Below are 56083 nucleotides of genomic sequence, written 5' to 3' on the forward strand. Positions count from 1 at the left end.
AGCAACTGCATAAAATTATTTACCTAGCCAAACCAACAATTACCGATACCTCGTTTTTAAACGATTTAGTTATCGATAATAAACACGGCGTTATTTACATTGCCGATACAGCACAAGGCACTCAGGCTGCAATTATTATAGTAAACCTAAAAACCGGTGAAGCGCGAAGAGTATTACAAGATAGCCAATATACCACCGCCGAAAATATTGATATGGTTATTAATGACCGAACAATACGTCTGGGCGGACAACCTGCGCGTTTAGGTGTTAACCCAATTACGCTTGATCCTAACGAAGACTGGCTTTACTTTGGGTCAATGTCGGGGACTTCGGTTTATCGTATTGCCACCAGCGCAATTAACAACGAGCAGCTTTCAGCAAAAGCGCTAGAAGCTAAAGTAATGCGCTACGGCACTAAACCCATTTCCGACGGCATTACGGTGGATGGGGGCGGTAACGTCTATGTGACCGATATAACCAATGGTGCTATTGGTGTCGTAAAGCCAAGCGGCGACTATGAAGTGTTATTTAAAGATGATCGCCTAAGCTGGCCAGATGGCTTTAGTTATGGTGCAGATCATAAAATATATTTTACAGTAAACGATTTGCACAACTCGCCGGTGTTAAGCAATGATAAAACTCAAAACCCTAATAAGTTTAAAGTGATGTCGTTTACGCCCCTTGTAAAAGGTAAAGTAGGTCGTTAATAACCAACGTAATTACCTTAGCCCTGTCATGTAATGCAGGGCTTTATAACATCACACCAAAAAAGTGCATATTTTATAATTACTCCCCCAATTTGGTGCCTCAACCAAACTAGGTATTAAAGAAATAATAGTAAATATCTGATTTATATTCATAAAATATTCAATAAACAATTGGCATACTTCTTCCTTATATTTAATTGTCATTAGTTACACCAAGGAAAAAAATTATGTCTAATTTATACAACACTCTTTATTTTTTATGGCGCTTAGATATCACAGTGTGGCAAGTTAATGAGCCAACAAATACGCATACCACCAGTGAAAAAGAGCGTATCTACTCGCGTTAAAAACTATTTTTGAACAGACTTTGCAAGCTAAGTCATAGCGTTGTATTGTAAAAGACTATTTAATTGGTTAGTGGAACGTGTATGCATGCTTTAGAAGTTAATTTTGACGGCTTAGTCGGCCCTACTCACAACTACGCAGGTTTGTCGTATGGCAATGTTGCCTCGTTAAATAACGCGGCGAGCTTTTCAAATCCGCAAGAAGCAGTATTGCAGGGCTTGGCTAAAATGAAAGCCATGCACGATAAAGGCTTAACCCAAGGGGTATTTGCGCCTCATGCTCGCCCAGATTTAAATGTATTGCGGCGTTTAGGGTTTACTGGCAACGATGCACAAGTCATTAATAAAGCCTTTAAAGCCGATCCTATTTTATTGCGCGCTTGTTACTCTGCCTCAGCCATGTGGACCGCTAATGCAGCCACCGTATCGCCTTCACCTGATACTAACGACGGCAAAGTACACTTCACTGCGGCTAATCTAAATAATAAATTTCATCGCTCTTTAGAGCCAAACACCACTACACGTTTGCTCAAAGCGATGTTTAATAACGAACAATACTTTGCACACCATTCACATTTGCCTGAGCAAGGTTTTTTTGGTGATGAAGGCGCAGCAAACCATACTCGCCTGTGCGACAGCCATGGTGAAACCGGGCTAGAATTATTTGTATTTGGTGCAAGTGCCTTTAACAGTCAGCTTGTTAAACCCGTTAAGTTCCCTGCAAGGCAAACCTTGGAAGCGTCTGAAGCCATTTGTCGATTGCACAATATAAAAGATACCAGCCAAATACTATTACAACAAAACCCTGATGTGATTGACCAAGGGGTGTTCCATAATGATGTAATTGCGGTGGGTAACGCTAATGTTTTATTATGCCATCAGCAGGCATTTTTAAATCAAACGCAAGCATTAGACGATATCCGCGAAGCCTATGTAGGTAACAAACAGCTTTATATTATTGAAGTGCCAACCAGCAAAGTGAGTATTCAAGATGCCGTTAGTAGCTATTTATTTAATAGCCAACTGGTTAGCCTTAGTGACGATAAAATGTTGCTCGTTGCCCCACAAGAATGCCAGCGTAATACTGCTGTAAAAGCGTATATTGAAGAAATGATTATTGACGATAACCCCATAAATCAAGTGCAGTTTTTTGATTTACGCCAAAGCATGCAAAATGGCGGCGGACCTGCTTGTTTGCGTTTACGCGTGGCGCTTAATAGCCAAGAATTAGCAGCGGTAAATCCTGAGGTTGTTTTAAATGAGCAAAAGTACACCCAATTATGTGATTGGGCTACGCGCCATTACCGCGATAAACTCGGTGCCAACGACTTTGCAGACCCTGCTTTACTTACCGAAAGCTACCAAGCCCTTGATGAGTTAACACAATTACTGAGCTTGGGGTCAGTTTATCCCTTCCAATTAGAAGCCTAAGCTTTATTTTTATAGGGGGGAAGATACACAGTATTTAAATCTTCTTCCTGTAATTAATAACTTTAATTCAATTTAGGTTAAGTTTTTCTATCTATACTTAGTGATACTTTAAAGTATTTGGAAACCTAACATGAACTTAAAATCAACATTACTTAGTAGCGCCGTCTTATTAGCATTAACGGGTTGTGGTTCATCAAACGATGACTCTCCTATCACGCCTACCGATCCGCAAAAATCAACGTTTAGTTTAGGGGTTTCAGATGCACCAGTCACTGGTCTAAAAGCGGTTAATGTGGTTTTTGACTCTATTACCTTGCGTTCGAAGATTTTAGCTTCGAAACCCGTGAAGCCAGCGATTCAACCAAAGCTGAAATGGTTAACTTATTGGATTACACTGGCGATGATATTTTTTCCTTACTAGAGGGCGAAGACGTACCTGCAGGTGAATACGCGTGGATACGTGCTGATGTAATTAATGGTGATATAAACAACCTAACCGAAACTTCGCATGTTGTTTATGAAGATGACAGCATTGCACCGTTAATCGTAAAACGAAAAGGCAATGACGGGATCGGTGAAATTCAACTTGATGGTTTTACTCTGAATCAAACGGACAACACTTTTGTACTTGAATTTGATCTTAAAAAATCGTTAGTTGCGCCACAAAGCGGTAACGAAATAGTATTAAAACCACGTGGAGTTCGTCTTGAAAACCTTGCTGAGTCACAAGATATTGAAGGTACAGTAAGCGAATCACTTTATGCAAATTGTGAAACCGATAACATTGAGGTTGCCGCTGAAGATGGTTCATTTGGCCATGCTGTTTACTTGTATAACAGTGATGTAGGGCAACCACTTGATAATTACGAAGTCACTGAGGGTGAAACCCCTGTAGACGCACCATTGGCTACTGCAAATGTTGTACTAAACAATGAAACTAGCCAATATGAATTTGAATTAGCATTTATTACGCCTGGCGATTATCAGCTAGGTTATACCTGTAACGCACATATTGATGATGCTGAACTTCAGGATGAAGCATTTACTCTTTATCAGGTTCAGCCAGTAACGGTTGTAACCGGTGAAGATACTGAAGTGACATTTGACATTGCCCAATAAGCAATCAACTATTATAAATTTTAGCCCGCACTTGCGGGCTTTTTGTTTGGAGGAACTATGACACATAAAGTAATTTTAATTACCGGTGCCTCTAGTGGTATTGGCGAGGCGACCGCTAAAACATTAGTTAAAAATGGTCACAAAGTAATATTAACTGCGCGCAGTGAAGATAAACTCAATAAACTAGTTAACGAATTAGGCCATGAAAATGCATTTAGCGTTTCAGCCGATGCCACTCAGTTTAGCGAGCTTGAGAGTGTAGTAAGTAAAGGCATTGAAAAATTTGGCCGATTAGACGTTGCATTCGCTAACGCGGGCATGGGCGTGTCATCACCTGGTACAGAGAATGGCGATCCTAAAGAGTGGTCAGCCATGGTTGACCTTAATATTAAAGCACTACTGTGGACCGCCAAACTCACTTTGCCTCATTTACGTGAAAACCAAGGGCATTTTATTTTAACCAGCTCTGCAGCAGGACGAAGACCCATTGATGGCTCTATTTATGGTGCCACTAAATGGTTTGCTCATGGCTTTGGTCAAAACCTTGCAGAAGAAATGAAACCTTGGCATGGCCGATGTACAACCATAGCCCCAGGCATGGTGAATACACCATTTTTTGATGAAGCAAAACCCGATAAGCTCGACCCTCAAGACGTGGCCGATGCAGTTTTGTTTGCCATTGAAGCTAATCAGCGTAATAGCGTACGCGAAATCTATTTAATGCCCACCAACTAATAATAAAATATAAAGGCCAATGTTTATTGGCCTTTACTATAAAAGTGCTTACCTGTGCTTTATTCAAATCACTATCTATTCAATCAATAAAAAATCACACATTGAAACCTCCCTTACCATGCTAAATCACAACTTTATGTCTATTATATAAAAAAGTAATTCAATAACTGGAACCCATTTAATGGCTCCCAATAAAACTAATAATATGCCAGCTCATCAATATGTTACTAATGATCCGTTGCATCAACTATTTGATGCAGTCGATTCTATATCGGTGCAAGGTTATGATGAGCAACGGCGTGTAATTTATTGGAATAAAGGCAGCGAATTACTTTATGGGTATACACACCAAGAAGCCATTGGCAAAAAACTCGAAGATTTAATTATACCCGCGCCAATGCGAGAGCCCGTTATTAAAGCGCATAGTAATTGGATTAAGTATGATATTGAAATTCCCGCATCAGAACTCATACTCAGCCATAAAAATGGCAATGATGTAGCCGTATTTTCAAGCCATGTTATGTTTACCAATCAGTACAATACCAAGCAAATGTACTGTATTGATATTGATCTGTCTGAGGTTCACAAAGCACAAGCAGAAGCCGTATTTAATGCCACCATGCTCAAAACTTTATTTGAGGCAATTCCTGATTTATTTTTTGTACTAGAGCAAAATGGCACTATTACTGACTACCATGCAAATAATGAAAACGATTTATATATTTCACCTAACCAGTTTATTGGTAAAAAAATGGTGGATGTATTACCTGAAAAAGTAGCGCAAAAGTTTCAGGTTCATATAGAAAAAACGATAGCACAAGACAGTATGGTCAGTTTTGAATACGAATTAAGCATGCCTGAAGGCGTAATTTATTACGAAGCGAGGTTACGCTTACTGCCCAAAAAAAACCAAATCATGGTGATTATTCGTGATATTAGCGAACCACACCGCTCCGCTGAACTAATTCGCCATCAGGCCCACTTTGATAGTTTAACCGATTTACCTAATCGTTTTTTATCTCTAGACCGCTTATCACAAATATTACTGGAAGTACAAAAGAGCCACGAAAAAGCCGCGGTGTTCTTTTTAGATCTTGATGACTTTAAAAAAGTGAATGACTCTTTAGGCCATGAAGTGGGCGATAAACTGTTAATTGCGGCAGCAGCAAGATTACAGCAAACACTTAAAAAAAGTGACACAATAGGCCGATTGGGCGGCGATGAGTTTATTGTTTTAATATCCAATTTAAATGATGAAAACGATGCTTTAGCGATTGCTGAGCGGTTACTTCAAGCATTTAGGAAACCCTTTAAACTTGTAGGTAGAGACTTAATACTGACATTAAGTATTGGGATTGCTATTTCCCCTAAGGATGGCACCTGCGCCTCGGTGTTGTTACGAAATGCCGACACCGCTATGTACCAAGCAAAAACCATGGGGCGAAACACGTCCTCTTTTTTCACCCCACAAATGAACGTCGCCATGCGCCGCCGCTTTGAAATAGAAGAGCAAATGCATGGTGCACTGGAGCGTAATGAATTTGAGCTTTATTACCAACCACAAATAGATGTAAAAACAAACACCATCGTTGGCGCTGAAGCCTTGCTTCGTTGGCATAATATAGTGTTAGGGGAAATCACCCCAGATGAGTTTATCCCAATTGCAGAGCAAACCGGCTTAATTACGCCTATTGGTGTATTTGTTCTTCAACAAGCCTTACGCTTTTTGAATGAATGGCAATCAATTAACAAGCAAAACTATACCATGGCGATTAATTTATCACCGCGCCAATTCAGAGATCCTGAACTGGTAAATATAATTAAACACACTCTGCATAAAAATAGTATTAATAATGAATGTTTAGAGCTAGAAATTACCGAAGGGGTACTGATGAATAGCCAAGCGTCAATTCATGATGCCTTATTGCAAATTGATGAGCTGGGCATAAAACTGTCAATGGACGACTTTGGCACAGGGTATTCATCATTAAGTTACTTACGAGAATACCCCTTTGATGTGCTAAAAATTGACCGTAGCTTTATTGCTGGCATAACAGATAACAAGGCAGACTGTAATTTAGTGAAAGCGGCCATAGCTATGTCGCACAGCCTAGAAATAAAAGTAGTGGCTGAGGGGGTAGAAACTAAAGAGCAGCTAGATTTACTCAACGAGCTAAACTGCGATATTGCTCAAGGATTTTATTTAAGTAAGCCCTTGCCGGCCGCCAAGCTGCTCAATTTTTCATTGAGTTACTTAAAAGCACTTTAGTTAAAAAGTGCTTTTACAGCTGCGAGTTAGCTCATGATTTTAAAGAGTAAATCGCGCACAGTAGCGGGCTCAAACGGTTTGTCACATATTGCGTCCACACCCGCTTGAGCAATATTAGCTAAATGGGTATCGTTAGCTTCTGAGCTCACCATCAAGATTGGGATATGCGAGTACGCATTCGATTGCCTTACCGTTTCAGTTAATTCTTTACCATCCATTTCTGGCATATTGTAGTCAGTAACAATTAAATCAAATGATTGATTATTAAGTATTTCAATCGCTTGTTTACCGTCTTCAGCCTCTACAGGCTCAGGAATACCCATCCCCGCTAGCACTCGTATTATGTGTTTTCGTGCAAAACGGCTGTCATCAACTACAAGCACTCTAAGAAGGGTCACATCAAAGTGCTCTAGTTCCACTTCTTGCTCGCTAATAATATCCAAAGTAGCTTTAAGCGCTCGGGTTATTTCGTCGGCACTAAACGGTTTAGGTAAAATCGCTAATACCCCCGATTGCCTAAGTTGCTCTAAATGGCGCTTATTACGCTCGCTCGATACCAACATAAATGCCTGTTGCTCGGTATTACTATTACTGCGTATTGCCTGTAATAAAGAATCAGCTGTGCCATCACTTAAGTACATGCTGCTAATGACTAAATCAGGGTGATAATTTGATAAAGCAGCCAGCGCGTTTTCTTGAGTGCTGGCCGTTTCAATTTGTGTCACCCCGCACTGAGCCAGTGATTTTTTTATTAGCTTTTGTTGCACTTCAGAAGGCTCAACTAATAAAATAGATAAGTTGGCTATTGCCGTTAAATCACTCATTTCAATCCTGTTAATATTAATTCTATAATTTTTATAATGCTCATTATAAAGTAATAACTTACAAGAAAAAGCTAAAACAGCAACAAAACAGCTTGTTTACCTAAACTCAACAAACTCAGCTTAAAAACGATAGTTTATGCCCGCATAATATCGTCTACCCGAATAGCTTGAGTTTAATAACCGAGACTCTGTATCGTTACCCAATCGGGTTACTTGCTCAGATTTAGTTAAATTAATCACCGCCGCTGTCAGGCTCAAGTCCTCTAATAAAGTAATTGATGCATTTACATCAACTTGCTCATATGGGTCTTGGTAAACGTTTAAACCACTATTTAAACCCAACACAGTTTCACCACGTTTATTATAAGAAGCACGAACATTGAAGGCATCTCCTTCATAATATATCGAAGTGTTGTATTGATATTTAGCACTGCCAATTAAAGGCGATTTACCAAACTCTTTACCATCTACTTCTACATCGGCCTTATTGGTTTTGTTATAGGTGTAGTTTGCATAAAAACCAAAACCACTATCAAAGGCATGCTGTATAAATACTTCAGCCCCTTTAGATACAGCATCAGTGCCATTGCCTACAGTGCTATATGGCGACACAGTAATATTTCCTGCCTCAACTATGCCCTCTTTACCTGCAAAATCTTGTTGTACGTCAATAACTAAGGGAACAACAAAGTTATCAACAGTTTTATGAAATAGTGCTAAACCAACGGCAGAGCCTTCGCTGTAATAATATTCAATAGATAAATCCGCTTGCACCGACTCAAACGGTTTTAAGTTTTTATTACCGCCACTGCCACTAAAACCCGGAATTTCATTAAATTCAGCTCTGTCGTCGGCCCACTCATCTGAAACAAACGTAATGCGTTGTTGCGCACCTAAATCGGCATAATCAGGGCGAGACATTACTTTTGCAATCGCGCCGCGCACAACAATATCTTCGCTGGCATCCCATGCAATATTAAAGCTAGGTAAAATTTGGGTATCGGTATTCTCTTGAGTAATAAGTTGATAGTCTTCAACAAATCTATCATCTCCGGTTACCGCCTCCCCGCTTTCATCATCAGTATGATCCAGCAAATATGTGTATAGATCGGTTGATGATGTCATGGTTTTCGTGCGTACAACACGTACCCCTAAATTACCGCGCACGCTATCAAATTCAAAATCACCTTGTAAATAAAATGCCGCTATTTGCTCTTCAATATCATAAATAAAGTTATCTTCTTTGCGTGTATACGGCACATAATGACTGGTCACAATATCGCGGTATTTATCCCAATCAATACCGGGCATTTGGTTTATATTAAAACCACTAGCAATGTTACCTTCGTTAATAAACACGTCTTGTGCTAGTGGCATACCGTTGTTCCACTGATAACTGTCAAAACGTGTGATCCCACCCTTACTGGCTTCTGCTGCGGCAATATCAAAATTAGGATCCAAAAAGAAGGTATTACCGGTTTCGCGGTGAAGCGTAGCTTCTCGATACTTAACCCCAGTTTTAATTGTTCTTAAAATGCCCCAATCGGTATAAATATCAAAATCAGCTTGGTAGTAATCTTCTTCAAGTTCACTACGCACAAAACTTGAATTTGACGAACCCGGATCGCGCCCACCACCCACACCATTGAGTAAGTTAGCTAACGTATTTGGATCTATATTTAAACTAATATCGTTCTCATTAATTTTCCAACCCGCTGTTTGCGCGGCATTTTCTATGTGGTTTTCATTTTCACCCGCGTTAGAACTTTTATAGGCTGCTTCCCAACTCTCTTTCGGGCCACCTTCAGAACGTGTATTACCCGCCACAAAACGGGCTTTGAAGTAATCACCTTCGTAGGTTAAGTTGAGATCAAAAGTGTCAGAGGTTGACTCTTCACGCACATAGCTGCCTCGCATCCACGGCAATTGCATATCATTTTCTATGCCACTTGCAGCTGCATCAAATTGCAATCCATTAACTATCGTGCCCGACTCATCCAAACTTACATCGGTTAAAAAGTCAGGATTTAAAGACCACTCAGGTATATCAATCACCGACTCAGTTCTATTTTTATCAAGTGAAAATCCAAAATAGTTAAAACCAATTTCTACTCGGCTAGTTAGGCGCCACTGCGTGCTAAATTGTATCCCTTCTCGCTCACGTAATTCGTTTACAATTGAACCTCGAACCACTTGAGGAAACCAGACATTGTCATAGTTATTGCCCTGAGAATCGCTTACTGAGCCCCACTGATTATTGTTTTCAACCGGCGCGCCATTAACATCAACCGGGTTTTCACCAATAAAGCGCCACACATTTGCATCGGTGCCACCCGAAAGAGTTCGGTTAGTGCGTGTTTGTGAGGTGTAACCAAACAACACACCAAAAGTATCAGCATCGTTCTTCCAAGAATAAAGTGCGGTTACTTGCGGCTCAGATTCTTCAGTCACATCGGCATAAGTGCTTTCAATATTAATCACCCCTGAGTTTGCATCCATACTTAGCGGCTTACGACTATGCATTAATACCGTGCCGCCCACTCCACCTTCATCTAAACGTGCCTCTGGTGATTTATACACTTCCACGCTTTCAATCATGGCTGAGGGGAGTAATGCATAATCAAACGAACGAGATGGCTCGCCTGGTGATGACGCAATAAAATTACCATTTAACTGAGAAAAGGTGAGTTCAGATGATAACCCCCTAATACTAACCGATGAGCCTTCGCCACCGTCACGGTCAATCACTACCCCTGGTACGCGTTGTAATGAGTCTGCGACATTTTTATCAGGGAACTTACCAATATCTTCCGCTGTTATGGCATCAACCACAGAGCTAGACAAACGCTTTATATCTAAATTAGCCGCCATACTGGAACGGATACCGCGTACCTCAATTACTTCCATATCTTTGCTTTTTAATGCTTTATCTTCTGCTTCATCAGCATATGCATGATTGACAACAGATAGAATAGACACGCATAGCGTTGATTTAATAAAAAGTGGAAGAGAGTGATGTGCAGCGTGGGTTATCCGATGAGCGGTCATAGTTTTAACAGTTCCATTTAAAATACAGTTAATACTTAAAGATGATCGTACTAGCTAAAGATGGTACGAAAAAAGTAGCTGTATTTTACATAACCAAGCTTAATAGCTTGTTAATGCAAACTGATGAGTAACTGAATACCTTGTCAATAAATAGCCAATTCAAATATAAACAAGAAGTTAAGCAGCAAAATAACTATTTAGCTGCTTAGGAAGGAGTAACTAGATCAAACAACAGGCACTGTTATTTTTTATCACTATCACTAATAGCTTGGATATAATAGCCCAAGCTGGCATGAGAAAGTTCTCCCATATGGCTGGTGACTAACTCACCTTGGCTATTATAAAACAAAGTGGTTGGTAAGCCCGCAGCACCTGATTCGCGACTCACATTACTGCTTTGGTCAAAAAACACATGATTTAGGTCGAGTTGCTGTTCATCAAGGAACGCTTTTACCGTGTGTAAGTCTTCGCCTTGATTGACAAACGCCACTGTAATGTTTGGATTATTTTTTTGAGCCGCTTGCAGTACCGGCATTTCTTTTCGACACGGCGGACACCACGACGCCCAAAAGTTAATCACCACCGGCTTACCTTTGAAGTTTTGTAAGTTAACTTGCTGCCCTTGAATATTATGCACAACAGACTGCGGTAACTGCACACCCGTTTGGTAGATAGACAGCGCAAAATTAGGAATAATCATTGAACAAAAACCAACAAACCCAGCAATAGCATAGTTTTTCATTACCGCTTTTTTACCACGTGCATAAAATGCTAAAACCACTATACCGCTGAGCCAGCCATAATAACCAATAAAGCCGCCATCGCTAATATTAAAAAGCTGCCACCAGTTACCTTGATAGGCATCCCACATGGTAAACACAAACGCTAACCGAGAGACTAAAAACCCCACCACAATTGCTTTGAAGACTGTGTCTAAAATTGCTTTTTGTAATGGATGTTGGCGTGTTAATAAATAGGTAAGCCCCCAAAAAATGCCTAATCCTAAAAAAATAATTAGCTGTGAAATAGAAATAACCAAAGGCCCAAGAGAAATGCTCAACATTGCTGTCGTCTTCTTATAATGTATTTAAGTACTTAAAATAACCAGTACGTAGTGTGAATTAAAGGCTAACAATAACATAGCCTAAGCTGTACTGATTATTAATAACGCATAATTGATGATGTATATCAGTAACACGTGATCTATTTTACATAGTACATAAGTACTTTTAACCTTGCTGCTGTATGTACTCCAATGCAGTCATTTTTTTATAACTTACATTTGAATGCAATACATGAGCAGGGTCGGGGTCAACAATTTCAATAGGAATAGCGTAATTACGTGCAATCTCTAATGCCATTTGGGTAATGTTTACGCTAAAAGAGGTACCCATAAATACCATTTTATCGGCATTCATCATTCGCTGCTGCGCCTCAGTAATGCGGTATAGCTCAGTGTAATATTCATCAAATAACAACACAAAGGGCTTTAAAGAATGATTAAGCTTTGGCTGATGGTTTTCAATATTGAATAACGCAAGTAGAGAGCGATGTAAGTTGCTCTCATCAACATTATCCCAAGCAGTTGTTTGTGATGTAACGTCATCACCTTGATGATGAAACAGCGTCATTTGATCAAGCCGACCATGAATCGCAATGTAATTTTTATTACCCGCCTTACCATCTAGCCCATCAATATTTTGGGTAATTAAGTTTTTATCACTTAACCAATAATGCACTTCGTTAGGACCATGATGACGATAAGTTGCAAAACGATGATAATACCAAGCTAAAAACTCACTTGGGTTATTTTCATACATTGCACGTGTCGCCATTTCCATTGGCGTATAGTTTTTACTACCAATAGCCCAAAAGCCATCCTCACCGCGAAAGGTGGGAATACCGCTAGCAGCACTTACACCTGCTCCAGTAATGTATAACGTATTCATAAAGCCATCTCTTATTTTCAATAAACCTATAATACTTTATAAAACTTTGTTTTTAGATCCTAACTGTAAGTATTTTTATAGTTAATTATTCTTTACTAGGTGCGGGGGCTTGATTACGTATAAACGCTGGTATGTCAAAAATATCAGAGGGTTGAGGTTTGGCTCTCGCAGCTGGCGATTGTTCGGTTTCGCTACTAGGCGCTCTATTAAAAGGTTCAACAATCATCTTAGCGCTTGCACCAGTGGCGATGATCAACAGTTCATAATTCGTTGCTAAATTTTCTATTTTTGAAACACCACAAATAACCAACGCATTTGGGCTCACCTGCTGGCGCACTGTATCGGTAATCAGGTTATAACTACCCAGTGAAACCTCTTCCTTACAGTTTACCTGTATAATTACACCGGTACTTGATGACATATCAACTTGATTAACTAACGGGTTATTAAGGGCACTATCCAATGCAGTGGCAAGCTCGCTTTCTTCATCGCATTTACCAACACCTAGTACTGCATCACCCTGGCAATCCATAATTTTAGCAAAATCGTTTAAATCAACATTTATTAGGCCTTGATAGCACAGCATATCGATGAGTGATTTTATCAGTGAGTGGAGTATTTGGTTTGAGTGTTTAAACGCATCAAATAAGCCAATATCATTACCAAGTACTTCAATAAGTTGATCGTTTGGGAGTGTAATAACCGCATTAGCATGTTCTTTGAGAGCATTTAGGCCGGTTTGCGCAATGTTGCTTCTAAACTCGCCTTCACTACTAAAAGGTAATGTGGCAACGAATATAATGGGTTTACCTTGCTCACTTGCAAGCTCTGCAATGTAAGGGCTAGCGCCAGTTCCAGTACCACCCCCCAGCCCTGTAGCACACAGTATTATATCGCAGCCATTAATAAGCGTTAAAAGCTGCTCTTTACTCTCTTCTGCCGCTTGTAGTCCAACTTTAGGGTCAGCGCCGGCACCATACCCATGAGTGAGCTCAGCACCTATTAGTACTGCTTCATCACTCTGTGTATGTTCAAGTACTACTTTATCGGTATTAACACTGTACAAGTGCGCTTGTTCAGATTCACGTTGTTCAAAAATACTGTTAAGGGTATTACAGCCGCACCCACCAATACCAAATACACCGATTGATAAACCATCATTTTGTTGAATTAATTGAAACATAACACCTCCTTCATCTTTAAAAGGAGCATAGCAAACAGGTGCGTCAATTTTTGACGCACCTAAACTAGTTGGAGTTATTTATAAATATTAGCGGCCGCTTTTAGCTTGCTAACAATTCTTTGTCGCAGCCTTTCAGGTTTAATTACCTCTAGCCAATGAGCACATTTAAATAGCTCATCAGTCAATTGTTCGGTATCAATAGTCTGGTAGGTAAGTAATACGTTTTTATCGTCATAATATTGCTTGTCAATCAGCTCGCCAAGCTCAATAAACCCTTGGTTAGCAGCAGAGTGGTTAGGTACTTTCACAACTAACTCAATCGCTTTTTGCGACATGCCTTTATTAATCGCACTACGTAACGACTTTAACTGCTCAGTGCTTGGCTCACGTCGTGTTCTTTGCAGTACCTGTACATTACGAATGCGGTAAACCGGCATCTGGTAACATTTATCGTGAAGCCTCCCCACCATAAACTGAACCATTAAAACACCGCCTTGCTCAACTAAGTTATAAAAACTCAGCTCAGCAAATTTTAACCAATGTGCCTCATCGTACAACACTCTATAAAGCTCAGCGCTCACAGCACGGTTGTACTCAATCGCATGCTCAATTTGCGCCACTAACTGAGTATCAATATTTACTTTTAAGGAAGGTTTTGGAAGAGTTGCAAGCCAATCGGGCACATGGCCATTAAAACGTTTAAGCGCCTGCTCGGCTTTAATATGAACTGAGCGTTTAACATCACTCGGTATCGATTGTGGTAGTAACTGCTCCAACAACAAATAATGCTCAGCTACTTCACTGCTCATTATTTTTGCGCTACCACCTCGCCACTGCGCACTGATAGACCAGCCATATGGCTTACTGCGCGTATCTTTTTCGAGACCGAAGCAGCCTTGCTCGTAAAGTGATTGCAGGTCACGTTGGAGCATGCGGGTTGATAATTCAACACCTCGTAGTGATAAGTTTTCTCGTAGCTGTTTGACTGAAATACTTAAAGGGCTGATAGGTATATATTCTAAAAGAGTTAGGTATCTTAAAGGTTTCATTTTTATTAGTCTTACCAGCTAGTAGAAAATTATCTAATTTTCATAATATGTTATTAATATCAATTAATTCAATATCTAATAAAATTATTACATATCAAATAAACCTCTAATATAAATTGAAATTACTAGTACTTTTGTTACTGTAAGTACATTACAGAGTCGATTTTAAATATTTATAAAGGGAAATAATATGGGAATTATAAAAAGAAGAGGAAGCTCTACAAACGCAATTTTGGTCTTAGAGTCGCCTTGGGGATTAGATGAAAAAGACAATAACAGAAGCTCTGTCGTTCCTTTCATGCAAGGAATTGCAAAATATACCGGTGATACAGAAGTCTTTCATGCAAACTTTTACGATAAAAAAAGCTTTGATTACGCACTAGATTGTATCACCCGTGAAGGCTTCAAAAATACCATTATTTACATTGCCGCTCATGGTAATAAAAATAAAGTTGGTAATGTAGAGGTCGATCACATACTTTATAAAGTGTCCTCTATTTCGCAGCGACAAAACATAACAGGGCTTTTATTTGGCTCCTGTTTTGTTGGTGGTAACACTCCTAAAATGGATGCTTATATTCAAGAATCAGGCCTACGTTGGTGCATGGGATACGCTTCGTCATGCAATTGGCTTGAAGGTACTATGATAGATGCAGCAATAATAGGTGCTATGATCTCATTAGAAAACGGAGACTTTGAATCAAGAGATATAATCAATTCAGCCTTTGCAGATGCAATTGCTCCATTTGCAGATAATTTCATCATTGGCTCTGACTATTCTGGAGACAAAGTATCAATTCGAGACTCTCTTAAATTTGTTTGTCAACCTGAAGGTAAAGGCTACAGAGCAAAAGATGTTACTGATGATGTGTTTGAAATGGCAAACACTCTAAGGTTTGATTAATAGTCACGAGGCTTAATACTTATCAAATCAACATCACAGTAAATCTATTCTTTACAATAAGTTAGCCACATAAAGAAAAACAATCATCAATCTCTACTTGCTTATTTAGCTAATTTATATAAATTAGCTAAATACTCTTCTCAAAGTACACTCTTATGAACGAGCAAGTGATATTCGATAATATCAAAACAGCGTTAAACAACGCGCCACGCAATCAGTTTACTGTCGAAATGCACCTACAAATGATTAAATACGCTGATAATCTAAAAAGCATAACCGCTAAAGAATTTTGCCAAGGTGTAGGGTTAAAAGACAGTTTTGGCACTGAATTTTCAAAAATGCGCAACCTCACTCAACGACTCAAAGCCGCAGGCTTAAGTACCGACTTGCTCTAATCACGCTTTCACAAGGATTAAACGAAACTCCAATGGCTATTAAAAAAACAGAACTCTATTCATCTCTTTGGGCAAGTTGTGACGAACTACGTGGTGGTATGGATGCCAGCCAATATAAAGACTACGTACTAACTATGTTATTTATGAAGTACGTAAGCGATAAATTTAAAGGCGACCCTTACGGCATGATAGTCGTACCAAAAGGTGCAAGCTACGACGATATGATTGCCGCTAAAGGCGATAAAGAAATTGGCGATAAAATTAATAAAATCATTTCAGCCCTTGCTGAAGAAAACGACCTTAAGGGCGTGATTGATGTTGCCGACTTTAACGATGAAGACAAGCTCGGTAAAGGCAAAGACATGATTGACCGCCTAACCAAATTGGTAGGTATATTTCAGGGGTTAGACTTATCAACCAACCGCGCTGGCGGTGACGACTTATTAGGTGATGCTTATGAGTTTTTAATGCGCCACTTTGCGACTGAATCGGGTAAATCAAAAGGCCAGTTTTATACGCCATCTGAGGTTTCTCAAATATTAGCCAAAGTAGTGGGAATAACAAAAGATACCCCGCAAGATGCTACCGCGTACGATCCTACATCGGGCTCAGGTTCGTTATTATTAAAAGCCAGTGACGAAGCACCCCGAGGGCTGTCTATTTACGGGCAAGAAATGGATAACGCGACTAGCGCACTCGCTCGTATGAACATGATATTGCACAACAATACAACGGCTAAAATTTTCAAGGGTAATACGCTTTCAGAACCACACTGGAAAGATGCGGATGGCCAACTTAAAACATTTGATTTTGCAGTTGCTAATCCGCCTTTTTCTAACAAAAATTGGACTAGCGGCTTAACGCCAGAAAACGATTTATATAACCGTTTTACGTGGGGCATACCACCAGAAAAAAACGGCGACTACACCTTTTTACTACACATTATTAAAAGCTTAAAAAGTACCGGTAAGGGGGCAGTAATATTACCACACGGAGTATTATTCCGTGGTAATGCCGAAGCCACCATTCGTGAAAACCTAATCAAGCAAGGTTACATCAAAGGCATTATTGGCTTACCTGCTAACCTGTTCTACGGTACGGGTATTCCCGCTTGTATTATCGTGATCGATAAAGAACACGCGCAAAAAGCGGTTACTAATTTTACTGAAGACGATAAAAATCTACCGACCATTGCAGGTCGCTCTATTTTTATGATTGATGCTTCCAAAGGCTTTATTAAAGACGGCAATAAAAACCGCCTGCGCAGTCAAGACATACATAAAGTTGTTGATGTATTTAACAAAGGTTCACAGCTTGAACGCTTTAGCCGATTAGTACCGATTGACGAAATCGCCAAGAATGATTTTAACCTTAATATCCCTCGTTATATTGACTCATCTGAGCCAGAAGATTTACACGATTTAAGCGCCCACCTGCAAGGCGGTATTCCTAACCGAGATATTGATGCACTACAGCATTACTGGCAAGTATTCCCAAGCATTCGAGCGACTTTATTCAAGCCAGCGCCTGAACTTAAACGAAGCGGTTACAGTCTCTGTATGCTTGAAGCCAGCCAAGTTAAAAGTAGCATTCTTGCACATCAAGAATTTAAAGACTTTGCCAGCCGCAGCTTATTGCCATTTAAAAAGTGGATACCTGAAGCTAAATTAAAAGAGATAAAAGTAGGCGATAATCCAAAAGACTTTATCTTTAATATTTCAGAAAATTTACTAGGTAGCTATGCCAATAGCGACCTATTAAGTAAATACGATATTTACCAAATCCTCATGGATTACTGGGCCGACACCCTACAAGACGATGTCTATGTAATAGCGCAAGACGATTGGCAAGCAGGTAATACGTTACGCGAGTTAGTGGCTAAGAAAGGTGAGAAGCTTAAAGAAACACCTGATTTAATTATCAATAAAACAAAGTACAAAGCCGAGCTTATTCCGCCACGCTTAATAGTTGCTCGTTACTTTGCAGGTGTTCAAGCTCAGATTAATGCTCTGCAAACCAAACAAGATGAAGCCACCCAAGCACTGGAAAACTACTTAGAGGAAAATGGCGGTGAAGATGGCTTATTGATTGAAGCTATCAACGATAAAGACAAAATCACCAAAGCCAGCGTTGCAGCCAGAGCTAAGTTAGCAACAGATGCTGACGAAGTTAAGGTACTTAAACAAGTAACTAAGTTGTTTAACGCAGATTCTGCTGCTAAAAAAGCAGTGAAAGAAGCGCAAGAGGCTCTGGATTTAGCCGTATTTAACCAATATCCAAAACTTGATATAGATGAAATCAAAACCCTGATTGTCGATGACAAATGGCTAGCCACATTACAAGCTAATATTGTGGCAGAAATTGAACGAGTCACTCAGCAAATGGCTAATCGTGTTAAACAACTTGAAGAGCGTTACAGCACGCCATTGCCAACCCTCACTAAATCAGTTGATGACCTTAGCGATAAAGTTGTAGGCCATTTGAAAGCGATGGGCTTGGAGTTGTCGCTATGAGCGCTTTAATGCAAACGATAGCTGAAGGTTTTAAGCAAACAGAGGTTGGAATTATTCCTGATGATTGGAACTCTGCATCATTACACGAAATTTGTACCTTTGGAGGAGGAACAACTCCACCTAGGTCACAACACGATAGGTATTTCGTTGGTGGTAACAATAACTGGATTAAGACTACCGATCTTAATAACTCATTACTTGAGATATCTGAAGAGCAAATTACTGATTTAGCTATAGCAGAAACAGGACTTAAAAAACATCCAGTTGGTAGTGTGTTGGTAGCTATGTATGGAGGTTTTAATCAAATAGGACGCACAGGCTATATCACTCAACCTTCATCCATAAACCAAGCATTAGTTGCTGTAAAGCCTAAACCTAAAAAGCTGCACTCGTATTATTTATTGTCTGAATTAAATTACAATGTTGATTATTGGAAAGGTGTTGCTAGCAGTAGCCGAAAAGACCCTAATATTACCAGCAATGACGTCAAAAATTACAAAATTGCTCTACCGTCCGTAGAAGAACAAACCGCCATTGCTAGTGCCTTATCCGATGTTGACGCGCTATTAACGGAACTAGAAAACCTCATCGCCAAAAAACAAGCGATTAAAACCGCCACCATGCAGCAACTGCTTACAGGTAAAACCCGTTTACCGAAGTTTGCAACATACACCGAAGGCGAAAAGCAAGGCGTTCCTGAAGGTAAGTGCAAAGGCACAAAACCTAGCCAACTAGGTGAGATTCCTGAAGATTGGGATGTGGGGAAATTTAATGATGTATGCCTCTCTTTCAAAACAGGTAAATTAGATGCAAATGCCATGAGAAATGATGGTGAGTATAGGTTTTATACCTGTGCTCGAAAGCATTACTACATTGACCATTATGCCTTTGATACCGAAGCGCTGCTTGTTTCTGGTAACGGTGCAAATGTTGGTTACGTGCATTATTTTAAAGGTAAATTTAATGCGTATCAGCGTACTTATGTACTTTCAGATTTTTGTGCCGATGTTAAGTATCTGAAAATTTATTTAGAAGAAAGATTGGCTGAAAGAATACGAGTAGAAGTGAACTCCGGTAATACACCATATATTACGATGGACACATTGACCGATATGCTAGTAATTTTGCCACCTAAAGAAGAGCAAACAGCTATAGCCACTATCCTTTCAGATATGGATAACGAAATCCAAACCCTTGAACAACGCTTGACGAAAACCCGTCAAATCAAACAAGGCATGATGCAACAGCTACTCACAGGCCGCACAAGGTTGCCATTTAAAAGTCTTGAGACTGAACAGGATGGAGGTAGCTGATGCCGACAGAACAAAGCCTTGCCCAGCTGCGAGCCCTGTTAAAAGAGTTATGCCATTTACCCGATGAAACCGAATGGGTGGAATTTAAGCATAATGTTGATGTGATTAAAATTGGCGAATATATCTCTGCACTCGCAAACTCAGCCGCGCTACTTGGCAAACAAACTGCGTACTTAGTTTATGGTGTAGATGATAAGACCCATGATGTAATTGGTACGAACTTTAAACCTTCAACTCAAAAGCATAAAGGGCAAGAGCTAGAGAGCTGGTTGTTACAAAAAACTGCACCCAAAATACATTTTCAGTTTTACGAGTTTAGCCATGTTAACGATTTACCTGTTGTTATTTTGGAGGTGCAGGCAGCAGCGCATACACCTGTGCAATTTGATGGTACAGAGTTTATTCGCATTGGCTCTTACAAAAAAAAGCTACGTGAATATCCCGAAAAAGAACGTGCCTTATGGCGCGTATTTGATAACACCCCGTTTGAGCAACAACTAGCAGCAGAAAATTGCAATGTTGAAGAAGTGCTAAAACTTATAGATTACCCCTCTTATTTTGACTTAGTTAACTTACCACTGCCTGAAGGTCGCGAAGGGATTTTAAACGCACTTGAAGCTGATAAACTCATTAGTGCAACGCAAGCGGGTAAATGGCATATTACCAATTTAGGGGCGATATTATTTGCTAAAAAGCTGCAAGATTTTCAGCATTTAGCTCGTAAAGCCGTGCGGTTAGTACAGTATAAAGGGAATAGCCGAGTAGAAACAGTACGAGAACTCGAAGGTAATAAAGGCTATGCCGTTGGCTTTGAGGGACTTATAGACTATTTAAAGACCCTACTGCCTTCTAATGAAGAAATTGGCAAAGCATTTCGTAAAGAAGTACCTATGTATCCAGAGCTAGCAATACGCGAATTAGCGGCTAACGCTATTATTCACCAAGATTTTTCGTTAACAGGCACAGGACCTATGGTTGAGCTATTCGATACGCGCATGGAAATAACCAACCCTGGTATTCCGCTAGTCGATACAGATCGATTTTTAGATTCCCCACCTAGAAGCCGTAACGAAGCGCTAGCTTCTTTTATGCGTCGTATTAATATTTGTGAAGAGCGCGGTACGGGTATCGATAAAGTTATTTTTCAAACTGAGTTATACCAATTACCTGCCCCTTTATTTGAAGTAACAGAGCACCATACTCGCTCTGTTTTATTTGGTCATAGGGAATTTGCTGAAATGGACAAAGAAGATCGTATTCGTGCCTGTTATCAGCATTGTTGTTTAAAGCATGTAAACAGAGAGCATATGAATAATAAGTCGCTACGCGAGCGCTTTGCTATTGCAGAAAAGAATAGCGCAATGGTAAGCAGAATAATAAAGGATACAGTCCATGCGGGCTTAATTAAACCTTATGATGCCGATGCAGGAACCAAAGCAATGCGCTACGTACCACACTGGTATTAATTTGCTTGACCGTTGCTTGACTAGACAATCAATCAAGTGATTTTATAAAGCAGAAAAAAACATAACAAGCTGTAATTTATAAACTTTATTTAAATAAATTTGCTTGATTACTTTATAAATAAAGAGTTTTAATAATCTAAAATGGAAGTTGAAATAATAACTATGACAGGAAAACTTAATAAGGACATTATATCGGTTAGCACATTACTCAAAAAGAGTAATTTAGCTATACCCAACTATCAACGCCCTTACAAATGGACACAAGCTAACCTTGCTGATTTGCTCGGTGATTTAAAAATTTATAGAGGTAAATTAGCTTACCGCCTTGGATCTATTGTATTTCATCAACATTCAGAAAAAAAACAAGAAACGCTCGACATTGTTGATGGGCAGCAACGTACGCTCACACTTGTGCTATTAGTAAAAGCCTTACTAGATGAACGGCTCAATACAAATGACTCCAATGCACAAATTAAACGTCAAGATGTAAAAACATTGCTGCTCTCACTTGAGCAACCAATTAATAATTTTTTACGACGTCAAACCTTTAATAGTGATATATCGCATCGTAATTTACATCAAAATTTTATGGCAGCTAAACGCGCGGTAGCAAAAAGTGATTTTACCGAGGCCGATATTGAGTTTTTATTGGAACGCTGTGAAGTGGTTACTTTTGTACTTAATGATGTATCTGAAGCCTTTCAGTTTTTTGATTCACAAAATGCCAGAGGCCGAGATTTAGATCCGCACGATTTGTTAAAAGCCTTTCATTTACGTGAGTTTTCAGACGCTGAAACCGAATTAAAAGCCGATTCTGTACGCCATTGGGAAAGCTTAGAGAGCGAACAGCTAGCACGATTGTTTGCTAACTACTTATTTCGTATTCGCAACTGGGCACAAGGGAAATCGGCACTGTATTTTAACAAATCACAAGTGGAATTATTTAAAGGGGTAAATCTTGACCAGGTTGGACTTTACCCGTATGTAGAACCACTTCGCATTTCCCATCACTTTGTTGATGACTATAACGCGCAATATCAGCGCCATATTGATCATCAACATATGCGTTTTCCTTTCCACCTTGATCAAATGATTATAAACGGTAGGCGCTTTTTTGAAATGACGAGTCATTATCAGCAAAAAATTGCTGAGATAGTGAGCGATGAACGTAATAGCAAAAATAACGACTCTAAGCAGCTTATTCGCATATTAGATAACGAACTAGAACCACGTGCTTGTGAAATTTTACACACACTAAACAACTACAGTTCACGTACACGAACAGGTGATGGCTATATACGTAATCTATTTGATTGCGCGGTGATTTTTTATTTAGATAAGTTTGGCCCACATGAGCTATCGCAAGCTATAGAAAAGCTGTTTATTTGGGCTTATAGCTGCCGCTTGAAAATGCAGGTTGTTGGTATTGAGCGCATGAATAAACATGCACTCAGCAATAATGTGTTTGAGCGAATAAAACAAGCAGTACAACCAAGTGATGTATTAAATTGGCCTTTACCAACATTGAAAAAGTCTGAATGTAATGGAACTAAGCTTACCGAGATCGCTTATCTGTTTGAGGAAATGAAGTACTATGAATAATATTCAAGCACTCAAGGTGCAAAGCAGTAATGTCAACGCGAACAATCAGATACATAGTTACAAAGTTAAAGAGTTATTAAGTGATACTAACCGATATTTAGTCCCTATGTATCAACGTAACTATGCATGGGGTGAAGGTGAAATTAATCAATTAATACAAGATGTGTTGGATTATCAGGAAAATAAACCAAATCAAACCTATTATATTGGTACATTGGTGGTGTTTAAGCGCAAAGATGACAGCTATGAAGTCATAGATGGCCAGCAGCGCTTTACGACCCTTACCTTATTGGCTTTTGCTCTTAAACGTATGGTCACTAAGTATCAAACCTTTGATATGGGTTGGTATGACGTAGTAAATCTCAGTTTTGAAAGTCGTCAGAAGTCATCTGACACTTTTGCAAGTTTGATTCAGGGCGTTGCTTTAGAGCATCTAAGCACAGATGACTATAATTTAGATGTAATTAATGGTTATACATTACTTGAAAAGGGCTTATTAGCGCTTGGAGCTAAGCTAGAAGGTTTTTGCTCTTACTTATTCGATAAAGTAGAAATTACTCGTGTTTGTGTACCAGAAGATACCGATTTGAATCATTACTTTGAGGTAATGAATAATCGTGGTGAGCAGCTTGAAAAGCATGAAGTGATTAAAGCAAGATTGATGTCGGTGCTAACCGATGACAATGATAAAGAATTATTAAGTAAGGTCTGGGACGCTACCGCTAGTATGGAACGTTACATTCAGTATGGTTTTAATCCAGATGAGCGCCACTGCATATTTGGTAAAGACGACTGGGGGCAATTTACGCCAATAAATTATGCTGATTTAGCTGCGTGTAATGAAAGCGTAGCCAAAACAAAACAGAGCGGAAAAATTGAAAGCGCCTCTCTTTCGCTAAATGACATGTTAGCCAAGCCACCACCGTCGTCTTTAGGGACAGATATTACGCTTACACCTGAGCGCTTTAATAGCGTGATTAACTTTTCAAACTTCTTACTTCATGTGTTACGAGTTTTAACAAAACAAGACATCGCATTAGACGATAAGCGCTTACTAGAACAGTTTGATAGATATTTAAAAGACAGCAACAATAAAGTTAAAGCAGTAAAAGACTTCGTTTATGCATTATTAAAGTGCAAATACCTTTTTGACCAATTCATCATCAAACGTGAATTTAGTGACGGTAAAGATAAATGGAGCTTAAAACGTCTGCATTTTTATAATACAAAAAGCCAAAGCTATATAAACACTTTTGGTGGCAGTAATGAACTAGATGATGAAGATGGCTTTAAGGGACAAAACCGAGTATGCCTAATGTTGCTGTCGGCTTTTCATGTTTCCACTCCGACTTTGGTTTATAAGCATTGGCTCAATGCTGCTCTTTACTATCTATACAACGCAGAAGAAGTGGATTTTGAAGGTTACATGAAGCACCTAAGACGGGTAGCTAAACGCTTTATATTTGACCGTTTTCTCTCTCACCAAGAGGGTAAAACGTACTTTGAAATGATTTATAAGTCGAAATCAAACGACTATCCAAAAAATTTAACCGCAAATGATATTAATATTGATAAGCTGTGTTTTGGGAAAATAGAGAATAACTTTGTTTTTAACTATCTTGATTATTTGCTTTGGCGAAAAAAGCGTAATTCAACAGCTGTTATTTCTGAGTTCGAATTTACATTTAGAAGCTCTGTTGAGCACTTTTATCCGCAACATCCAATGAATGAATTCGAACCACTTAAAGGTGGTTCGCTTCACGAGTTCGGTAACTTGTGCTTAATAAGTCACAGTAAAAATTCACGTTTAAGTAATTTCCCACCTAAAACAAAACTTAATCATTTTACCGCTGGATTAAAGAAAAATCAGATCGATAGCCTAAAGCTATATGAAATGCTACAACTAATGGAGCAAGACGATAGCTGGGAAGAAACCCAAATAATAAAGCATGGACAAGAAATGCTATCTATTTTATGTGGTTCAACAAAAACAAAAAAGAAAACGCAAACAAGGAAGTAGTATGAGTAATGTCGGTCAATTAGAACGAAAAACCCAAAATCGAGCGGTTACATTTATTAAAGAGCAGCTAAATTACGACTATTTAGGTGATTGGGAATACCGCGAAGGCAACAGCAACATTGAAACGGCATTACTTACTAAATGGCTTAAAGCCCGAAGAACACCTGAAACGCTTATTAAGCGTGCATTACGAAAATTAGACGCTGCCGCTGCCCTAGGCGAAGGTAAAAAGCTATTTGATGCTAATAAAGATGTATACCGGCTACTGCGTTATGGCATAAAAGAAAAAGAAGGCACGGGACAGCAAAATCAAACAGTTTGGCTGATCGATTGGGAGAACCCAGAAGCTAATCATTTTGCGATTGCTGAAGAGGTTACAGTAAAAGGCGAGTTAAAAAAGCGCCCTGATATAGTAATTTATGTAAACGGTATTGCGCTAGGCGTAATTGAATTAAAGCGCTCCTCGGTCTCAGTAAGTGAAGGTATTCGTCAAAACTTAGATAACCAGAAAAAAGATTTTATTCGTAATTTTTTTAGCACCATGCAACTGGTTATGGCGGGTAACGATACGCAAGGTATACGCTACGGTACTATTGAAACCTCTGAAAAATATTACTTAGAATGGAAAGAGCCAAATAGCACACAAGGCTTACCAGCTGCGGGGGTAACAGCAGACACCTTACTAGATACTCATCTTGCTCAATTATGCGATAAACATCGGTTTTTGCAGCTTATACATGACTTTATTGTGTTTGATGCAGGCGTTAAAAAAACCTGTCGCCATAATCAGTTTTTTGGTATTCAAGCCGCTAAAAAACATGTAACAGCAAAGCAAGATGGTATTATTTGGCACACTCAAGGCTCAGGTAAAAGCCTCACTATGGTGTGGCTCGCTAAGTGGATACGCGAAAACATAACGGACTCACGAGTATTAATCGTGACGGATAGAACCGAATTAGATGAACAAATTGAGAAGGTGTTTTCTGGTGTTGATGAAGAGATATATCGTACCCAAAGTGGCCAAGATTTAGTTGCCACCTTAAACCAACCTAACCCTTGGCTATTTTGCTCATTAGTGCACAAATTTGGCCGCAATGGTGAAGCTCCCAGCGATAAAGACGATGAAGAAGCGACAAAAGATTATCTTGAAGCACTGACTAAAAACTTACCCAATGACTTTGCTGCTAAAGGCAACTTATTTGTGTTTGTGGATGAGTGTCATAGAACGCAGTCGGGTAAGTTACACGAAGCAATGAAAGCGCTTTTACCTGAGGCTATGTTTGTTGGATTTACTGGTACACCATTAATGAAAAAGGACAAGAAAAAGTCTTTAGAGGTATTTGGCCCATACATTCACACCTATAAGTTTGATGAAGCTGTAAATGATGGTGTAGTACTTGACTTAAGGTATGAAGCTAGAGATATAGATCAGCATTTAACCTCTGATAAAAAAGTAGACCAGTGGTTTGCTGCAAAAACAAAAGGGCTTTCAAACCTTGCAAAAATGCAGCTCAAACAAAAATGGGGCACGATGCAAAAAGTGCTCTCGAGTAAATCTCGCTTAGAGCAAATTGTTAGTGACATTTTAATGGATATGGAGATCAAACCTGCACTCATGTCTGGCAGGGGTAATGCTATGTTAGTTTGCGCAAGCGTTCATCAGGCCTGTGTTGTTTATGACTTATTTAGTAAATCAGACTTAGCTAACAAATGTGCAATTGTGACTAGCTATAAACCAGCAGCAAGTTCAATCAAAGGCGAAGAAACGGGTGAAGGTAAAACAGAAAAGTTATTTAAATATGCAACCTATCGCAAAATGTTGGCTGACTATTTTGAGCAACCGGAAGAAGAAGCAGCAAAACGCGTAGAAGAGTTTGAAAAAACTGTTAAAAAACGCTTTATTGAAGAACCTGGTCAAATGCGGTTACTTATTGTAGTAGATAAGCTATTAACCGGTTTTGATGCTCCTTCTGCGACCTACTTATACATTGATAAAAAAATGGCTGATCATAATCTGTTTCAAGCAATTTGTCGTGTAAATAGGCTTGACGGTGAAGATAAAGACTATGGTTATATTATCGATTATAAAGATTTATTTCGCTCATTAGATAAAGCGATTAAAGATTTTACCGCTGAAGCTTTTGATGGTTACGATGAAGACGATGTTGCTGGTTTATTAAAAGATCGCCTCAAAGAATCTAAATCTGATTTAGACAATGCATTAGAAGCTGTTAGAGCTTTATGTGAACCAGTAAAAGCACCAAGAAATACTAAAGACTTTATTCATTACTTTTGTGGTGAATCAGGAGTTGAACCAACAGATGAAAACGAACGCAATGAAAAAGAAGCACTGCGTTTAACCCTTTATCAAACCGTTGCCAAACTTATACGTGCGTACACCAATGTTGCAAATGAGATGGATCAAGCTGGTTATTCACTGACTGAAGCTGAAAAAATAAAAAAAGAAGTCGCTTATTTTGAGAAAGTTCGTGACGAAGTAAAACTAGCCAGTGGCGACTTACTCGAAATGAAACGCTTTGAGCCTGCAATGCGACATTTGCTTGATATGTATATTCGTGCTGATGACAGCGAAGTACTCATGGATTTTGAGGAACTTGGCTTAATAGATTTAGTGGTAAATAATAATGGCGCAGGACTTGATTCATTACCTGAAGGCATTAGAAATAATGAAGAATCTATGGCGGAAGCGATTGAAAATAACGTTAGAAAAACCATCGTTGATGAAAACCCTGTAAACCCTAAGTACTTTGAAAGCATGGCTACATTACTTGACGCTATTATTGCGCAGCGCAGAGAGCAAGCTATAAGCTACCAAGACTACCTAGAACAAATTAAAGCTTTAGCTAAAAAAGTTGTAAACCCGACAGGCAATAATGCCCATAACTACCCTACTTCAGTAGATAGCCCCGCCAAACAGGCTATTTACGATAATTTTGGCAATGATGAAGTACTTACAAGTAAAATTGATACTGCAGTGCGCTACACAAAAAAAGCTGAGTGGCTTGGCGATAGGTTTAAAGAGCGTGAGATTGTTAATGCAATTAGGCAAGAGACATCGAGTTATGAAGTCGATATTAATGAAGTTATGGAGCTTGTAAAAGCCCAAAAGGAATATCATTAGTGGATCAGGCTAATACTGAAGTGATACAAATTGGCGGTATTGATGTTGAAATTAATCGACGAGACATTAAGAACATCCATCTAAGTGTTTTACCGCCCAATGGTAAGGTTAGATTATCGGTACCTAATAAAACAAGCGAACAAACCATTCGGCTTGCTATTGTTAACAAACTTGCTTGGATAAAAAAGCAACAAGTTGACTTTGCCAAGCAAGAACGACAGTCAATCCGTGAAATGGTCAATGGTGAGTGTCATTACCTTTGGGGAAAAAAATACCGGCTAGCAATAAAAAAGCCTGAGGGTAAATTTACCGTTACCGCGAAAGGTAGCGGTCAGTTAGAGTTAAAAGTGAATGAGAATACATCACCCGATAATTGCCTCAAGTTATTAAACCGTTTTTATCGTGATGAAATGCAACGATCAATTGAAAAGTTACTGCCCTCATGGCAAAAAAAACTTGGCGTAAAAGCAGACTCACTTAATATTAAAAAAATGAAAACAAAATGGGGCAGCTGCAATATTCAGGCAAAGCGGGTTTGGCTCAACCTTGAACTTGCTAAAAAGCCGCCTGAATGTTTAGAATATATTTTAGTGCATGAGCTAATCCACCTACTTGAACGACACCATAATGAACGTTTTAAAGCATTGATGGATAAGCATATGCATAACTGGCGCGAGCGCCGAGACTTACTAAACAGCTTGCCTTTAGCTTATGAAGATTGGCAATACTGATAAACATTAGAGAGTTATTTTGAAGCTTGAAATAACCACATTTCAAAAAACTATAACGAAAGAAACTGTCTCTAGCCTAAAATCACACATGTTAAATGATAAATAAGTATTAAACTAACCCATCAATCTCACATACTTCTCTGCCAGTTCGTCCACACTTTCTCGATGATTAGGGTCGGGCTTTATACAATCAATGGGGCATACACTGACGCACGTTGGCTTGTCGTAATGACCCACACATTCGGTGCATTTTGTAGGGTCTATCTGATAAATTTTAGCGTCCATATAAATTGCTTCATTTGGGCACTCGGGGTCGCACATATCACAGTTAATGCATTTGCTGTTTATTAATAAAGCCATGAATTACCCGTTAAACAGCTTGTTTGAAAGGATTACGGGTATCTTGGTTTTCATCCAAGTTGCGCATCAGTATGGCGTGCTCTAAATCGATAGTGTCAGGCAGTGGGATTTTTACGATATGGCCTGAGCCTTTAGCATCAGTAATGCTTTCGCCTTTTTTGTTTTCCATACTCTCAAGGGTAAAGCTAATATTACCTTTCGGCGTCATTAGCTCTAATGAATGGCCAACACAAAATTTATTTTTTACATCTATTTCAACCAAACCATTAGCATTACGTTCTAATACTTCACCTACAAATTGCTGCTTGGTAGATACAGAATGGCCGTATTCGTAATTTTGATAATCTTGATGAGCGTGGCGCTTTAAAAATCCTTCGGTGTAACCGCGGTGTGCAAGGTTCTCAAGAGTTTTAAATAAATCAGCATCGAATGGTTTACCTGCAACCGCATCGTCAATCGCTTTACGATACACCTGAGCGGTACGCGCAACATAATAAAATGACTTAGTACGCCCTTCTATTTTTAGGCTATGCACCCCCATTTTTGTTAGCTGCTCTACGTATTGCACGGCGCGTAAGTCTTTTGAGTTCATGATATAAGTACCATGCTCGTCTTCAAATGCAGGCATATATTCACCCGGGCGGCCTTGCTCTTCAAGCATAAATACATCGTTACTTGGTGCGCCTTCACCTAACGTAGGTATAACCGTTTTAGGGTCAATTTTATGTACCATTTCACCGGTTTCGTTCTCAGTGCCAGGTTTAATATCATACTCCCAACGACATGCATTAGTGCAGGTGCCTTGGTTGGGATCGCGTTTATTAATATAGCCTGAGAGTAAACAGCGCCCTGAATAGGCCATACACAGAGCACCATGGACAAATACTTCTAGTTCTGTTTCTGGGCATAAAGAGCGAATTTCACTTATTTCTTCAAGCGATAACTCTCGAGATAAAATTACCCGTTCAATCCCCTGCTTGGCCCAAAAATTCACGCTTGCAAAATTAACTGCATTGGCTTGAACCGACAAATGAATTGGCATATCAGGCCATTTTTCATGTACTAGCATAATTAACCCAGGATCTGACATGATCAATGCATCCGGTTTCATAGCAATCACCGGCTCTATATCACGTAAATACGACTTAACTTTTGCGTTATGCGGGGCAATATTCGACACTACATAAAACTTTTTTTTCAGCGCATGTGCTTCGTTAATCCCTATTTGTAATGTATCTAAATCAAATTCGTTATTGCGAACCCTTAAACTGTAACGAGGCTGACCGGCATACACAGCGTCGGCACCATAAGCAAAGGCATAACGCATGTTTTTTAAGCTACCAGCAGGGCAAAGTAGTTCAGGAATAAACGGGGTTGAGGAAGAAACAGCTGACATGTGCGCTCCATACATCGAACCGGGTTCAAGCCGGTTGCATGAATAATTATACCAACCCGCAATAATACTTAATCATTTTACGGGGCTAAACGTGTCGCTACCTGCGTTAAAAAAATCTCATTTACGACTGCATGGATGCAGAAGGTAGAGCAATGCAGGAGCAATTGCCGAGAACAACTAAATAGCAATTTTTTTGCCTAGCTATCAACACGTTTTTCCAACCTCAAAATAGACCACTTAATTAAGCGAATTGGTATTAAGGAAAATAAACCGCGCAAGTATAATGAGGGGGCAAAAGAGAAACCTTGATCAAGATCATCAAAATTTCTTTCTGCGCTAATAAATGAAGAGCAGCAGATTTAAGTTATTTTTTACTGCTTAATTGGTTCGAGAATTGACTAACGGCATCAACAACTTGTTGCGCGCCTTTTTTAATATCATTCATCACATGGCCCGACTCATTAGAAAAATCTAATCCTTGCTGAGCTTTGTGTTTGCCTTGCTCTATTACAGCCACCGTTGATTGGGTTAAATTTTGGTTTTGCTGTACAACATCCACAATCTCTTCGGTAGCTTTACTGGTTCTTGAAGCGAGTAAACGTACTTCATCGGCGACTACGGCAAACCCACGGCCTTGCTCACCAGCACGCGCGGCCTCAATAGCCGCATTAAGCGCCAATAAATTAGTTTGATCAGCAATGCTGCTAATACTCTGCACTATGCTCGCAATAAGTTGCGATTGTTTATCTAATGCTGAAATTTCTTGAGCAGCTTGCTCCATTTGCACCGACAGTTCGTTCATAACCTGTACAGTTTTTTGTACCACCTCCGCGCCTTTATCCGCGTTATTGTCAGTTTCGATAGAGGTGCCATGCGCAATATTTGCCGCTTGCTCTATGGCCAGTTCTCTTTCTACTTGATCAGTGATCACCGTAGCAAACTTTACTACTTTGTAGAGCTCATTGGCTTCATTAAAAATCGGATTATATGATGCTTCTAACCACACCTCATGACCGTGCTTATCAATACGTTTAAATCTGCTCGCAATAAACTCGCCATTGCGCAACCGTTGCCAGAAGACTTGATACTCTTTACTACTCGCTTCTTGTTCGTCACAAAACATAACATGATGCTTGCCCACCACGTCTTGTCTTGAATAACTCATACTTTTTAAAAAGTTGTCATTAACACGTAGAACTATACCCTGAGTATCAAACTCAATAACCGCTGTTGAACGATGCAATGCTTTGGTTAAATCTTCGTTTTCTCTCGAGCTTTCAATTATTTGTGTAAGCACAGTGCAATGCAGGGTTAAATACTCAAGCTGACCTTGCTCATTTTTTATCGGGTGTAAAATACAGCGTAACCAATCTCGTTGTCCGTTTTCGTGAGATACTTGAATAGCGCCAGCAAAATGTTCGGCTTTACTTAACGCTTTTTTAAAGGCATGAAAATCAGCGTTATTTCTCGCATTTTCTGAAATAAAATCTAAAATGTTTTTATTAATTATTTTATTATTCGAGTAGTTAAACTCCCGCTCAAAGTTTTTATTTTGTCTTAAAATAGCGCCTTGTTTATCAAGCTCTAATACCAGCATTTCACTGTCTAAACTTTGCTTAACCTGCTCCCTCACAGAAAGCTTACTTTGTAAATCAGCAACTTGAGTTTTTAAAGATTGGTTGAAAAACATACTTTTACCTTAAAGTTTGCATGTATTCTTCATGCATTTGGAGTCGATAGACGCATTGACAATCGCTATGACTAAAAATAATACAAATCAGATGCAGCACTAATTTATAAACTCATATTAACGTTATAACCACTTTTTTAGTTCAGTTAAGTATAGGTTGTTAAATTAAAATATTCGTCAACGTAGAATAAATTAGGTTTTTTCGACTAAAACGCGTATAATTCGCGCCCGTTAATATTCAACCTTTTATTTAAATTATTGGAGCACAAAGATGGCTTTAGAGCGTACTTTTTCAATCGTAAAACCTGATGCAGTTGCTAAAAACCACATCGGCGCAATCTACAACCGTTTCGAAACTGCGGGTCTTAAAATCGTTGCAGCTAAAATGGTTCACCTTTCACAAGAGAAAGCTGAAGGTTTCTACGCTGAACACAGCGAACGTCCTTTCTTTGGTGCTTTAGTATCTTTCATGACTTCTGGCCCAGTAATGGTTACTGTTCTTGAAGGCGAAAACGCTGTTCTTAAAAACCGTGAAATCATGGGTGCTACTAACCCTGCTGAAGCACTAGCTGGCACTTTACGTGCAGACTACGCTGATAGCATCGACGAAAATGCGGTTCACGGTTCTGACGCTGTTGAATCTGCTGCTCGCGAAATCGCGTACTTCTTCGCTGACGAAGAGCTTTGCCCACGTACTCGTTAATTCGAGTTCACAGCTAACCCTGTGATGCAAAGTATGAAAAGGGCTTTCGAGCCCTTTTTTAGTCATTAAGTAAAATATTAGCCGTTTATTTATGATGTTTTACTTAATGATTATAGTGGATGAATTGTGTACAATTCGTCCTTGTAAATTTTTACCATCACCGCCACCGATTGAGGTTGTTACATGACCGAGCAAAAAAAGATTAACTTATTAGATTTAAACCGAGATGCAATGCGAGAGCTATTTGTATCATTCGGTGAAAAGCCATTCCGTGGCGATCAGGTGATGAAATGGATTTATCATTTTGGCGTAGATAATTTCGACGAAATGAGTAACGTAAACAAAAAGCTAAAAGAAAAGCTTAAAAATGAATGCGAAATTGTTGCACCAGAAATATCAGTTCGCCAACAAGCCAGCGACGGTACCATCAAATACGCACTCGTGTTAGAAGGCGGTCAAGAAGTTGAAGCAGTTTGGATCCCAGAAAAAGATCGCGCCACCTTGTGTGTATCTTCTCAAGTGGGCTGTGCACTAGAATGTACTTTTTGCTCAACGGCACAACAAGGCTTTAACCGTAACTTAAAAGTATCTGAAATCATCGGCCAAGTATGGCGCGTAGCAAAAGACATTGGCCTTGACGGCAATAGTGAGAAACGCCCTGTCACCAACGTGGTAATGATGGGTATGGGCGAGCCGCTGCTTAATCTTAAAAACGTTGTTCCAGCTATGGAGTTAATGATGGACGATTGGGGCTTTGGTTTATCGAAACGCCGCGTTACTTTAAGTACTTCTGGGGTGGTGCCTGCACTTGATTTATTGAAAGAAAAAATCGATGTAGCACTGGCGATTTCTTTGCACGCTCCTGATAACGCGTTACGTGATATTTTAGTACCCATTAATAAAAAATACCCGATTGAAGAATTTTTAGCGGCGTGTCGTCGTTATATTGATGGCTCTAAAGCAAATAAAGACGTGACCATTGAATACGTGATGCTTAATGGTGTTAACGACAGCACTGATCAAGCACATGAACTTGTTAAAACATTAAAGGGTACACCGTCAAAAGTGAACCTTATTCCGTTTAACCCGTTTCCAGGTAACGAGTACACACGTTCAAGCAACAGCCGAATTGACCGTTTTTCAAAGGTATTACAAGCTGCGGGGATTACCTGCATTGTACGTCGTACCCGAGGGGATGATATTGACGCAGCCTGTGGGCAATTAGCGGGTGATGTTGTTGACCGTACTAAGCGTTTAGCGAAAAAGAAAATGCGTGCAGATAATGCGATTGCCGTAAATATTCAGCAAGCCTAATTTTTTGAGTAATCAAGAGCCTTTGTGATATATCGTTTATTTTTAAATAAATGATGCAACACAAAGGCTTTGAGGTAAGATAGAGGTTATGGATATAAATAAAGAGACAAAGTAATGCGATCTTTACTTACGTTAGCACTATCAACACTGTTTTTAAGCGGTTGTGTTACCGAGAATAGTTACAACGGCAGCGATAAACCGGTCCTCGAGAATAAAATTAATAACGATGGTGCAGCTCGCACGCGCATAGCATTGGCATTACAGTATTTAAATACAGGCAATAACTCTCAAGCGAAATATAACTTAGAACGTGCCAGCGAGTACGCCCCAAACTTACCCGAAGTACACTACTCTTTAGCATACTATTACCAACAAGTTGGCGAGAACGGATTAGCCGACAAAGCCTATCAAAAAGCGTTGGCCATTAAGCCAAATGATCCTAACACCTTAAACAACTACGGCACGTTTTTGTGCAGTATTAATGAGTATGACCGCGCCACCGATCAGTTTTTAAAAGCGATTGAAATACCTAGTTATATTCGTGTAGCGCAAAGCTATGAAAATTTGGCTCTATGTGCCATTGAGTTTAACGATTTCACCAACGCCGAAAGCTATTTTCAGCAAGCACTAAACCATAGTTCACAACGCGCATCTACATTAATAAGCTTAGCCGCTTTATATTACGCAAAAAGCGACTTGTACAAAGCCAGCAACTTAATAAAACGTTATGACGATACCGCGCAAGTTTCTTCTCGCGCTTTATTGCTTGGCTATTTGGTTAAACAACGAATGGGTAAAATTGAAGAAGCAGAAAAAATTGCAGCTACCATTTTGCAAACGTACCCAAATAGTGTTCAAGCTAACGCCATTCGTGACAACCAATTAAGGCAAACAGAGTTTGAAGTGCTGCGAGAAAAGTACCGTCAAGCACAACTTGATGAATTACAAGAAAGCAATAATAACAATCAAATTATTGCTGAGCCGAAAATAAAGGTTATTCGTAAAAAAAGCCCCATACCGGCTTCAAATAGCGAAGCGTCAGGTGAGCAAACAAAAAAAATACGCTAGATAATTACACACCTTTTAGCTGTAAACCAAAATATAGCCTTGAGGATGATGTGTAAAAGCCTGTTTTAGGGTAAAGCAATTTAGCATTTCAGTGTGATACAATGCTAGACTACTACGAATAAGGTGTATTAAAGGACTTAAAAACACATAAATTTTATCTAAACACGGTATAGTTTTTAAGATATTTCATGTAGTCCCTTTTTATAGTGCGCCTTAGCAACAAGAATTAACGAATACCAAAAAATAAAAACGAAGTCTTACTCTGGTTGTTAAGCCAAAACATTAACTTTTACTCGTGGATCCAGACTCATACATATTATGAATGAAGATAATACACAACCGCAGAGCGACGAATCCTCTGTAGGACAAATACTAAAATCGCATAGAGAAAATGCAAATATCAGCATTGCTGAAATCGCCTCGCTATTAAAGCTAACAGAATCACAAGTTGAGCATATTGAAAGCGACGAGTATCATTTACTCGGTGCAAAAACGTTTGTTAAAGGCTATATAAAAAACTATTGTCGTACACTAAACATTGATAGCGCAGCTATTTTAGCGATGTTACCGGCTTTTAGCACATCAGATAAACCGGTCGATATGCAAAGCTTTTCAAGGCGCACAGAAAAAGAAGCCCATGACAGCCGACTTATGACCGTAAGTTACTTAATTTTAGCTATCGTTATTGGTTCTTCTGCAGTGTGGTGGTGGCAAAATGCAATGCCTATTGATGAACAAACTAAAACTATTAATGCTAATAACTCGCTCATAACTCAACAACAAGAAAACACCAAGCTGTTAGCTAAAGCCGCCGACGAGGCACTATTAAATGACATTGAATCTACAGAAGAAGTAGATTCTGCATTACAAAATGAACAACAAACAATTCAAGCTGCGCCAGTTAATAATGCACAAAGCACCAGTGAGCCAAAAAACAGTGATTTAAGCACCATTTTTATGATGTTTAACGATGAGAGCTGGGTAGAAATTCACGATGCCAATGATGAAAAAATTGCTTTTGGTGTAAAAAAAGCAGGCTACGAAATGACCCTAACCGGAGTAGCGCCTTTTTCAGTGGTATTAGGCAAGCATGATGTTGTTCGTATTACCCTAAATGGTGAGCCAGTTGATATTTCGGCCTTTCCTAAAAACCGTTTAGCTAAATTTAAATTACCCTTAGCAGAGTAGTCGCTATGTTTTCAGAATCTCCTATAAAACGCAGAAAATCCACACGCATAAATGTGGGTAATGTTCCTATTGGTGATGGTGCACCTATTGCCGTGCAGTCGATGACCAACACAGACACGATGGACGTTGATGCCACTGTAGCCCAAATTCAAGCTATTCAAGATGCCGGTGCAGATATTGTTCGCGTGTCAGTACCGACCATGGATGCCGCTGAGGCATTTAAAAGTATTAAAGAGCAAGTGTCGATACCCCTTGTCGCCGATATCCACTTTGACTATCGCATTGCATTAAAAGTAGCAAAATACGGTGTTGATTGTTTGCGTATCAACCCAGGCAACATTGGTAGTGAAGAGCGTATTAGAGCGGTAGTTGATTCAGCGCGTGAGCATAATATTCCTATTCGAATAGGGGTAAATGGCGGCTCACTTGAGCGCGATTTACAAGAAAAATACGGCGAACCCACTCCAGAAGCTTTATTAGAATCGGCAATGCGCCACGTAGATATATTACGCCGTTTAGACTTTGATCAATTTAAAATTTCAGTAAAAGCATCAGACGTATTTTTAGCGGTAGGCGCGTATCGCTTGCTCGCTAAAGAAATCGACCAACCACTGCATTTAGGAATAACCGAAGCTGGCGGCATGCGCTCTGGCTCTGTTAAATCGGCCGTTGGTTTAGGCATGTTATTAGCAGAAGGCATTGGTGATACGCTGCGCGTATCTCTCGCTGCAGATCCAGTACAAGAAATAAAAGTTGGCTTTGATATATTAAAATCACTGCGTATTCGCTCGCGAGGGATTAACTTTATTGCTTGCCCAAGCTGTTCACGCCAAGAGTTTGATGTGGTGAGCACCATGAACCAACTTGAAGAACGTTTAGAAGACATTATTGAACCGGTTTCAGTGTCTGTAATTGGCTGTGTTGTTAACGGCCCAGGCGAAGCGCTAGTGAGTGATATTGGCCTTGCCGGTGCAAACCGTCGCTCAGGCTTATACATAAATGGCGAACGCCAAAAAGCCCGTATTGATAACAATAATATTGTTGATCAACTCGAAGGTTATGTGCGCGATTTTATCGAGCAAAAGCAGCAACAAACACCAATCGACATAAAAATCGTAGAGTAATTTAAACGCCAGAAATATGCATTCAATTGACTTTTTTAGTAGCGGCATTTAAAGCGCAGTACAAATTACGTACACACCGCTATACTCGCAATTACCTCGTAGTTAGGGTTATAATGCGCGGTCGATTTTTTAGTTTTACGTGGTTGCAGTCTAAGACTGCACATAAACAGATTTAGGATTTATCAGTGGCAAAACAAATTCAGGCAGTTCGCGGTATGAACGATTGCCTGCCAGGCGATACGCAAGTTTGGCAGAAAGTAGAGCACATTTTACGCGAGACCGTATCATCGTTTGGTTATCAAGAAATTCGTTTTCCAATTGTAGAATCAACCGACCTATTTAAACGCTCTATTGGTGAAGTAACCGATATTGTAGAAAAAGAAATGTACACCTTTGCCGATCGTAACGGTGATAATCTAACTCTGCGCCCTGAGGGTACCGCGGTGTGTGTACGTGCAGGCAACGAAAATGGCCTGTTATACAATCAAGAACAACGCCTTTGGTACATGGGCCCTATGTTTCGCCATGAACGCCCACAAAAAGGTCGTTACCGTCAGTTTCACCAATTTGGTTTAGAAACGTTTGGTATTGCCAGCGCCGATATAGACGCTGAAGTTATATTACTCACGGCGCAACTTTGGGAAGCATTTGGCATAAGCGATCATGTACGCTTAGAGCTTAACTCATTAGGCTCAAACGAAGCTCGCGCGCAGTACCGTGATGCCTTAATTGCCTTTTTAGAACAACATACCGATGTACTAGATGAAGACTCTAAGCGTCGTATGTACTCTAACCCGCTGCGCGTTTTGGATACTAAAAACCCAGATATACAGGCAATATTAGTAGATGCGCCAAAATTATCTGAACATTTAGATACTGAATCAAAAGAACATTTTGAAAATTTATGTGAACGATTAGATGCCGCAGGCGTCAAATACACGGTTAATGAAAAGCTAGTTCGTGGCTTAGATTATTACAACCGTACTGTATTTGAATGGGTAACCGATAGCTTAGGTGCACAAGGTACAGTATGTGCCGGTGGTCGTTATGATGGCTTAGTTGAGCAATTAGGCGGTAAATCAACCCCAGCAGTTGGTTTTGCGATGGGATTAGAGCGCCTAGTTTTACTACTTCAAGCACTTGAATGTGTAGGTGACATACGCCGTAGTACTGATGTATATTTATCAGCCATGGGCGACAAAGCCAGCATTCAAGCGCCTATTATTGCATCTACGTTACGTCGAGACGTACCTGGATTACGCGTTATGGTGCATGCTGGCGGTGGTAACTTTAAAAAACAATTAAAACGTGCTGATAAAAGCGATGCATTAGTCGCGGTTATTATCGGTGAAGATGAATTAGAGCAAGGCGTTGTGACCATAAAGTATTTACGTGAGCGTAAAGAACAAGTCACACTAGAACTAGAACAAGCTAAAGCGCTACTTGCAGAACTAATTAATAGCTAAAATTACATAAAGCGCAGCGAGTAAAGCGCTTTAATAGAGGTAAGCATGGAAATTTATTCAACAGAAGAACAACAAGCAGAAGCGATTAAACGCTTTTTTCGTGAAAACGGCCTATCACTTGCATTAGGTGTTATTGTTGGCTTAGGTGGTTTGTACGGTTGGAAAGCCTACAACCAAAACCAAATAACAACGGCAGAGCAAGCATCTGATGCCTACACTAAGCTTGTTGAAAGTGATGACGTATTAGCCTCTGCTGATGCCTTCATCAGTGAAAATAAAGACACTCAGTACGCAACTTTAGCAGCATTTGTTGCTGCAAAAGAAGCCGTAGATGCGCAAAAGTTAGATGTAGCAAATGAAAAGCTAAGCTGGATTGTATCAAATGTCGATAACGCGCAGTTAAAAGCCATTGCAACTACGCGTTTAGCGCGTGTGCAAATTGCTCAACAACAATACGATGATGCATTAACCACGTTAAATTCGCCGTTGCCGGAGGCATTTAATGCAAATGTTGCAGAGTTAAAAGGCGATATTTACACTCAGCAAGGCAATAAAGAACAAGCACGCGTAGCCTACCAAGCTGCGGTTGATGCCGGTGGATTAACCAGCAATCCTCTATTACAAATTAAGTTAGATGACCTAGCAGTAACTAGCCCAGCGGCATAAGGTTTTAGGCATGAGAAAAATAACAACAGCAACGCTCGCCCTTTGTATGGCAACACTTATGGGCTGTTCATCAAGTGATGATGAAGAAGAACTGGTACTTCCTGAAATAGCCAATCAGTTTGAAACAGAAGTTGTTTGGCAAGAATCAATAGGTAGCGGTGTAGAGCATTACTTCTCACGCCTATCACCGGCTGTTTATAAAGATACTGTGTATGTAGCGAGTCGCGAAGGCCAAGTAGAAGCGTTATCACTTGCCAATGGTGATACGCTTTGGGAAACCGATGTTCGTCATGATTTATCGTTTTGGCCTTGGAGCGATAACGATAGTGCAAAATTATCAGGCGGAATATTACAAGCTTATGGTAAAATCTATTTAGGTTCAGAACATGGCTATGTCATTGCCCTTGATCGTGAGACAGGTAAAGAGGTATGGCGTAAAAAAGTGCCAGGCGAATCACTGTCTAAACCTGCTGCAGGCGATGGTTTAGTGTTTGTTAATTTAGCATCAGGTAAGTTACTGGCCCTGCATCCTGATACGGGTGAAGAGCGCTGGAGCTTTGAGCAAGAAGTGCCAGCACTTACCTTACGCGGTCAAAGTTCACCAACCGTCGCTAATGGTGGTGTGTTGGTTGGCCTTGAAACAGGTAAGCTCAGTGTTTTAATTTCTGAGAGCGGCTACTCAGCGTGGAGCGCAGAAATTGCTGTAGCAAAAGGCGCATCAGAGTTTGAGCGTTTAGTTGATGTAGATACACAACCACTTATTAGTGGCCCATTTGCTTATGCTATTGCATACAATGGTAACTTATCAGCAGTAGATATTCGTTCAGGTAATGTTGTATGGAAACGTGAATACAGCAGCTACCGTGAAATTAGCATGGATTTGCAAACAATTTACGTTGTTGATAGTAACGGCGTTGTTTATGCACTTGATAAAGATTCAGGCATTGAACGTTGGAGCCAACCCGCTCTTCGTGGCTGGTACTTAACAGGCCCAGCGGTTGCCGGTAATTATTTAGCGTTAGGTGACCAAGAAGGCAATTTGCATTGGTTAAATAAAGACACTGGCGAGCTAGTATCTCGTGAAGACTTTGACAGCTCAGGTTTTTTTGTTGAGCCTGTTGTTGCTGACGATAAGTTGATTTTATACACCCGTGATGGTGAAGTTAGCGCGGTAAAAATACCAAACTAACTTACTAATAGTCATATAGTTTTTTGTAAGGCTTCGCACTGCGAAGCCTTTTGTTGTTTTTTAAAGAGGTAGTTTATGCTTCCCGTGATCGCTCTTGTAGGGCGACCCAATGTGGGCAAATCCACATTATTTAACCGTTTAACACGTACTCGTGATGCACTCGTTGCCGACTTTCCTGGCTTAACGCGTGATAGAAAATATGGCCAAGCAAATTACGATGGCTTTGAATTTATCGTGGTAGATACGGGCGGTATTGATGGCTCAGAAGAAGGTATCGAAACCGAAATGGCTGATCAGTCATTACTAGCCATTGAAGAAGCGGATATTGTTTTATTTTTAGTTGATGCTCGCGTAGGTATGACAGTGGCTGACCAAGCTATTGCTAACCACTTACGTAAGCAAGAGAAAAAGTGCTTTGTGGTAGCCAATAAAACAGACGGCATTGATGCTGACTCGAACTGTGCTGAGTTTTATCAACTTTCACTCGGTGAAGTTCATCATATCGCTGCCGCTCATGGTCGTGGTATTACTTTACTGCTTGAGCAAACACTTCAGCCAGTTATTGCTGAACTTGCCGCACTTGATGAAGATGTAGCCGATGACGATGAAGAACTTATCGACTTATATCAAGAAGGTGAAGAAGATGACACCGATCACCAAGCGTTTGCCGACAAGCCGGTAAAGCTGGCTATTATTGGTCGTCCTAACGTTGGTAAGTCAACCCTTACTAACCGTATACTGGGAGAAGATCGTGTTATTGTATACGATATGCCAGGTACAACGCGCGACTCTATCTATATTCCGATGACCCGTAATGATAAAGAATATATTCTTATCGATACAGCCGGTGTGCGTAAACGCAAAAAAGTAAGTGACGTGGTTGAGAAATTCTCAGTCATTAAAACACTACAAGCAATCGAAGATTGTAACGTGGTGCTATTAGTGGTTGATGCCCGCGATGGTATTTCAGATCAAGATTTAAGCTTATTAGGTTTTGCGCTTAACTCAGGTCGTTCATTGGTGATTGCAGTGAACAAGTGGGATGGCCTAGATAACTACGTTAAAGATCGTATTAAAACTGAGCTTGATCGTCGCTTAGGCTTTATTGATTTTGCCCGCTTGCACTTTATCTCTGCGCTACATGGTACGGGTGTTGGTCATTTATTTGAATCAGTTGACGAAGCGTATGAGTCGGCAACTAAACGTATAAGCACCGCTATGCTGCGTCGTATTATGGACATGGCACAAGCGGATCACCAGCCGCCACTTGTTCGCGGTCGTCGTGTTAAGCTTAAATATGCGCATGCTGGGGGTTATAACCCACCGCGTATCGTCATTCATGGTAACCAAGTTCATGATTTACCTGATAGCTACAAACGCTACCTAATGAACTACTACCGTAAAGCACTAAAAATTATGGGTACGCCAATCAAAATTGAATTTAGAGAAGGCGATAACCCATTTGCAGGGCGTACTAATAAAGTAACCCTGTCGCAAAAACGTAAAATTCGTGCGTTTAGTAAAGAAAACCGCAATAAGTCATAACGATTTTGATTAAGTCAGTTTAATAAAACGGCGTACTTTATAGTACGCCGTTTTTTATGATTCAAAATTAATTAATGCTAATTGCACCAGCCGTTCAACTGTGGTGCCTTGAAGATTTTTAGGCGCTTTAGGGTAATATTTCGATTTTGGCGTTTTAATGGATATGAAACCATGATTTGTAGCCATCTCATTAGCTAATAGCTTACGCTCTTTGGGCGTTAGATGATTTTCGTGTATTTTTTCCAGTTCACCACTATCAAGCCATATTCCTGCACAGCTTGGGCACTCATCTATTTCAACTGCTTTTAGCGCTGAAAAATACCTACGCATCATCACTATGCTTGGGCATTTAGGGCAATTTACTCGCATTGCGACTTCACCCTCACCTTCGGCATAATTACTCAAATACTTAAGTAAAACCTGACCATGTTTTAACTCTGGCGAGCTAAATTTAAAATTTGGCTGTTATCGAAAAAAACGCCGCCTAACGACGATGTATAAACAGTGATACCGCCAACTAATATAGGCTCCAATGGTGTATTTGTACGAGGGCACAACATTTTCAAAAATCCTTTTTATTTTAATACCTAAAGTTAAATAGTTATTCTAACGCTTTGTGTATCAGGCCAATTAATGGTGTGTGACCTGCCAATACAAACTCATGTGCATTATCTGACATTTTTTTCCAAGTACAGCGAGTAATCCCAATCCATTTTTCTTCATCATAATCGGATTTCGAACCTGCAAAGCTAAGCATGAAATGCTCAATAAATATTTGGGTGTTGGCTATTCGCCTTATCGGTTAGCAAAATACGTTATTAAATATCGCTACTCCAATATGTTTTATTTTAAACACCAGTAAAACAATAAGCTAGACTGCTGTTAAAAACCAACGCATTAATTGAGTGAACTTGTTATTATCATAAAATCAGCGCGCATAAATAATAATTAAAATTTTAAAAAGTGAAATTCAACATGCTAAAAAAAACAATTTTAGCTATTGCCTTAGCAGCCACCTCGCTGCCAAGCTTAGCCGACAGTAACAGCGATTTAAAAACCATTATTGATAACCACTGGCAAAACGCCAAAGCTGAGAAAATATTTTTTAGAACCGATCCTGATGGTTGGAAGCCCAACGGTACCCTACCCGATTGGAGCGAGCAAGCCATTGCGAAGCGCCAAGCTTACAACAACAGCGTACTAAAAAACTTAGCCAGCATTGATCCTAAAACGCTCAATAGCGAGCAGTTAATGAACTACCGCTTGTTTAAATATGAGCGAGAAACCGAGCAGCAAAGCTACCTTTACCAAGATAAATACTTTCCGGTTAATTTTTTAAGTGGCTGGCACACTTACTTTGCAGAAGCGCCGGCCAACATGGCCTTTTTAACCATTGATGATTACGATGCCTTTTTAGTGAGCCTTGGTGATTACCCGCGCTTTAATCAGCAAAACATTAATTTACTGAAGCAAGGCATTCAAACTGGTTTTACCCACTACTGCGAAACGTTTAAAAATTATGGCCAAAGTATTAGCGCCCATATAGTTAAACAACCTGAGAATAGCGCCTTATATGAGCCATTTACTCGCATCCCTAATACATTTACTGCAGCGCAAAAAGAAACTTACCAAAATAAAGCTAAAGCGTTAATTGCCTCAAAAGTCGTGCCTGCTTACGAGCACTTTTACGACTTTTTTGAAAACGAATATATGTCACATTGTAGAGCGCAGCCCGGTATTGCAAGCATCAAAGGGGGCCTTGATTATTACAAATATACAGTAAATTATTACACCACAACAAATGCGACCCCCAAGCAAATCCATGAGCTTGGCCTTAAAGAAGTGGCGCGCATTAAAGCACAAATGCAAGCCATTATTGATAGTGTTGGTTTTGAAGGCAGCTACAGTGACTTTTTAAAATTTTTAGCAACCGATGAGCAATTTTACGCAACCGATCCCCAAGACTTGCTAGAAAAGACCGCTTTTATAACCCAAAAAATGTATGGCAAACTCCCCACTTACTTTGGCCACTTACCGCGCAATACTTTTACCATTAAAGGCTCAGCGAGTCGCGGTGCGTTTTATATGCCACCTGCTGATAACCGCTCACCGGGTACTTACTTTTTAGCCTCAACTCCAAAACTGCAGCCTTTATATAATTTAGAAGCACTTAGCCTACACGAGGCCATACCTGGGCATCATTTACAAAACGCCATTGCGATGGAGTTAGACGTTCCTGAGTTTAGACGCACACTGAGCCACTCTGCTTTTGGCGAAGGCTGGGCACTTTATACAGAGCGTTTAGGTAAAGAAGCGGGCTTTTACCAAAGCCCATACAGTGACTTTGGCCGTTTAGGCTACGAAATGTGGCGCGCAGTGCGCTTAGTGGTTGATACCGGTATTCATGCCTTTGGCTGGAGCCGCCAAAAGGCGATTGATTATTTGGCTGATCATACCGCTTTGCCACAAAGCGCAGTGGAAGATCAAATAGACCGCTATATTTCTTGGCCAGGCCAAGCGCTTTCATACAAAATGGGCGAAATTAAAATACGCGAACTACGTGCCAAAGCAGAAAAACAGCTAGGCGCACAATTTGATATACGCAGCTTCCACGATACCGTTATTGGACAAGGTTCACTCCCTATGGCGGTACTAGAAGATGTAATTAATGACTGGATAGCACAGCAAAAATCAGCTATTTAAAATAAAGCTAGAACAAATTGAGAGGCGGTATTGTTGCCGCCTCTTTTTAAAGCCCTATTAAACACCTCAAAACTAATCCCTACCCACTTTTGCTTCGTAAAGTTAATGATTTTAAAAACCAGAGCTTAAGTATGAAAAAACGTATTCTGTATTGGCTGCAAAATGATTTGCGCATTGATGACAACCCCATACTCAATGATTTATCACAACAACAATGTGAACTTGATATCGTATTTGTGATCAATCCTGCTTGGTTTAAAAGCAATAACTATCAACAAAAACCCTATGGTGTACATAAACAACGCTTTCTAATGCAAAGCCTATACGAGCTACAGGAGTCTGTTTTAGGTCTTGGCCAAACCTTGCATATTTTAGAAGGCGATCCGGTAAGGGTATTAACACAGCGTATTAATGAGCTTGGCATTGATGAAGTAGTTTATAGCGAGCAAATAGGCGTTTATGAGCAACGCCAAATTACCGCGCTTAAATCGAAATGCGCTACTGTGGTATTTAAATCTGTGATGCAAGATACCTTATATCAACAGCAACAACTGCCCTTTGAACTTGCTGATTTACCAACCGGCTTCACCCCTTTTAGAAAAAAAATCGAAGCCACTGGTATCAGTTTATCCGCAGTGCCGTTCTCAGCAAAAAGACTTCCACCGCCTATTATTTTATGTGCTAAACAGCCTATATCAGAGCCGCCAACAGGAAACCCTTTACTCCAAGGTGGACACAAAGCCGGCCTTGCGCATTGTCTACAGTACTTTTCATCAGCTTTACCAAGCAGCTATAAAATCACCCGTAATGAGCTGGATGGCTTTGATAACTCGACTAAATTTAGTAGCTGGCTGGCTTTTGGTTGTATTAGTGCCAAGCAAATTTTTTGTGCAGTAGATGCCTATGAAGCGCAGCATGGGGAAAATGAATCAACATACTGGATCAAGTTTGAATTGCTCTGGCGTGAGTATTTTAAGTGGCATGCAATTAATGTGAAGCATCAGTTATTTACTTTTAAAGGTAAAAAACAAAGCTCGCCACTTACCACTTTTAGCCCGAACCGTTTTGCAAAATGGTGCCAAGGCAGTACCCCATTTCCGCTAGTTAACGCTATTATGAAGGAGCTTAACGCAACGGGCTTTATCACTAACCGTTCACGACAAATTGCAGCCAGCTGTTTGGTCAACGAACTACAACTAGACTGGCGCTATGGCGCTGCTTACTTTGAACAACAACTTATTGATTACGATGTAGCCGCTAATTGGGGCAACTGGCAATATATTGCTGGGGTTGGGGTCGATCCGCGCGGTGGGCGACACTTTAATTTGGCAAAACAAACCCAGCAATACGACCCACACGGTGAATATATTGCCAAATGGCAAGGGAATGAGCACTGTGATGCACAGTTAGATGACTTAGACGCCGCCGACTGGCCTGTGTAATAAGAAAACCTCGAACATAATACTGGCTAGCTGACTCTCGTTACAAGCCCAAGGTTAAGTCTTGGGCAAGTGTGCCGCTGGGCTTTTCTACTACGCGGTTAATTTCAACCCCATTATGCTTCACAATAAAAGTGGGGGTATACTGTAAGTAATGCGCTAGGGCAATGCCTGCCTCATCACGTTTGTCATAACCTACTGTAACAAAGGTTATTTTCGAAAGTTCAACTTTCGACTCATCGAGTAACTTTATAAATCGAGGTACTTCGCGAGCACTGTCATGACACCAGGTACCTAAAAGCACTAACACCTCTTTACCTGCTAATTTTTGCATCAATGCAACGTCTTGGGGTGTAGGCGAAAATGCTTGGTATTGCTTGGCAAGTTTATCGTGATCGCTTAATAAACGCTTAGCAGTAACAGCGTCTGAGTGTGGTTTGAGCGTTGCATTCACTGCCAGTGGTAAACTCAACATTAAAAGTAAAATTAATTGTTTAAACATAATCTTATACTTAAAAAGCATTTTAGCTACTATACCCATAATCGAGCTTAAGTAAATAAAAGTTACTTGCTTTTATCCATAAAATCATCCACTTGCGATAAAACCGCTAAGTACTCACGTTTGGCTTCTTTGTTTTGTTCTAATTTATCTAAATCACCGATTAACGTCACTAATTGCGTATGTGAATAACTCGATGTTGTTCTAAACTCATTCGTCGCCCCCACACCACTGAGTCGTTTTCTTTCATCCATACGATAACTATCTTCATTTTTTTCGAGCCAAATATCGTTAATAAGACGAATATTGCTCTCACTGGTGGTTGTTTCTTTCAATTCCTTTTTTAGTTCGTATTGAGATATTTCAGGATTAAACTGATACACTTTTTTATCTACATCCACCTCATGGGCCTGATCAAGGGCAACCAATTCGTTATTTTTTACAGCAGTACCAACAGTGTAATTTTCTTGTTTATCATAATAATCAGGAGGGATGTCTGAGCGGTTACCTTCTTCATAATTAAAACGTGTGCTCGCCGCTTTATCTTGAGTAACCCCAGTTAATCCTGCTGACTTTTGGTATTCTGTATTTTGACTCAGCTTTGTGGTGCTTGTTGCTATGTAATCACCTTGATCCATTGCAAAAGAAAATTTTGCATCAAAATCAGCTAACTTAGAAATCCCATCGCCTAGGGAATTTTTATCACTACTTCCTAGTCCTTGATAGCGTGGATCACGGGTGATCATATTGTCAACTAAATCAGCTACCAGCTCGCGTCCGTTAGTAAACTGCTGTGTAGCAACTGACTCTATTTGACTATAGCGCTCAGCGGCTGATGACATACTACTAAACGCACTTTTAAAAACAGCGAGCCCTTGTTTCATCACTTCATCACTTTTGTGACCAAACGCCGAACGTGTACTTTTCTCAGAGCTATTGAGCTGGCTATCTTCTAAACTCTTATCGAGCGCTTTTATGTATTGCTGCATTTGGCTTTTGTCTTGCGCGCCAATGGTTGACATATCGAGCGAAAAATCAATGTTGTTCTGACCATTTACCGATTCAAACTCCAGTATTTGCTGCTCAGAATCTTCATCAAGGGTATAGCTTAAATTAAGCTCATTGTCTTTTCCAAGGAGCGCTCCATCAACATCGGCAGTATTTCCCTCTGACGTTGAAAAATACAAATCAAAACCCGAAAGCTGTTTATTATCAAAATTGCTTAGAAAGCTTAAATCTAAATCAGCTTGGTTTGCGGGTACGTAACGACTGTAAGCGCTTTGTTTAGCCTTAAAAAATTCATCCGCCATTTCACCAACACCAGAAAGTACTTGCGTTAATGCTTGGTGTTCAGCCTCAGATAAGTCGCCATCTACTTCATAACTTACGCTAAATTCGTCAGTGGTTTCGCCTGTTTCCTCATCGTAACCTTGCGCAGAATGAAAAGTGATTTTAATAACATCACCTTCTTTGGTTTTTACCGACAGCTCAAATCCATAGTTATCATCATCCTCATATCGCTCGCGGTTAAAACTTTCCATAAAGGGGTCTAGCGAGCGTTCAACACGCTGCTGACTAGACGCTAAAAACGTTTTTTGATTGAACCCAAGCTGCCCCAAGTTTGATAAAATATCGCTAGTGTTAGCATAAGCGCCCTGAATATTTTTTACCGAGCTGTTTAAACGCTCAATTAACTGATCACTACGTTCATTTTTTAATAGGCCCTCTTGCTGAGAACTTATCACCGTACGTAGTGCAACCTCTTCACTAGAGAGCTTATAATTTGAGCCACTGGGTGTGCTGGAAATCGTGAGTAACGAGGATAATTGCTGATTAAGTATTTCATCGACTTGTTGGTCACTAAACTGACTAAGCATTTCATCAGTGATTGTTGCCGAACTTGGCGCTAAGTGAGCACGCGATTGCAAACCTGTGGGCATACTGGTTTGGTTTGAATTATTGACCGATTGGGCAAGCAACGCATTTAAGTTAGCATAATTGCCTTGTAGTTTATTAACCATGATTATCCTTAATCTTCAGTACAATATAAATACGGTATCGGCCAACGAATTAAAAGCTTTAATTATTTTTTATTATTTAAAAATAAAGTATTTACGCAAAAAACATACTTTAAAATTAATTAGCAGGTTTTGGCAAGCAGCGACTTTAATATGTCTGGTACAAACTTGCGCTGCGCGGTAATGGCATAGAAGTGCTCAAATGCATCGGGTAAACGCTGATATTCAACTAGTAGGCCTTGTTCTATTTCATCCTTTACTACAACTGATGGCAATACCGATAACGCACCACTATCACGGGCAAGTAATCGCAGCATAGCCATATCGTCAGCCTCTGCTTTTATTTTTGGCTGATACTGCCAACGAGCACACAAAGCATTAAATGAGTCTCTAATCGCGGAGGTTTTACTGGGTAGCACCCATTGTGCATCAGTGTAACCGGTAGGAAATTGACCGCGTGTTTTTTTATCCGCTGGACCCACTATGGCTAATGGCTGGCGAGATACCAACTGGCTTTGCCACAGTTGATCGTAGTGCTCAAGCCCGATGGGTTTATTAGTTAAAACTAAATCCAGTTCGTGCTCTGCCAAACCATTTAACAGCCCATCCATACGCCCTGCAGTAAGTGAAAAGCGTACTTCGTCGTTACTCATTAAAGGGTTTATAAATTCCTCGATAAAATTACGAGAGAGCGTATTAAGCACCCCGATTGATAAATGCTGAGTTTGGGAAATCATCCCTTTATGAATAAAAGACGACAGTTCTTCGCCCTTAGTGAATATATCGTTGGCGTACATTTGCACCCGCTTTCCCATATCGGTTAATGCCAAGGTACGTCCTTTACGTTCAAATAACTCAATATTAATGGTGTGCTCTAGCTGTTTAATTTGAGTGGAGAGCGCTGACTGCGATAAATGCAGCTCTTTAGCGGCTTGGGTTAAGTTACCAATTCGGGCAACAGACCAAAAATAATACAAGTGATGGTAGTTCAAACGGCTCATTATAGTTCTCTTTTATAGAACGTTTATATGCATTATATCTATTTTTATTTAGTTATCTAGTTTGTCATACTCCAATAACTAAATAAGGAGCACTGAATGAGCGAGTATATTATTTCGTTGTTATTACTAATGATGCCATTGAGCACATTTTTAGCGGCGTGGCTAATTGGCCGACAACCTTGTGCCTCAAATGGCAATGTACTGTTTAAAGTGATGCTATTTAATAGTGTTGCATTTATCAGTGCCGTTGCACTTTATCGTATTTATGCCTTTGATTTACTGAGTTTCTTATCGCTCTCAGTGACCCGCACTATTATGCTAGGACTAATCCTGTTCATAACGCTAATATTAATTCGGTTTTGCAAACACTATATGCAAGGTGAGCCACGTGTAAACTACTTTTGGCGCTGGCTGCTATTGACCGTAACCGCAGTGATGATTGTAGTTATGAGCAATCACTTAGCGCTATTTTGGCTAGGCTGGGTGGCAATTAGTTTGGCACTGCACAAGCTATTAATGTTTTATCCTGAGCGCCCTCGTGCGGTACTCGCCGCTCATAAAAAGTTTATTGTGGCACGCGTAGCTGAATCCTTATTACTCGTCGCATTTATTATTTTATCGGTTACTCACAATAGCCTATACATTAGCGATATCACTACTTTTTATCACACCACCACACTACCGCTACCTTTGGCTGAACAATTCGCGGCCTTTTTAATCGCTTTTGCAGCTTTAATCAAATGTGCTCAGTTGCCTATGCATGGCTGGCTAATCAAAGTGGTTGAGGTGCCTACACCCGTCAGTGCCTTATTGCATGCTGGGGTGATAAATTTAGGTGGCTTTTTATTAATTTTATTTGCGCCTTTGTTTATTCAAGCTGCGGCTGCACAGTGGTTAATTTTAATTATTGCTGGTTTAACTACGGTGATCAGCGCTTTGATAATGACTACCCGAATAAGCGTTAAAGTAAGGCTTGCTTGGTCTACCAGTGCGCAAATGGGATTAATGCTCATAGAATGTGCGCTGGGATTATTTGAACTGGCTCTGCTTCACCTTGTTACTCATTCAACCTATAAAGCCTTTGCATTTTTAAACTCAGGCAACGGTGTAAACGAAGATCTGATTCGCCGCCACATTCCAAAACAATCACCCACGTGCTTTGCTTGGTTAATGGGGGCATTGGTGTCGATTACCCTAGCTAGCGCTGCTTGGACCATTAGCGGCTATCAAGGCGCGGTCAGTGTGTGGCTACTTTTAGCATCGGCTTTAACTATTTTACTGGCCAACCAACATGGCGCTTCTAGCGTGCAAACTCACAGTAAAAAACTGCTAGTCGCACTATTAGTTGTTATTAGTTATGTGGTTGCTAAAAATATATTTACTTTAGCACTAGATCTTGAGCAGTGGCGCGAAGCTGCATTTAGCCTCGCCGATAGCTGGGTAATAGCCCTTATTTTAACGTTAATGATTGCCAGCTACTTTTTACGCTACCAGTCTTGGCGACCACAGGTTAAATCACTTTCCACCCTATTATTTGCAGGTTTGTATTTAGATGAGTGGTTTACGCGGTTAACCCTAAAAATATGGCCGATAAATTTACCTAATAATGGCCACACCGATTTAAAAAATCATGCAGCTGGAATCACCGTTGAGGAATCAAAATGAGCAATCAAACGAATTCAAATCACACGGCATTATCGTTAAGTGACACTGAAAACAACATACTTAATAAAGTATGCGGTTACATAGCACCAAACTGGCCTTTAGATCAGATGATTGCAGTTAACCCATTTTGGGAAATGCGCCACCTGCCTATTGAAGATGTAAGCGCACGCATTGATACCTTATGTAATGCCAATATGCTCATGCCTAAAGACTTTTATCAGCACAAGTACGACAACGGCATAATTACTGATAACCACTTAGCCGATGCTGCCAAGTTACTTAACAGTGACTTTACGCATGAGCAACTCATAAAAACCCTTCACATTGATGTTCCTTTAGTAGACTGGCACAACATTGCTGATTTACTCGACCAACAACGTAATAAGCATAAAATGGCTTGGCATGATGAAATTACTCATCAGTTGAGTCAGTTTTGTGCTGCACATTATCAACAACTCGGCCCTATGCTGCATCGTAATGATACTCAAGCCCCATCTGAATTATATCGCCATTGGCTTACTGTTATTCAAGCTGATAAAGGCATTAGCATTGTTATGGATGAACGGCATTTAAATGGCTATTTTAAGCAATTACCCACTTGCGCTGATGAACTGATTGCACTAACACTCTCAACCCTTAATATAGATAACGACTCGTTAGAGTTATATGCTCATTCGCTGCTTTTAGATATTAATGGTTGGGCATCGTGGTTAGCGTATTTGCGATTCCAAGGCCAACTTTACGCTAAGCCAAAAGATGATATGAAACAGCTACTGGCCATGCGAATGGCATGGGACTTGGTTATTTGGCAGTATCTGGCAGATCATGATAGTGCTTCATTTAAACAACTACAAAGTCAGTGGCAGCAAGAAAAGTCACTCGTAATTGAGCGCCTGCATGCACACAAATTGGCACAAAAGCCATTATGGGTGTGGGCAAAAGCACTGGAGCTGAGCTATCAATACCCGCTTAATCATGCGCTGCAAAACGCCACTAAAACGCCAGTGAACAACGCTCAATTACAAGCAGTGTTTTGTATTGATGTACGCTCAGAGGTTATTCGCCGCGCGCTTGAATCGCAAAGTAAAAATATAGAAACCTTCGGCTTTGCCGGCTTTTTTGGCTTGCCACTAGAATATCAAGAAAATGGTAGTGCAATTACTCGTCCTCAACTACCCGGGCTACTCAAACCAGCCATACATGCCACACAAACACACAAAGACGCGGCGCTTGAAGCATCTCGTCAAAATAGTGCTACATGGCAAAGTTGGTCAAAATCAGCCCCCTCATCGTTTTCTATGGTTGAATCAGCAGGCTGGCTGTATGCATTTAAATTAATAAAAAATACCTTTTTATCTAAAGGTAAAGCTAAAAAGTGCGCAACCACCGACTGGCAATTAACACAAAATCAGCAACAACTGACCCTAAAAGACAAAACCGACTTAGCTCAAAAAGTGCTTAACACCTTAGGAATAAAAGAGTTTGCGCCGCATGTTATGTTGGTGGGGCACGCCAGCCATACAACCAATAACTTACACAGTGCTGGCCTAGAATGTGGAGCCTGTGGAGGGCAAAGTGGCGAAGTTAATGTACGCGTGCTGGCTAACTTACTAAACGATACTCAAGTGCGCCAAGCGCTTAAAGAGCGAGGGCTAACACTGGCACAGAGCACGCAATTTATTGCCGCTATTCATAACACAACCACGGATGTCATCACCGCTTACGATACCGAGCTTAATGACAATCTAAAAAAATGGCTAACCGTTGCCACGCAAACCGCTCAGCAAGAACGCTTAGTAAATATCGACCCACAGTTAGTTAATAAAACCGCGGATGAAATTAACCATGCTTATCATCAGCGTGCCCGCGATTGGTCGCAAGTACGCCCAGAATGGGGGCTTGCTAATAACGCCGCCTTTATTGTTGCACCACGGGCCTGGACTCGCAGTGTTAACTTACAAGGACGCTGTTTTTTACATGATTATGAATGGGAAAACGATAACGAATTTGCGGTATTAGAACTGATCATGACCGCCCCCATGATAGTAACCCATTGGATCAATAGTCAATATAATGCCTCGGTTACCGACAACCATAAATACGGCAGTGGTAATAAAATACTCCACAATGCAGTCGGCGGTAATATTGGATTATTTGAAGGTAATGGCGGTGACCTTCGTATTGGCTTAGCCATGCAGTCACTGCACAATGGGGAAAAATGGATGCACGAACCAATTCGCCTTAATGTATATATTGCTGCGCCGCAATCTGCAATCGCGGCAATTTATAACAAACATGTCATGGTGAAGGAGCTGATTGATAACCATTGGCTCACTCTCATTCGCTGGGGCGATGATAATACTCTCGAGCAGTTCGAAAATGGATATTTCTCAACTATTTCAGCCTCTAATGAGCCAATATAAGCTATGCCAAAGATAGTCATTGCCACGAAACATAAAAAGGCACCTTTAGTAGCTCCCGCTCTGGAGCCACTTGGTTTTGAGGTATTCACTACTGATTTATTTGATACCGATACACTTGGGATGTTTAGTCACGAAGTACAACGTCATGGCAGTGCCAACACAGCGGCACTGACAAAAGCTCAGCGCGCATGTGAACTCACAGGCGAGCAATTTGGGCTTGGCAGTGAAGGCAGTTTTGGGGGTGGGCCATATCCGGGTTTAATGAACTGGGACGAAGAAGTTATTTGTTTTTACGATAAACACAATAACAATACTATTTATAGATACGCTGGTGGACCATTTTCGCCCAGCAGTTTAACTATAAACAGTGAAACTAGTACTGAATCAATCACTACTGCATGTCAGCGCTATGAAAACCAGCATTGGATACTTGACGACACCCAAACGCTTCATAAAGGGCTTAGCATAGAAGCGCTTATTGCTTTGTATACAGAAAAAACGCCAAGCACAGGTACAATCACGCCTGATCTGAGGGCCATGTATAGCCCGCAACGCCAAGTAATTATTAGCCGAGCTGCAGAAGATCTTGCAAGGCGACTATCATCAACATGCCCACAGTGCCAAAACCCTAACTTTGTTGCTAAACAAGTTACAAAAGGCTTGCCCTGTGAGCTATGTAATATGCCAACAGAACAAATGAAATCAACTACTTCAGTGTGTGATAGTTGCGGCTTTAGCCACATTGAAACGAATAAAAAACGCGTTGCTGATGCAACATATTGCCAGTTTTGTAATCCTTAAGAGTTATTATGACATCATTACAACCCACTCAATTATTGAATACTGAAGAGCGTATTAACCAAGCCGTGGCACTATTAAAAGCGGGCGAATGCGTTGCCTTACCCACAGAAACTGTGTACGGCCTTGCTGCCGATGCGAGCAATAGTGATGCTGTAGCAAAAATATTTGCCGCGAAAGGACGCCCGACAAACCACCCGTTAATTGTGCATATTCCTGAACTATCACATGTGCACCACTGGGCAAAAAATGTAAATAAGGCAGCGATTACACTTGCTGAAGCCTTTTGGCCAGGGCCGCTCACACTTATTTTAAATGCAAAAGATAATTTAAATAGCCCTGTAACAGGTGGCTTGAATAGCATTGGTTTACGCGTACCAGCACATCCGCAATTTTTAGCCGTTTTAAAACAATTAAATACTGGTCTTGCAGCTCCCTCGGCTAATCGATACAAGCAGTTGAGCCCAATCAACGCAGCTCATGTTATGCGCGATTTGAATGGTCGAATTAGTGCGGTATTACAAGGAGGTGAATGTAATGTAGGTATTGAATCGACCATTGTCGATGCCAGCTCAGAGCAGTTACGCATATTACGCCCAGGACCAATTTCAGCATCTGATATTTTGCAAAAAACTGGACTGCATGTCAGCACGCCACATTCACATAACGAAGTGGTACCGGGTAATGTAAAAGCGCATTATCAGCCTCATGCACCAGCCATGTTGGCTAATACTGAAGATTTCGCTAAAATTTTGAGTGAAAACTCTCAGAGTAAAAGTCACTATTTAATCTATTCTACTCAATTGCAACAGCAGTTATTAGCGGGCGACATTCCATCAGAGCGTATTACTAAGCTCAGTAGTTGCCCTATTGAATACGCTAAAAATATGTATAAAGCACTGCATCTTATTGATGAGACGACCCCATTAACTATTTATATCGAAAAGCCGCCAATAAGCAGTGAGTGGGCTGCAGTGAATGATCGCCTTAGTCGCGCGGCTACTAGTTAACCTGAGATCTGCTTAAGCGATAACTAGTGCGTTGAGCTCTACGTCAGTTAAATTAAGGTGTGGCTTATTTTCTT

The 56083-nt window shown here is 40.2% G+C and carries 39 protein-coding genes and 4 pseudogenes (1 of these 43 running past the window's edge); 29 read left to right on the forward strand and 14 right to left on the reverse strand.

Features of this window, described 5'->3' with window-relative positions; translation table 11 throughout:
- The 5 genes and pseudogenes from AAEY57_RS00490 to AAEY57_RS00510 form a co-directional block, all read left to right on the forward strand.
- Positions 1-707, forward strand: the 3' portion of a protein-coding gene (locus AAEY57_RS00490; RefSeq protein WP_350605641.1) for an L-dopachrome tautomerase-related protein. Its footprint begins 388 nt before the window's first position; 707 of the gene's 1095 nt are visible here — the last part of the coding sequence; its start codon lies beyond the left edge, outside the window; the stop codon is at positions 705-707.
- Positions 708-1135: 428 nt separating this feature from the next.
- Complete coding sequence (astB, locus tag AAEY57_RS00495) at positions 1136-2482, forward strand: N-succinylarginine dihydrolase (protein ID WP_350605644.1); 1347 nt, start codon at positions 1136-1138, stop codon at positions 2480-2482.
- 130 nt (positions 2483-2612) lie between these two features.
- Positions 2613-3601, forward strand: a pseudogene (locus AAEY57_RS00500) (DUF4382 domain-containing protein).
- Positions 3602-3658: 57 nt separating this feature from the next.
- Positions 3659-4336 carry an SDR family oxidoreductase gene (locus AAEY57_RS00505; protein WP_350605646.1) on the forward strand — a complete coding sequence of 226 codons (678 nt, stop codon included), beginning with the start codon at positions 3659-3661 and terminating at the stop codon, positions 4334-4336.
- 181 nt (positions 4337-4517) lie between these two features.
- A complete protein-coding gene (locus AAEY57_RS00510; RefSeq protein WP_350605649.1) occupies positions 4518-6605 on the forward strand; it encodes an EAL domain-containing protein in 2088 nt (695 codons plus the stop codon).
- A gap of 26 nt (positions 6606-6631) precedes the next feature.
- Here the strand turns inward: AAEY57_RS00510 and AAEY57_RS00515 are convergent, their stop codons facing one another.
- The 6 genes from AAEY57_RS00515 to AAEY57_RS00540 form a co-directional block, all read right to left on the reverse strand.
- On the reverse strand, positions 6632-7429 hold the full coding sequence (locus AAEY57_RS00515; protein ID WP_350605651.1) for a response regulator transcription factor: 798 nt from the start codon (positions 7427-7429) through the stop codon (positions 6632-6634).
- 120 nt (positions 7430-7549) lie between these two features.
- A complete protein-coding gene (locus AAEY57_RS00520; RefSeq protein WP_350605653.1) occupies positions 7550-10477 on the reverse strand; it encodes a TonB-dependent receptor in 2928 nt (975 codons plus the stop codon).
- A 241-nt stretch (positions 10478-10718) separates the two neighbouring features.
- Complete coding sequence (locus AAEY57_RS00525; RefSeq protein WP_350605655.1) at positions 10719-11540, reverse strand: prolipoprotein diacylglyceryl transferase family protein; 822 nt, start codon at positions 11538-11540, stop codon at positions 10719-10721.
- 166 nt (positions 11541-11706) lie between these two features.
- Positions 11707-12426 carry an SIR2 family NAD-dependent protein deacylase gene (locus AAEY57_RS00530; RefSeq protein ID WP_350605658.1) on the reverse strand — a complete coding sequence of 240 codons (720 nt, stop codon included), beginning with the start codon at positions 12424-12426 and terminating at the stop codon, positions 11707-11709.
- A gap of 85 nt (positions 12427-12511) precedes the next feature.
- The gene (locus AAEY57_RS00535; protein WP_350605660.1) at positions 12512-13609 is read right to left on the reverse strand and encodes a cell division protein FtsZ; all 1098 of its coding nucleotides are present in this window, start codon (positions 13607-13609) and stop codon (positions 12512-12514) included.
- A gap of 74 nt (positions 13610-13683) precedes the next feature.
- Positions 13684-14658: a helix-turn-helix transcriptional regulator gene (locus AAEY57_RS00540; protein WP_350605661.1), complete on the reverse strand. Its 975-nt coding sequence runs from the start codon at positions 14656-14658 to the stop codon at positions 13684-13686.
- A gap of 190 nt (positions 14659-14848) precedes the next feature.
- On the opposite strand from AAEY57_RS00540, the gene AAEY57_RS00545 reads away from it, so the two are divergent.
- The 9 genes from AAEY57_RS00545 (at position 14849) to AAEY57_RS00585 (ending at position 28744) form a co-directional block, all read left to right on the forward strand.
- Entirely contained in the window at positions 14849-15562 is a 714-nt protein-coding gene (locus AAEY57_RS00545; RefSeq protein WP_350605664.1) for a hypothetical protein, read from the forward strand.
- Positions 15563-15717: 155 nt separating this feature from the next.
- Complete coding sequence (locus tag AAEY57_RS00550; protein WP_024611833.1) at positions 15718-15957, forward strand: HTH-like domain-containing protein; 240 nt, start codon at positions 15718-15720, stop codon at positions 15955-15957.
- 32 nt (positions 15958-15989) lie between these two features.
- On the forward strand, positions 15990-18470 hold the full coding sequence (locus AAEY57_RS00555; RefSeq protein ID WP_350605666.1) for a type I restriction-modification system subunit M: 2481 nt from the start codon (positions 15990-15992) through the stop codon (positions 18468-18470).
- Positions 18467-19783: a restriction endonuclease subunit S gene (locus AAEY57_RS00560; RefSeq protein ID WP_350605668.1), complete on the forward strand. Its 1317-nt coding sequence runs from the start codon at positions 18467-18469 to the stop codon at positions 19781-19783. The genes AAEY57_RS00555 and AAEY57_RS00560 overlap by 4 nt, the downstream gene beginning before the upstream one ends.
- Entirely contained in the window at positions 19783-21249 is a 1467-nt protein-coding gene (locus AAEY57_RS00565; protein WP_138626985.1) for an ATP-binding protein, read from the forward strand. Before AAEY57_RS00560 ends, AAEY57_RS00565 begins: the two co-directional genes overlap by 1 nt.
- A gap of 162 nt (positions 21250-21411) precedes the next feature.
- Positions 21412-22851 carry a DUF262 domain-containing protein gene (locus tag AAEY57_RS00570; RefSeq protein WP_350605672.1) on the forward strand — a complete coding sequence of 480 codons (1440 nt, stop codon included), beginning with the start codon at positions 21412-21414 and terminating at the stop codon, positions 22849-22851.
- Positions 22844-24871 carry a DUF262 domain-containing protein gene (locus AAEY57_RS00575; RefSeq protein WP_350605674.1) on the forward strand — a complete coding sequence of 676 codons (2028 nt, stop codon included), beginning with the start codon at positions 22844-22846 and terminating at the stop codon, positions 24869-24871. The genes AAEY57_RS00570 and AAEY57_RS00575 overlap by 8 nt, the downstream gene beginning before the upstream one ends.
- 1 nt (position 24872) lies before the next feature.
- Positions 24873-28013: a type I restriction endonuclease subunit R gene (locus AAEY57_RS00580; RefSeq protein ID WP_350605676.1), complete on the forward strand. Its 3141-nt coding sequence runs from the start codon at positions 24873-24875 to the stop codon at positions 28011-28013.
- A complete protein-coding gene (locus tag AAEY57_RS00585; RefSeq protein ID WP_350605678.1) occupies positions 28013-28744 on the forward strand; it encodes a M48 family metallopeptidase in 732 nt (243 codons plus the stop codon). Before AAEY57_RS00580 ends, AAEY57_RS00585 begins: the two co-directional genes overlap by 1 nt.
- Positions 28745-28858: 114 nt before the next feature.
- Here AAEY57_RS00585 and AAEY57_RS00590 read toward each other — a convergent pair whose 3' ends face one another.
- The 3 genes from AAEY57_RS00590 to AAEY57_RS00600 form a co-directional block, all read right to left on the reverse strand.
- On the reverse strand, positions 28859-29104 hold the full coding sequence (locus AAEY57_RS00590; RefSeq protein WP_350605680.1) for a YfhL family 4Fe-4S dicluster ferredoxin: 246 nt from the start codon (positions 29102-29104) through the stop codon (positions 28859-28861).
- A 10-nt stretch (positions 29105-29114) separates the two neighbouring features.
- Entirely contained in the window at positions 29115-30500 is a 1386-nt protein-coding gene (gene trhP / locus AAEY57_RS00595; protein WP_350605683.1) for a prephenate-dependent tRNA uridine(34) hydroxylase TrhP, read from the reverse strand.
- A gap of 364 nt (positions 30501-30864) precedes the next feature.
- Positions 30865-32190, reverse strand: a complete 1326-nt coding sequence (locus AAEY57_RS00600) for a methyl-accepting chemotaxis protein (RefSeq protein ID WP_350605686.1) — start codon at positions 32188-32190, stop codon at positions 30865-30867.
- A 271-nt stretch (positions 32191-32461) separates the two neighbouring features.
- Here AAEY57_RS00600 and ndk point away from each other — a divergent pair, with 271 nt between their 5' ends.
- The 9 genes and pseudogenes from ndk to der all read left to right on the forward strand — a co-directional run bounded on the left by ndk (position 32462) and on the right by der (position 42453).
- The gene (gene ndk, locus AAEY57_RS00605; protein ID WP_008111339.1) at positions 32462-32893 is read left to right on the forward strand and encodes a nucleoside-diphosphate kinase; all 432 of its coding nucleotides are present in this window, start codon (positions 32462-32464) and stop codon (positions 32891-32893) included.
- A gap of 183 nt (positions 32894-33076) precedes the next feature.
- Complete coding sequence (rlmN, locus tag AAEY57_RS00610) at positions 33077-34207, forward strand: dual-specificity RNA methyltransferase RlmN (RefSeq protein WP_350605690.1); 1131 nt, start codon at positions 33077-33079, stop codon at positions 34205-34207.
- A gap of 114 nt (positions 34208-34321) precedes the next feature.
- Positions 34322-35221: pseudogene (gene pilW, locus AAEY57_RS00615) on the forward strand (type IV pilus biogenesis/stability protein PilW); the annotation flags it as partial.
- Positions 35222-35593: 372 nt separating this feature from the next.
- On the forward strand, positions 35594-36463 hold the full coding sequence (locus tag AAEY57_RS00620; RefSeq protein ID WP_350605692.1) for a RodZ domain-containing protein: 870 nt from the start codon (positions 35594-35596) through the stop codon (positions 36461-36463).
- 5 nt (positions 36464-36468) lie between these two features.
- On the forward strand, positions 36469-37587 hold the full coding sequence (gene ispG, locus AAEY57_RS00625; protein ID WP_013462930.1) for a flavodoxin-dependent (E)-4-hydroxy-3-methylbut-2-enyl-diphosphate synthase: 1119 nt from the start codon (positions 36469-36471) through the stop codon (positions 37585-37587).
- 185 nt (positions 37588-37772) lie between these two features.
- The gene (gene hisS / locus AAEY57_RS00630) at positions 37773-39053 is read left to right on the forward strand and encodes a histidine--tRNA ligase (protein ID WP_350605695.1); all 1281 of its coding nucleotides are present in this window, start codon (positions 37773-37775) and stop codon (positions 39051-39053) included.
- A gap of 45 nt (positions 39054-39098) precedes the next feature.
- Complete coding sequence (locus AAEY57_RS00635; protein WP_028834270.1) at positions 39099-39719, forward strand: YfgM family protein; 621 nt, start codon at positions 39099-39101, stop codon at positions 39717-39719.
- Between the two features lie 10 nt (positions 39720-39729).
- Positions 39730-40908 (forward strand): outer membrane protein assembly factor BamB, encoded by a 1179-nt coding sequence (bamB, locus tag AAEY57_RS00640; RefSeq protein ID WP_064663352.1) that lies wholly within the window; start codon positions 39730-39732, stop codon positions 40906-40908.
- A gap of 75 nt (positions 40909-40983) precedes the next feature.
- Positions 40984-42453 carry a ribosome biogenesis GTPase Der gene (gene der, locus AAEY57_RS00645; protein ID WP_010389444.1) on the forward strand — a complete coding sequence of 490 codons (1470 nt, stop codon included), beginning with the start codon at positions 40984-40986 and terminating at the stop codon, positions 42451-42453.
- A 54-nt stretch (positions 42454-42507) separates the two neighbouring features.
- On the opposite strand, the pseudogene AAEY57_RS00650 reads toward der, so the two are convergent.
- Positions 42508-43013: pseudogene (locus AAEY57_RS00650) on the reverse strand (TFIIB-type zinc ribbon-containing protein).
- Positions 43014-43054: 41 nt separating this feature from the next.
- Positions 43055-43228 (reverse strand): annotated as a pseudogene (locus AAEY57_RS00655) (DUF4202 domain-containing protein); the annotation flags it as partial.
- A gap of 200 nt (positions 43229-43428) precedes the next feature.
- Here AAEY57_RS00655 and AAEY57_RS00660 point away from each other — a divergent pair.
- The gene (locus tag AAEY57_RS00660) at positions 43429-45156 is read left to right on the forward strand and encodes a DUF885 domain-containing protein (protein WP_350605698.1); all 1728 of its coding nucleotides are present in this window, start codon (positions 43429-43431) and stop codon (positions 45154-45156) included.
- Between the two features lie 131 nt (positions 45157-45287).
- Positions 45288-46598 carry a DASH family cryptochrome gene (locus AAEY57_RS00665; protein ID WP_064663350.1) on the forward strand — a complete coding sequence of 437 codons (1311 nt, stop codon included), beginning with the start codon at positions 45288-45290 and terminating at the stop codon, positions 46596-46598.
- Between the two features lie 40 nt (positions 46599-46638).
- Here the strand turns inward: AAEY57_RS00665 and AAEY57_RS00670 are convergent, their stop codons facing one another.
- The 3 genes from AAEY57_RS00670 to AAEY57_RS00680 all read right to left on the reverse strand — a co-directional run bounded on the left by AAEY57_RS00670 (position 46639) and on the right by AAEY57_RS00680 (position 50113).
- Complete coding sequence (locus AAEY57_RS00670) at positions 46639-47097, reverse strand: TlpA family protein disulfide reductase (RefSeq protein WP_350605700.1); 459 nt, start codon at positions 47095-47097, stop codon at positions 46639-46641.
- A gap of 62 nt (positions 47098-47159) precedes the next feature.
- Positions 47160-49115 (reverse strand): hypothetical protein, encoded by a 1956-nt coding sequence (locus AAEY57_RS00675; RefSeq protein WP_350605703.1) that lies wholly within the window; start codon positions 49113-49115, stop codon positions 47160-47162.
- A 119-nt stretch (positions 49116-49234) separates the two neighbouring features.
- Positions 49235-50113 carry a LysR family transcriptional regulator gene (locus AAEY57_RS00680; RefSeq protein ID WP_028834276.1) on the reverse strand — a complete coding sequence of 293 codons (879 nt, stop codon included), beginning with the start codon at positions 50111-50113 and terminating at the stop codon, positions 49235-49237.
- 96 nt (positions 50114-50209) lie between these two features.
- On the opposite strand from AAEY57_RS00680, the gene AAEY57_RS00685 reads away from it, so the two are divergent.
- The 4 genes from AAEY57_RS00685 to AAEY57_RS00700 are packed head-to-tail and all read left to right on the forward strand — an operon-like array spanning position 50210 to position 56009.
- Positions 50210-51778, forward strand: a complete 1569-nt coding sequence (locus AAEY57_RS00685) for an NADH-quinone oxidoreductase subunit L (protein WP_350605706.1) — start codon at positions 50210-50212, stop codon at positions 51776-51778.
- A complete protein-coding gene (locus AAEY57_RS00690; RefSeq protein WP_350605708.1) occupies positions 51775-54201 on the forward strand; it encodes a DUF2309 domain-containing protein in 2427 nt (808 codons plus the stop codon). Before AAEY57_RS00685 ends, AAEY57_RS00690 begins: the two co-directional genes overlap by 4 nt.
- 3 nt (positions 54202-54204) lie before the next feature.
- The gene (locus tag AAEY57_RS00695) at positions 54205-55002 is read left to right on the forward strand and encodes a DUF6671 family protein (RefSeq protein ID WP_350605711.1); all 798 of its coding nucleotides are present in this window, start codon (positions 54205-54207) and stop codon (positions 55000-55002) included.
- A gap of 8 nt (positions 55003-55010) precedes the next feature.
- Positions 55011-56009 (forward strand): L-threonylcarbamoyladenylate synthase, encoded by a 999-nt coding sequence (locus tag AAEY57_RS00700; RefSeq protein ID WP_350605712.1) that lies wholly within the window; start codon positions 55011-55013, stop codon positions 56007-56009.
- Positions 56010-56083: the final 74 nt, after the last annotated feature.

It is taken from the genome of Pseudoalteromonas sp. MER144-MNA-CIBAN-0113, from assembly GCF_040308965.1.
Taxonomy (GTDB): Bacteria; Pseudomonadota; Gammaproteobacteria; order Enterobacterales; family Alteromonadaceae; genus Pseudoalteromonas; species Pseudoalteromonas tetraodonis.

Excerpts from the sequence above, each read along its gene's own strand:
- astB (WP_350605644.1), top strand. The coding sequence starts at position 1,136 with ATGCATGCTTTAGAAGTTAATTTTGACGGCTTAGTCGGCCCTACTCAC.
- AAEY57_RS00505 (WP_350605646.1), top strand. The coding sequence starts at position 3,659 with ATGACACATAAAGTAATTTTAATTACCGGTGCCTCTAGTGGTATTGGC.
- AAEY57_RS00510 (WP_350605649.1), top strand. The coding sequence starts at position 4,518 with ATGGCTCCCAATAAAACTAATAATATGCCAGCTCATCAATATGTTACT.
- AAEY57_RS00515 (WP_350605651.1), bottom strand. The coding sequence starts at position 7,429 with ATGAGTGATTTAACGGCAATAGCCAACTTATCTATTTTATTAGTTGAG.
- AAEY57_RS00520 (WP_350605653.1), bottom strand. The coding sequence starts at position 10,477 with ATGACCGCTCATCGGATAACCCACGCTGCACATCACTCTCTTCCACTT.
- AAEY57_RS00525 (WP_350605655.1), bottom strand. The coding sequence starts at position 11,540 with ATGTTGAGCATTTCTCTTGGGCCTTTGGTTATTTCTATTTCACAGCTA.
- AAEY57_RS00530 (WP_350605658.1), bottom strand. The coding sequence starts at position 12,426 with ATGAATACGTTATACATTACTGGAGCAGGTGTAAGTGCTGCTAGCGGT.
- AAEY57_RS00535 (WP_350605660.1), bottom strand. The coding sequence starts at position 13,609 with ATGTTTCAATTAATTCAACAAAATGATGGTTTATCAATCGGTGTATTT.
- AAEY57_RS00540 (WP_350605661.1), bottom strand. The coding sequence starts at position 14,658 with ATGAAACCTTTAAGATACCTAACTCTTTTAGAATATATACCTATCAGC.
- AAEY57_RS00545 (WP_350605664.1), top strand. The coding sequence starts at position 14,849 with ATGGGAATTATAAAAAGAAGAGGAAGCTCTACAAACGCAATTTTGGTC.
- AAEY57_RS00550 (WP_024611833.1), top strand. The coding sequence starts at position 15,718 with ATGAACGAGCAAGTGATATTCGATAATATCAAAACAGCGTTAAACAAC.
- AAEY57_RS00555 (WP_350605666.1), top strand. The coding sequence starts at position 15,990 with ATGGCTATTAAAAAAACAGAACTCTATTCATCTCTTTGGGCAAGTTGT.
- AAEY57_RS00560 (WP_350605668.1), top strand. The coding sequence starts at position 18,467 with ATGAGCGCTTTAATGCAAACGATAGCTGAAGGTTTTAAGCAAACAGAG.
- AAEY57_RS00565 (WP_138626985.1), top strand. The coding sequence starts at position 19,783 with ATGCCGACAGAACAAAGCCTTGCCCAGCTGCGAGCCCTGTTAAAAGAG.
- AAEY57_RS00570 (WP_350605672.1), top strand. The coding sequence starts at position 21,412 with ATGACAGGAAAACTTAATAAGGACATTATATCGGTTAGCACATTACTC.
- AAEY57_RS00575 (WP_350605674.1), top strand. The coding sequence starts at position 22,844 with ATGAATAATATTCAAGCACTCAAGGTGCAAAGCAGTAATGTCAACGCG.
- AAEY57_RS00580 (WP_350605676.1), top strand. The coding sequence starts at position 24,873 with ATGAGTAATGTCGGTCAATTAGAACGAAAAACCCAAAATCGAGCGGTT.
- AAEY57_RS00590 (WP_350605680.1), bottom strand. The coding sequence starts at position 29,104 with ATGGCTTTATTAATAAACAGCAAATGCATTAACTGTGATATGTGCGAC.
- trhP (WP_350605683.1), bottom strand. The coding sequence starts at position 30,500 with ATGTCAGCTGTTTCTTCCTCAACCCCGTTTATTCCTGAACTACTTTGC.
- AAEY57_RS00600 (WP_350605686.1), bottom strand. The coding sequence starts at position 32,190 with ATGTTTTTCAACCAATCTTTAAAAACTCAAGTTGCTGATTTACAAAGT.
- ndk (WP_008111339.1), top strand. The coding sequence starts at position 32,462 with ATGGCTTTAGAGCGTACTTTTTCAATCGTAAAACCTGATGCAGTTGCT.
- rlmN (WP_350605690.1), top strand. The coding sequence starts at position 33,077 with ATGACCGAGCAAAAAAAGATTAACTTATTAGATTTAAACCGAGATGCA.
- AAEY57_RS00620 (WP_350605692.1), top strand. The coding sequence starts at position 35,594 with ATGAATGAAGATAATACACAACCGCAGAGCGACGAATCCTCTGTAGGA.
- ispG (WP_013462930.1), top strand. The coding sequence starts at position 36,469 with ATGTTTTCAGAATCTCCTATAAAACGCAGAAAATCCACACGCATAAAT.
- AAEY57_RS00635 (WP_028834270.1), top strand. The coding sequence starts at position 39,099 with ATGGAAATTTATTCAACAGAAGAACAACAAGCAGAAGCGATTAAACGC.
- bamB (WP_064663352.1), top strand. The coding sequence starts at position 39,730 with ATGAGAAAAATAACAACAGCAACGCTCGCCCTTTGTATGGCAACACTT.
- der (WP_010389444.1), top strand. The coding sequence starts at position 40,984 with ATGCTTCCCGTGATCGCTCTTGTAGGGCGACCCAATGTGGGCAAATCC.
- AAEY57_RS00660 (WP_350605698.1), top strand. The coding sequence starts at position 43,429 with ATGCTAAAAAAAACAATTTTAGCTATTGCCTTAGCAGCCACCTCGCTG.
- AAEY57_RS00665 (WP_064663350.1), top strand. The coding sequence starts at position 45,288 with ATGAAAAAACGTATTCTGTATTGGCTGCAAAATGATTTGCGCATTGAT.
- AAEY57_RS00670 (WP_350605700.1), bottom strand. The coding sequence starts at position 47,097 with ATGTTTAAACAATTAATTTTACTTTTAATGTTGAGTTTACCACTGGCA.
- AAEY57_RS00675 (WP_350605703.1), bottom strand. The coding sequence starts at position 49,115 with ATGGTTAATAAACTACAAGGCAATTATGCTAACTTAAATGCGTTGCTT.
- AAEY57_RS00680 (WP_028834276.1), bottom strand. The coding sequence starts at position 50,113 with ATGAGCCGTTTGAACTACCATCACTTGTATTATTTTTGGTCTGTTGCC.
- AAEY57_RS00685 (WP_350605706.1), top strand. The coding sequence starts at position 50,210 with ATGAGCGAGTATATTATTTCGTTGTTATTACTAATGATGCCATTGAGC.
- AAEY57_RS00690 (WP_350605708.1), top strand. The coding sequence starts at position 51,775 with ATGAGCAATCAAACGAATTCAAATCACACGGCATTATCGTTAAGTGAC.
- AAEY57_RS00695 (WP_350605711.1), top strand. The coding sequence starts at position 54,205 with ATGCCAAAGATAGTCATTGCCACGAAACATAAAAAGGCACCTTTAGTA.
- AAEY57_RS00700 (WP_350605712.1), top strand. The coding sequence starts at position 55,011 with ATGACATCATTACAACCCACTCAATTATTGAATACTGAAGAGCGTATT.